Annotated in this window: 51 protein-coding genes and 1 pseudogene (1 of these 52 only partly in view); 36 read left to right on the top strand and 16 right to left on the bottom strand. The window is 37.5% G+C overall.

The annotated features are described in order from the left end of the window. From H9632_RS13735 to H9632_RS13745, 3 genes are all read left to right on the top strand, one after another. Positions 1-2,168, top strand: partial view of a sensor histidine kinase gene (locus H9632_RS13735; protein ID WP_191704637.1) — the 3' portion only. It extends 22 nt beyond the left edge of the window; 2,168 of the gene's 2,190 nt are visible here — the last part of the coding sequence; its start codon lies beyond the left edge, outside the window; the stop codon is at positions 2,166-2,168. Positions 2,169-2,446: 278 nt separating this feature from the next. After that, positions 2,447-3,517, top strand: coding sequence for a metallophosphoesterase (locus H9632_RS13740; RefSeq protein ID WP_191704638.1), 1,071 nt, complete (start codon positions 2,447-2,449; stop codon positions 3,515-3,517). Positions 3,518-3,540: 23 nt separating this feature from the next. After that, positions 3,541-4,365: an undecaprenyl-diphosphate phosphatase gene (locus H9632_RS13745; protein WP_191704639.1), complete on the top strand. Its 825-nt coding sequence runs from the start codon at positions 3,541-3,543 to the stop codon at positions 4,363-4,365. 166 nt (positions 4,366-4,531) lie between these two features. Here the strand turns inward: H9632_RS13745 and H9632_RS13750 are convergent, their stop codons facing one another. Beyond that, complete coding sequence (locus H9632_RS13750) at positions 4,532-5,329, bottom strand: TIGR00266 family protein (protein WP_191704640.1); 798 nt, start codon at positions 5,327-5,329, stop codon at positions 4,532-4,534. Positions 5,330-5,589: 260 nt separating this feature from the next. On the opposite strand from H9632_RS13750, the gene H9632_RS13755 reads away from it, so the two are divergent. From H9632_RS13755 to H9632_RS13780, 6 genes are all read left to right on the top strand, one after another. Beyond that, the gene (locus H9632_RS13755; protein ID WP_191704641.1) at positions 5,590-7,071 is read left to right on the top strand and encodes an aldehyde dehydrogenase family protein; all 1,482 of its coding nucleotides are present in this window, start codon (positions 5,590-5,592) and stop codon (positions 7,069-7,071) included. Between the two features lie 138 nt (positions 7,072-7,209). After that, on the top strand, positions 7,210-8,382 hold the full coding sequence (locus tag H9632_RS13760; protein ID WP_191704642.1) for a saccharopine dehydrogenase family protein: 1,173 nt from the start codon (positions 7,210-7,212) through the stop codon (positions 8,380-8,382). A 10-nt stretch (positions 8,383-8,392) separates the two neighbouring features. Then, positions 8,393-9,583 (top strand): acyl-CoA dehydrogenase family protein, encoded by a 1,191-nt coding sequence (locus H9632_RS13765; protein WP_191704643.1) that lies wholly within the window; start codon positions 8,393-8,395, stop codon positions 9,581-9,583. A 124-nt stretch (positions 9,584-9,707) separates the two neighbouring features. Continuing rightward, the gene (locus H9632_RS13770) at positions 9,708-10,166 is read left to right on the top strand and encodes an NUDIX domain-containing protein (protein ID WP_225223850.1); all 459 of its coding nucleotides are present in this window, start codon (positions 9,708-9,710) and stop codon (positions 10,164-10,166) included. Positions 10,167-10,256: 90 nt separating this feature from the next. Then, positions 10,257-10,586, top strand: coding sequence for a four-helix bundle copper-binding protein (locus tag H9632_RS13775; RefSeq protein WP_191704645.1), 330 nt, complete (start codon positions 10,257-10,259; stop codon positions 10,584-10,586). 138 nt (positions 10,587-10,724) lie between these two features. Further along, positions 10,725-11,444, top strand: coding sequence for a ZIP family metal transporter (locus H9632_RS13780; RefSeq protein WP_191704646.1), 720 nt, complete (start codon positions 10,725-10,727; stop codon positions 11,442-11,444). 45 nt (positions 11,445-11,489) lie between these two features. On the opposite strand, the gene H9632_RS13785 is transcribed toward H9632_RS13780, so the two are convergent. Further along, a complete protein-coding gene (locus tag H9632_RS13785) occupies positions 11,490-11,834 on the bottom strand; it encodes a DMT family transporter (protein ID WP_191704647.1) in 345 nt (114 codons plus the stop codon). 32 nt (positions 11,835-11,866) lie between these two features. Beyond that, positions 11,867-12,181, bottom strand: coding sequence for a DMT family transporter (locus H9632_RS13790; RefSeq protein WP_191704648.1), 315 nt, complete (start codon positions 12,179-12,181; stop codon positions 11,867-11,869). A 246-nt stretch (positions 12,182-12,427) separates the two neighbouring features. Between H9632_RS13790 and H9632_RS13795 the strand changes: the two genes are divergently transcribed. The 11 genes and pseudogenes from H9632_RS13795 to H9632_RS13840 all read left to right on the top strand — a co-directional run bounded on the left by H9632_RS13795 (position 12,428) and on the right by H9632_RS13840 (position 22,342). Continuing rightward, entirely contained in the window at positions 12,428-13,231 is an 804-nt protein-coding gene (locus tag H9632_RS13795; RefSeq protein WP_191704649.1) for a carbonic anhydrase, read from the top strand. A gap of 333 nt (positions 13,232-13,564) precedes the next feature. Beyond that, on the top strand, positions 13,565-13,765 hold the full coding sequence (locus tag H9632_RS13800) for a cold-shock protein (RefSeq protein ID WP_191701229.1): 201 nt from the start codon (positions 13,565-13,567) through the stop codon (positions 13,763-13,765). Between the two features lie 390 nt (positions 13,766-14,155). Next, complete coding sequence (locus tag H9632_RS13805) at positions 14,156-14,719, top strand: DUF6434 domain-containing protein (RefSeq protein ID WP_191704650.1); 564 nt, start codon at positions 14,156-14,158, stop codon at positions 14,717-14,719. A 49-nt stretch (positions 14,720-14,768) separates the two neighbouring features. Further along, a complete protein-coding gene (locus H9632_RS13810) occupies positions 14,769-15,206 on the top strand; it encodes a GNAT family N-acetyltransferase (RefSeq protein WP_191704651.1) in 438 nt (145 codons plus the stop codon). Between the two features lie 51 nt (positions 15,207-15,257). Next, positions 15,258-15,599, top strand: coding sequence for a PP2C family serine/threonine-protein phosphatase (locus tag H9632_RS13815; protein WP_225223851.1), 342 nt, complete (start codon positions 15,258-15,260; stop codon positions 15,597-15,599). Then, positions 15,593-15,796 (top strand): annotated as a pseudogene (locus H9632_RS18900) (VOC family protein); the annotation flags it as partial. The gene H9632_RS13815 and the pseudogene H9632_RS18900, both read left to right, overlap by 7 nt. A 38-nt stretch (positions 15,797-15,834) precedes the next feature. Then, positions 15,835-16,233 (top strand): VOC family protein, encoded by a 399-nt coding sequence (locus H9632_RS13820; RefSeq protein ID WP_191704652.1) that lies wholly within the window; start codon positions 15,835-15,837, stop codon positions 16,231-16,233. A gap of 157 nt (positions 16,234-16,390) precedes the next feature. Beyond that, positions 16,391-17,715 (top strand): IS3 family transposase gene (locus tag H9632_RS13825; protein ID WP_191704653.1). Its coding sequence is split into 2 segments (ribosomal slippage): positions 16,391-16,769 and positions 16,769-17,715, totalling 1,326 coding nucleotides; the frame shifts between segments, so codons are not numbered across the junction. Between the two features lie 179 nt (positions 17,716-17,894). Beyond that, positions 17,895-20,030 carry a beta-propeller domain-containing protein gene (locus H9632_RS13830; protein ID WP_191704654.1) on the top strand — a complete coding sequence of 712 codons (2,136 nt, stop codon included), beginning with the start codon at positions 17,895-17,897 and terminating at the stop codon, positions 20,028-20,030. A 298-nt stretch (positions 20,031-20,328) separates the two neighbouring features. Then, a complete protein-coding gene (locus H9632_RS13835; RefSeq protein WP_191704655.1) occupies positions 20,329-21,027 on the top strand; it encodes an ABC transporter ATP-binding protein in 699 nt (232 codons plus the stop codon). Then, positions 21,017-22,342 (top strand): ABC transporter permease, encoded by a 1,326-nt coding sequence (locus H9632_RS13840; RefSeq protein ID WP_191704656.1) that lies wholly within the window; start codon positions 21,017-21,019, stop codon positions 22,340-22,342. Before H9632_RS13835 ends, H9632_RS13840 begins: the two co-directional genes overlap by 11 nt. A 48-nt stretch (positions 22,343-22,390) precedes the next feature. On the opposite strand, the gene H9632_RS13845 is transcribed toward H9632_RS13840, so the two are convergent. Beyond that, positions 22,391-23,317 carry a 5-oxoprolinase subunit C family protein gene (locus H9632_RS13845; protein ID WP_191704657.1) on the bottom strand — a complete coding sequence of 309 codons (927 nt, stop codon included), beginning with the start codon at positions 23,315-23,317 and terminating at the stop codon, positions 22,391-22,393. Then, positions 23,311-24,012, bottom strand: coding sequence for a 5-oxoprolinase subunit PxpB (pxpB, locus tag H9632_RS13850; protein ID WP_191704658.1), 702 nt, complete (start codon positions 24,010-24,012; stop codon positions 23,311-23,313). Before pxpB ends, H9632_RS13845 begins: the two co-directional genes overlap by 7 nt. Before the next feature lie 84 nt (positions 24,013-24,096). Here pxpB and H9632_RS13855 point away from each other — a divergent pair, with 84 nt between their 5' ends. Further along, complete coding sequence (locus H9632_RS13855; RefSeq protein WP_191704659.1) at positions 24,097-24,855, top strand: LamB/YcsF family protein; 759 nt, start codon at positions 24,097-24,099, stop codon at positions 24,853-24,855. 52 nt (positions 24,856-24,907) lie between these two features. Here the strand turns inward: H9632_RS13855 and H9632_RS13860 are convergent, their stop codons facing one another. Beyond that, positions 24,908-26,308, bottom strand: a complete 1,401-nt coding sequence (locus tag H9632_RS13860) for a polysaccharide deacetylase family protein (protein ID WP_191704660.1) — start codon at positions 26,306-26,308, stop codon at positions 24,908-24,910. Positions 26,309-26,490: 182 nt separating this feature from the next. Between H9632_RS13860 and H9632_RS13865 the strand changes: the two genes are divergently transcribed. Together H9632_RS13865 and H9632_RS13870 are read left to right on the top strand one after the other, a co-directional pair. Beyond that, complete coding sequence (locus H9632_RS13865; protein WP_191704661.1) at positions 26,491-27,237, top strand: threonine/serine exporter family protein; 747 nt, start codon at positions 26,491-26,493, stop codon at positions 27,235-27,237. Between the two features lie 26 nt (positions 27,238-27,263). Continuing rightward, entirely contained in the window at positions 27,264-27,752 is a 489-nt protein-coding gene (locus H9632_RS13870; RefSeq protein WP_191704662.1) for a threonine/serine exporter family protein, read from the top strand. A gap of 35 nt (positions 27,753-27,787) precedes the next feature. On the opposite strand, the gene H9632_RS13875 is transcribed toward H9632_RS13870, so the two are convergent. Then, on the bottom strand, positions 27,788-29,791 hold the full coding sequence (locus H9632_RS13875) for a sensor domain-containing protein (RefSeq protein WP_191704663.1): 2,004 nt from the start codon (positions 29,789-29,791) through the stop codon (positions 27,788-27,790). A gap of 331 nt (positions 29,792-30,122) precedes the next feature. On the opposite strand from H9632_RS13875, the gene H9632_RS13880 reads away from it, so the two are divergent. Then, positions 30,123-30,995 carry a GNAT family N-acetyltransferase gene (locus H9632_RS13880; RefSeq protein ID WP_191704664.1) on the top strand — a complete coding sequence of 291 codons (873 nt, stop codon included), beginning with the start codon at positions 30,123-30,125 and terminating at the stop codon, positions 30,993-30,995. A 278-nt stretch (positions 30,996-31,273) separates the two neighbouring features. Here H9632_RS13880 and H9632_RS13885 read toward each other — a convergent pair whose 3' ends face one another. The 3 genes from H9632_RS13885 to H9632_RS13895 all read right to left on the bottom strand — a co-directional run bounded on the left by H9632_RS13885 (position 31,274) and on the right by H9632_RS13895 (position 34,424). Continuing rightward, on the bottom strand, positions 31,274-31,489 hold the full coding sequence (locus H9632_RS13885) for a hypothetical protein (RefSeq protein ID WP_191704665.1): 216 nt from the start codon (positions 31,487-31,489) through the stop codon (positions 31,274-31,276). A 206-nt stretch (positions 31,490-31,695) separates the two neighbouring features. After that, on the bottom strand, positions 31,696-33,921 hold the full coding sequence (gene helD, locus H9632_RS13890; protein WP_191704666.1) for an RNA polymerase recycling motor HelD: 2,226 nt from the start codon (positions 33,919-33,921) through the stop codon (positions 31,696-31,698). A gap of 149 nt (positions 33,922-34,070) precedes the next feature. Then, a complete protein-coding gene (locus H9632_RS13895; RefSeq protein ID WP_191704667.1) occupies positions 34,071-34,424 on the bottom strand; it encodes a hypothetical protein in 354 nt (117 codons plus the stop codon). Between the two features lie 150 nt (positions 34,425-34,574). Between H9632_RS13895 and H9632_RS13900 the strand changes: the two genes are divergently transcribed. The 3 genes from H9632_RS13900 (at position 34,575) to H9632_RS13910 (ending at position 36,743) form a co-directional block, all read left to right on the top strand. After that, positions 34,575-35,279: a class I SAM-dependent methyltransferase gene (locus H9632_RS13900; protein ID WP_191704668.1), complete on the top strand. Its 705-nt coding sequence runs from the start codon at positions 34,575-34,577 to the stop codon at positions 35,277-35,279. A gap of 137 nt (positions 35,280-35,416) precedes the next feature. Beyond that, the gene (locus tag H9632_RS13905) at positions 35,417-35,950 is read left to right on the top strand and encodes a DUF402 domain-containing protein (RefSeq protein ID WP_191704669.1); all 534 of its coding nucleotides are present in this window, start codon (positions 35,417-35,419) and stop codon (positions 35,948-35,950) included. After that, complete coding sequence (locus tag H9632_RS13910) at positions 35,943-36,743, top strand: alpha/beta fold hydrolase (RefSeq protein ID WP_191704670.1); 801 nt, start codon at positions 35,943-35,945, stop codon at positions 36,741-36,743. The genes H9632_RS13905 and H9632_RS13910 overlap by 8 nt, the downstream gene beginning before the upstream one ends. Before the next feature lie 518 nt (positions 36,744-37,261). On the opposite strand, the gene H9632_RS13915 is transcribed toward H9632_RS13910, so the two are convergent. After that, entirely contained in the window at positions 37,262-38,284 is a 1,023-nt protein-coding gene (locus H9632_RS13915; protein WP_191704671.1) for a DUF2804 domain-containing protein, read from the bottom strand. Positions 38,285-38,449: 165 nt separating this feature from the next. Between H9632_RS13915 and H9632_RS13920 the strand changes: the two genes are divergently transcribed. From H9632_RS13920 to H9632_RS13945, 6 genes are all read left to right on the top strand, one after another. Continuing rightward, entirely contained in the window at positions 38,450-38,953 is a 504-nt protein-coding gene (locus H9632_RS13920; protein WP_191704672.1) for an amidase domain-containing protein, read from the top strand. 74 nt (positions 38,954-39,027) lie between these two features. After that, positions 39,028-39,591, top strand: coding sequence for a nitroreductase family protein (locus H9632_RS13925; RefSeq protein ID WP_191704673.1), 564 nt, complete (start codon positions 39,028-39,030; stop codon positions 39,589-39,591). A 260-nt stretch (positions 39,592-39,851) separates the two neighbouring features. After that, positions 39,852-41,825: a methyl-accepting chemotaxis protein gene (locus H9632_RS13930; protein WP_191704674.1), complete on the top strand. Its 1,974-nt coding sequence runs from the start codon at positions 39,852-39,854 to the stop codon at positions 41,823-41,825. Between the two features lie 132 nt (positions 41,826-41,957). Continuing rightward, complete coding sequence (locus tag H9632_RS13935) at positions 41,958-42,587, top strand: general stress protein (protein WP_191704675.1); 630 nt, start codon at positions 41,958-41,960, stop codon at positions 42,585-42,587. A 132-nt stretch (positions 42,588-42,719) separates the two neighbouring features. Further along, positions 42,720-43,418, top strand: coding sequence for a CoA transferase subunit A (locus H9632_RS13940; RefSeq protein ID WP_191704676.1), 699 nt, complete (start codon positions 42,720-42,722; stop codon positions 43,416-43,418). Then, positions 43,418-44,050: a 3-oxoacid CoA-transferase subunit B gene (locus tag H9632_RS13945; protein WP_191704677.1), complete on the top strand. Its 633-nt coding sequence runs from the start codon at positions 43,418-43,420 to the stop codon at positions 44,048-44,050. The genes H9632_RS13940 and H9632_RS13945 overlap by 1 nt, the downstream gene beginning before the upstream one ends. A 47-nt stretch (positions 44,051-44,097) precedes the next feature. On the opposite strand, the gene H9632_RS13950 is transcribed toward H9632_RS13945, so the two are convergent. The 3 genes from H9632_RS13950 to H9632_RS13960 all read right to left on the bottom strand — a co-directional run bounded on the left by H9632_RS13950 (position 44,098) and on the right by H9632_RS13960 (position 47,060). Beyond that, on the bottom strand, positions 44,098-44,295 hold the full coding sequence (locus tag H9632_RS13950; RefSeq protein ID WP_191701199.1) for a YwbE family protein: 198 nt from the start codon (positions 44,293-44,295) through the stop codon (positions 44,098-44,100). A 79-nt stretch (positions 44,296-44,374) separates the two neighbouring features. After that, a complete protein-coding gene (locus tag H9632_RS13955) occupies positions 44,375-45,295 on the bottom strand; it encodes a dipeptidase (RefSeq protein WP_191704678.1) in 921 nt (306 codons plus the stop codon). 61 nt (positions 45,296-45,356) lie between these two features. Next, positions 45,357-47,060: an ABC transporter ATP-binding protein gene (locus H9632_RS13960; RefSeq protein WP_191704679.1), complete on the bottom strand. Its 1,704-nt coding sequence runs from the start codon at positions 47,058-47,060 to the stop codon at positions 45,357-45,359. Between the two features lie 206 nt (positions 47,061-47,266). Between H9632_RS13960 and H9632_RS13965 the strand changes: the two genes are divergently transcribed. From H9632_RS13965 to H9632_RS13975, 3 genes are all read left to right on the top strand, one after another. Next, the gene (locus tag H9632_RS13965) at positions 47,267-49,276 is read left to right on the top strand and encodes an AAA family ATPase (protein WP_191704680.1); all 2,010 of its coding nucleotides are present in this window, start codon (positions 47,267-47,269) and stop codon (positions 49,274-49,276) included. Further along, positions 49,266-50,522 (top strand): McrC family protein, encoded by a 1,257-nt coding sequence (locus tag H9632_RS13970; RefSeq protein WP_191704681.1) that lies wholly within the window; start codon positions 49,266-49,268, stop codon positions 50,520-50,522. Before H9632_RS13965 ends, H9632_RS13970 begins: the two co-directional genes overlap by 11 nt. 134 nt (positions 50,523-50,656) lie before the next feature. Beyond that, the gene (locus H9632_RS13975) at positions 50,657-51,568 is read left to right on the top strand and encodes an HNH endonuclease (protein WP_191704682.1); all 912 of its coding nucleotides are present in this window, start codon (positions 50,657-50,659) and stop codon (positions 51,566-51,568) included. Positions 51,569-51,630: 62 nt separating this feature from the next. On the opposite strand, the gene H9632_RS13980 is transcribed toward H9632_RS13975, so the two are convergent. Continuing rightward, positions 51,631-54,501, bottom strand: a complete 2,871-nt coding sequence (locus H9632_RS13980; RefSeq protein ID WP_191704683.1) for a DUF3427 domain-containing protein — start codon at positions 54,499-54,501, stop codon at positions 51,631-51,633. 21 nt (positions 54,502-54,522) lie between these two features. Then, a complete protein-coding gene (locus H9632_RS13985) occupies positions 54,523-54,912 on the bottom strand; it encodes a (deoxy)nucleoside triphosphate pyrophosphohydrolase (protein WP_191704684.1) in 390 nt (129 codons plus the stop codon). Between the last annotated feature and the right edge of the window lie 569 nt (positions 54,913-55,481).

Below are 55,481 nucleotides of genomic sequence, written 5' to 3' on the forward strand. Positions count from 1 at the left end.
TCCAGCTTTTTCTTATGTTTGTGGTGGCGACCGCAGTCATTTTAATTTTTACAAGTGGTAGTAGTTATTTTGGGAAAACATTTAATGAATCACAAGATTTTAAGCGTGATTCGGAACGATTAGTATCCGAGCTTTCACAAAACTTATTTAATGTACCGACAGAACAAGATTTTGAAGGAGCCTTAACCGTTTCGGAAGAAGAAATTTATAGTTATCGTACACATTACGGTTCCCTGGCGGAGCAAATTCAAAATATTAAAGAGCAATATAAAGGTGACATAGAGGTAGCACAAGACTCGGATGTTATTGAAGTACTTGAGCAAGAGCGTGATTCAAAAATCGAGGATATTAGGAAAAATTTCGAAGACGATGACTATGTAAAGTCAAAAATAATCGCAATAAAGAAAAAAGCGATACAAGAAGAGTTGAAAAACATTAACAGCGAAAGAAAAAATACATTAAGTCAATATAGTCACTTCGCTTACGAATTTACAGATGAAAAAACGGGAGAAGTTTACCGTAATGGCGATGTCGATGAGCAGGCGGTCTTTGAGAATACGTTTAATAATGTAGGGAAAGATTTCAATAGTAATTATACGATTCATTTTTCGGACCATGATAATCTAGGTATTATTAGAGACAGTTATACGCTTGACCGGGATTTAAAAAGTATTTCGGGTGTTGTGACGGTTCCAAAATCCTGGTTTGATAACTCGTATTTAGGAACAGACAAGAAAGCATTTAATATTATTAAATATATATATTATGGAATTGTTCTTGCAGGAATTATTAGCTTTGTATTATTAATGACTTATTTAGAACCAACGCGGGAGCACTTCAACCGGAAATTCCCACTGCGTGATCAATTTGAACGCTTACCGATTGATATCCGTATTGTAGCAATGGTTATTGTTGCTTACTTCGCGATTATTACGAATGAGATGTTTATAAGATCTATTCAGTCACAAGTTTATATAACCGGTCGTTATAGTCAGATTATTGATTTATTCATAACGGGAATAATCAGTTTTGTGTTTATTGCCGCAGTTATTTTTATGATAGTTTCGATTGTGGAAAGTTTAAAGAACGAGCGAGATTTAGAAAAAATTTGGCCTCAAACTTTTTCTTCGCAAGTAGTAGACGCTGCAAAATCAATGTTTGAGAATCGATCTGTAGGGATGCAGTCGCTAATCTTACTTACTGTTGTGTTCCTTGGAGGATTTGGACTTGCAGTTGTGATGGCAACAGCAAGTGGAGGAGTATTTTTCTTTTATATGTTTTTATTTGTAGTGTTCTTTTTGCCAACACTTTATATTTTCATGCGCCGTATGGGCTACCTAAACCGTATTATGAAGCATACAGAAGATATGGCAAATGGACGCTTAACAAAGGATCTGAAAGTGAAGGGGAAATCTCCATTAGCAAGTCATGCACGAAATTTAAATGGTCTGCGTGAAGGTGTTCGTACTAGTATGAATGAGCAGGCTAAAAGTGAACAAATGAAAACAGAACTGATTACGAATGTAAGCCATGATCTGCGTACACCGTTAACTTCTATTATTACGTACACGGATTTACTGAAAAATCCATCGATTTCCGAGGAAGAACGCAGTAAGTATATTGGAATTTTAGATGCAAAATCGAATCGTTTAAAAACATTGATAGAGGATTTGTTTGAAGTATCGAAAATGGCGAGTGGCAATATAGAAATTTCCAAGCAGCGCATCGATTTAGCCCAACTGTTGCAGCAGGCGGCTGGTGAGCATGGGGAAGATTTCGCGACAGCAAATTTAGATTTACGTGTAAATATTTCGGAGCAGCCAATCTATGCTTATGTGGATGGGCAAAAGTGGTGGCGTGTAATCGATAATTTAATCGTCAATGCTCGTAAGTATTCATTAGAAGGTACACGCGTTTACGTAAATTTAAAATTAGTTGACGGAAACGCAGAGTTAACGGTTAAAAATGTTGCAAAGTATGAGCTATATGAAGAGGCATCACAATTAATTGAACGCTTTAAACGTGCAGATACATCGCGTCATACAGAAGGCTCGGGGCTAGGCCTTGCGATTGCACAGTCAATTGTTGACCTTCATGGTGGGCAGTTGGAAATAGCTGTAGATGGAGATCTTTTTAAAGTAACGGTTAGTGTTCAAACAGAAAAATAAACAGAAGAAACTGCGGTGAGGGGATAAACCTTGCTGCAGTTTTTTTGCAGTAGGGTGAGATATTAGAAAATATGGAAAGGATATTTGAAGAGTTCAGTAATATTTTAAAAGAAATAAGTAACATATAGAACAGCTCACAGCGATATTGGAAGATAATTAAATATAGTAGAAAAGCCTAGGCTTGGAATGATTTTTATACAAATAATCTTCTTTACTAACGTTAAAATGTTGAAATGTAGTAAAATAGCAACATTAAATATGTGAGGGGTTTAAGTATAATGCGAATATTATTCGGCATCTTGGCGATAGCAATATATAGTGGTATTACGTTTTATCTCGGTTGGAATTTAAGGGCATGGCTACTGTCCATTCAGCAATTCCGCTGGCCAATAGTTTATTGGACATTTTTATTTTTTGTTTCTTACGGTTATTTTATAGGAAAGCTCCACCCATTATTGACGCCTTTAACAGTACTAGGTAGTTATTGGATGTTCTTTTTGCAGTATGGGCTGATTCTATGTATTATAGCTAATCTGATAATTAAGTTTTCACCTCTTTCGACGAAAATGGTTGGAACAGGTGTTGTAGGTTTACTAGTCATTTTATTGATTGCAGGTACATATTTTGCATACTCTCCAGTAGTACGGAATGCTACTATTGAGATAAATAAGCCTGGAGAAGATATGCGCATTGTTATGGCATCGGATTTCCACCTCGGTCTGTTATCCGGGACAGGACATTTAGAAAAATTTGTTAAGCTCTCCAATGAACAAAAACCGGATTTAGTGCTATTACCGGGAGATCTTGTTGATGACAGTCCACAGCGCTTTATTAATAAAGGCATGGGGGAAGTGATGAAAAATCTTCAGGCAACATATGGTGTTTATGGAGTACCGGGAAATCATGAGTATTATGGCAATGAAATTCCTGAATTTAAACAAGCAATGGCTGAATCGGATGTTCGTATTTTAATGGATGAAACAATTTTGGTGGATAATCGTTTTTATTTAACAGGACGTGAAGATTTAACAAATAAGAATCGGTTGGCATTAAATGAGCTACAGCCAGAAAATCAGGAACTTCCTTGGTTTGTTATGAATCATACGCCAATGGATTTGGATGAGCCAGCTAATTTAGGTGTAGATTTTCACGTATCTGGACATACCCATCGAGGACAGATGTGGCCAAATCATTTCATAACGGAACGTATCTTTGAATTGGATTATGGTCATCGTCAAAAGGAACAAATGCATGCGCTTGTCTCAAGTGGCTTTGGATTCTGGGGGCCCCCTACACGTTTAGGGAGTCAATCCGAACTATGGGTAATTGATGTGAAATTTAGCGAATAATCGTTTGTAAAAGGAGCAAGTATATGGAATGGATAGAGCTATTAAAAGCTTTAATCTTAGGGTTTGTGGAAGGAATGACTGAGTTTGCGCCAGTTTCTTCAACAGGACATATGATTATTGTTGATGATATGTGGCTGCAGACGAAGGAATTTTTAGGGTCGGGTTCTGCCAATACGTTTAAAATTGTAATTCAGCTAGGGTCGATATTGGCAGTAGTTTTTGTAATGTGGAAACGCATTTTGAGCTTAGTCGGACTATATAAAATGGAAGGGCAGCAATCGACCCGGTTTAATTTAGGGCATGTGCTAATCGGTATTATTCCAGCAGGAGTTTTTGGTCTGTTATTTGAAGATTTTATAGACGAAAATTTGTTCAGCATTAAAACAGTAATCATTGGGCTGATAATCGGAGCAATATTTATGATTATTGCTGATAAATTTGGACCTAAAAAACCTGCAATTACTTCTTTAGACAATATATCTTACAGTAAAGCCTTCAAAATTGGGGTTATTCAATGTTTGTCGCTTTGGCCAGGGTTTTCGCGTTCGGGATCGACCATTTCAGGAGGCGTCTTACTTGGGCTAGATCATAAAACAGCTGCAGATTTTACATTTATTATGGCGGTACCAATAATGGCTGGGGCAAGTGGTTTGTCACTTGTGAAAAACTGGGATCAAATTAATGCCGATCACTTTTCCTTTTATGCAGTAGGCTTTATAAGCGCATTTATATTTGCCCTTATTTCGATAAAGTTCTTTCTGAAGCTAATTTCCAAGGTAAAGCTCACACCCTTTGCAGTATATCGAATTGTATTGGCTTTAGTTTTAATTTTTATTCTATCTATATAATAATTCCATGGACGTCAAATATTTGTAATAATTTGGCGTCTTTTTGTCGAATTTTGAGGTGTGATATTAAGTAATTTAAATGGAGTGAATTAGGAAAACGATTCAAACATTTTAAATGCAATTGGGGCATATTCTGAAAGAGGGTTCAGAATATGCCTTGTTTATGCTATTTATTGAACATATCAAATAATCCGCCGATGCCGCCTTCTCCAGCATCTTTACCGCCACCGCCTTGAGAAACTGGGGCAGCTGCGAACACGCGGCTAGCTAAACGGCTAAATGGCAATGACTGCACCCAGACTGTTCCTGGACCAGATAGTGTGGCGAAGAATAAACCTTCTCCACCGAAAAGCGCTGTTTTAATACCGCGTACCATTTCGATATCGTAACGGACGTCTTGTGTCATCGCAACTAAACATCCTGTATCAATACGCAATGTTTCGCCTGGCTGAAGTTTGCGTTCATAAATCGTTCCACCTGCGTGGACGAAAGCCATCCCATCTCCTTCAAGTTTCTGCATGATGAAACCTTCTCCACCGAAGAAGCCAGTTCCTAATTTTCGCTGGAATTCTACGCCTACTGAAACACCTTTTGCTGCAGCTAAAAATGCATCCTTTTGACAAATAATTTTGCCGTCTAATTGGCTTAAATCCATTGGAATAATTTTACCTGGATATGGTGAGGCGAAATAAACTTTACGTTTACTGGAGCCATTGTTCGTAAACATCGTCATGAACAAACTTTCGCCTGTGATTAATCGTTTTCCTGCACCTAGTAATTTCCCCATAAGACCAGAACCTTGGTTTGCAGATCCATCGCCAAATACAGTTTCCATTTGAATCTGATCTTCCATCATCATTAAACTTCCTGCTTCAGCCACAACCGTTTCCTGAGGGTCGAGCTCTACTTCTACAAACTGCATGTCATCTCCATGTAATACATAATCAATTTCGTGGTTTTTCATATACATATCCCCTTAATAAACTAAATTTATTTACAACATACATACGCTTATAAGTTTCAAAAGTTTCAAAGTAACGGAAATATATTGGGCAAATTTTTAAGCAAATTAATAATTAACGGGATTGATAGGTTGTCTCATTTTGATTCATCTACCCTAGCATTTGTCGGAATTTTATGTATATTCTTTCGTAGAAAAAAAGGGTATAAAGTAGAAAATGTCGAATCATATAAAGGGAAAACTAGAATTTGTGAGGTGGGGTAATGAAACTGTTAAATTTTATTGGTGGAGAGTGGATGGAAGATACTTCATTGCAAACAATGTCTGTGATAAATCCTGCAAATGGTGAACAGTTAGGAACAATACCACTTTCGACAAAATTTCAAGTCGAATTAGCTGCACAAAAGGCGAAAGAGGCACAAAAAGAGTGGGCACTTGTCCCAGCACCAAAGCGTGCCGATTATTTATATGAAATTGCATTTAAATTAAAAGAGAAAAAAGAACATCTGGCACAAACGCTGACAAAAGAGATGGGCAAAGTAATCGAAGAAGCACGTGGCGAAGTACAGGAAGGTATTGATATGGCACTGTATATGGCGGCTGAAGGGAGACGTTTGTTTGGTGAAACTGTTCCTTCGGAGTTGCCAAATAAATTTGCGATGAGTGTGCGTGCACCAATTGGGGTAGCGGGGCTGATTACACCGTGGAATTTCCCTATTGCGATTGCAACATGGAAGGCTTTCCCAGCTCTTGTGGCAGGCAATACGGTTGTATGGAAGCCTTCAAACGAAACGCCTTTTATGGCATATGAATTAGCTAAAATCTTTGAAGAGGTAGGGTTACCGCCAGGCGTTGTAAACGTAGTATTTGGCTCTGGACCTACAGTCGGTACTGCAATGGTTGAGCATCCGGACATACGCATTATTTCCTTTACGGGCTCTACAACCACAGGAAGCAAAGTAGCGGAGCTTGGCGGAAAACATTTGAAAAAAGTATCGCTTGAAATGGGCGGGAAAAATGCAGTCATCGTGATGGATGATGCAAACTTAGACTTAGCATTGGAAGGCATTTTATGGAGTGCGTTTGGCACGGCCGGTCAGCGTTGTACAGCATGTAGCCGCGTTATCGTGCATAAAGATGTAAAACAGGAGTTAGAGCAACGTCTTGTGGAGGCAACTAAGCAACTGACAATTGGTGACGGACTGGATCCAACAATCAAAATAGGACCAGTCATTAATAAGGCAGCACTCGAAAAAATTAACCATTACGTCCAAATAGGCAAGCAGCAAGGGGCAAACTTACTTATAGGTGGAGAAATATTAACTGACGGTGACTTGGCGAAAGGCTACTATTATGCACCTACGATTTTCACCGATGTGGAGGCAACGAGTATATTGGCACAGGAGGAGATATTTGGTCCTGTCGTTAGCATCATTGAGGTTAGTAGTTTAGAAGAAGCAATTGAAGTTAACAACAATGTGAAGTTTGGCTTATCAAGCTCAATATTCTCACAGGATGTAAATAAAATATTCAAAGCACAGCAATTACTTGATACAGGTATTGTGTATGTAAATGCTGGAACAACAGGAGCTGAAATCCACTTGCCGTTTGGAGGTACTAAAGGTACTGGAAATGGACATCGTGATTCAGGGCAAGCCGCACTTGATGTCTATACGGAATGGAAGAGCATTTACGTTGATTACAGTGGAAAGCTGCAACGTGCTCAAATCGATAATAACGCGTGACTTTTCGCATAGCGCGAATCGTCATATATTACTTTATCTTCATTCAAGCAGTTCCTGAATGAGATAGCTTCCGGAGGATGTCAAAGAACGCAATTATGCTGAAGTGTAATTGACTATACAAACAAAGGGGATGTTTACATGAAAGTAGTAGTGCTGGGTGCTGGTTTGATGGGGAAAGAAATTGCACGCGATTTAGTCGATAGTAAAGAAGTAGAAACAGTATATTTAGCAGATTTATCAATCGAAAATGCGAAAGAATTCGTCGATACTTTAAATACAAAAAAAGTAGAGGTTGTACAGCTGGACGCAGATTGTGATGAAGATTTGCGTGAGGTAATGGGGCGTGGAAATGTAGTTATTAATGCATTGTTCTATACATTCAACGAACGCGTAGCAAAGGCTGCAATTGATGTAGGGGTTCATTCGGTTGATTTAGGCGGTCATATAGGCGGCATTACTGAATCGATTTTTCAGTTAAATAATTTGGCTGCTGAAAAAGGTGTGACAATTATTCCGGATTTAGGAGTAGCACCCGGAATGGTAAATATTCTAGCAGGATATGGTGCAACGAAGCTTGATACGGTAGACTCAATCAAATTATACGTAGGTGGCATTCCAACAGAGCCGAAGCCACCGCTGCATTATACTCGTGTATTTTCTTTGGATGGTGTATTCGACCACTATACAGAGCCATCTAAAATGATTCAAAAAGGCATTTTAGCTGAGGTGGAATCTTTAACAGGCATTGAGCCAATCTACTTTGATGAGTTTGGTGTACTTGAGGCGTTTTATACATCGGGGGGAATTTCGACTTTATACAAAACCTTCCCGAATGTAAAGACATTAGAATACAAAACAATCCGCTATAAAGGTCATGCTGAAAAGTTCAAATTACTAGCCGAGTTAGGTTTCCTAGATAAAAACAATACTGTAGAAGCTGGTGGGCAGGAAGTAAATGTTCGAGAAGTAACAAAAGAAGTATTGAAGAAAAAATTGGATTTAGGCAAGAAAACGGACGCTGTATTGTTGCGTGCGATTATTTCAGGGGAAAAGTCAGAAGAACAAATTACGTACGAGTATGAAATGGTAGTACGCAAAGATTTAGAGAAAAATGTAACGGCAATGGCACGTGCGACAGCCAATACAATTTCAGTCGTGGCGCAAATGGTTGGCAATGGGATGATTACAGAGCGTGGTGTAATTGCTCCAGAATCAGTAGTACCAGGCCGTGAATTCATTAAGGAAATGGCAAAGCGTGGTGTCGACATTAAAGAAACATCACATCGTTCTTCAATGATTGTTAAATGGTAGGAGTGATTTTATGAACTTCGAGTTTACTGAAGAGCATACACTTTTACGTAAAACAGTGCGGCAATTTGTCGACAATGAAATTATCCCATATATTGCAGATTGGGAAATAAATGGTGGATTTGATCCTAAAGTATGGGAGCGTCTAGCTGAGCTTGGGCTGATGGGAGTTTGTGTTCCTGAAAAATACGGCGGGGCTGGAATGGATTATAACTCGCTTGCGATAGTATGTGAAGAGTTGGAGCGGGGGGATACAGCTTTTCGTACGGCTGTTTCTGTGCATACAGGTCTCAACAGCATGACGCTTATGCAATGGGGAACAAATACCCAAAAGGAAAAATATTTAATACCCCAGGCAAAGGGTGAGAAAATTGGTGCATTTGGCTTAACAGAACCTGGTGCAGGGTCTGATGTGGCTGCGATGTCCGCCTTTGCCAAACGGGATGGGGACTATTATATTTTGAATGGGCAAAAAACATGGATTTCATTATGTGATATTGCGGATCACTTCATCGTTTTTGCCTATACAGACAAGGAAAAGGCACATCACGGTATGTCCGCTTTTATCGTGGAGCGGGAATGGGCTGGCTTTAGCTCAAAGGCGATTAAAGGAAAGTACGGCATTCGGGCAGGCAATACAGGCGAGCTGTTTTTTGATGATGTGAAAATTCCGGTTGCCAATTTATTAGGTGAAGAAGGGGAAGGGTTTAAAATTGCCATGTCCGCCCTTGATAATGGACGCTTTACTGTAGCAGCAGGTGCAGTTGGTCTAATTCAGGCTTGTATCGAGGCCAGTGTGAAGTACTGCAAGGAACGTGAAACTTTTGGAAAGCCAATCGGTGAGCATCAGTTAGTCGGTCAAATGCTTGCAAAGATGGAAGCAGGCTATGAAATGAGTAAACTTCTTGTATACAGGGTTGGTGAGCTGAAAAACAAAGGCGTGCGGAATACCCGTGAGACTTCTCTCGCAAAATGGCAAGCATGTGATTTTGCAAATAAAGCAGCAGATGACGCTGTACAAATTCATGGGGCATATGGTTATTCCGATGAGTATCCAGTAGCTCGCTATTTGCGAAATTCAAAAGCACCTGTTATATATGAAGGAACGCGGGAAATTCATACAATTATGCAAGCTGATTATGTACTCGGGAAACGCAACGATAAAAAACTGCGCTGTATGCTGCCTAGCTGGCCGTTTGAATAATAGAGTGGGGCGAAAGGGTTTATATGGACCTTTCGCTTTTTTTAGTGTAAAAATTGTAAAATACAGTAAAATGTTGAGGTGGGAGTTCATTATTAGAACTAAGTAGTAAGGGAGAGTAATGAAAATGGAAATAAGAAATTCAGCAAAAGCAGTTATCGTAAAGGACGGGAAGTTATTAGCTATAAAATTACAGGAAAATAATAGTACATACTATACTTTACCGGGCGGTGGTCAAGAGCATGGTGAAAATCTGCATCAAGCATTAGAAAGAGAGTGCATGGAAGAAATAGGTGCCAAAGTGGAAATTGGAGAGTTGATCTTTGTACGTGAATACATTGGAAAAAACCATGAATTCTCTGCTAGACATGCTCATGCACAGCAAACGGAATTTATGTTTTTGTGTCGAGTACATCAGGATACCTTTGATAGCGGAAGTAACCCCGACAATGGACAATTAGGTACAGAATGGTTACCGATTAAGGAATTATTGAACTTTAGATTATACCCGCAAGCAATGAAACCCCAGTTGATTTCTTATTTTAACGGGGAGAAAGCTGCAACTTATTTAGGTGATATAAATTAATTTTAGTATATAGGTGCTTGGTTAAAAGTATGTTTTAGGATGCAATGGCGGGGTATCAGAGTAAATAATAAGTTAAAGGAGGCAAAGTTAATGACACATGAACATTATCAGTCAGTAATAGAGGCACTTTATGAATGCATGGCTGCTTGCAATCATTGTTATGATGCTTGTTTGAAAGAAGAAGATGTAAAAATGATGGTGGGCTGTATTCGTCTTGATAGAGAGTGTGCAGATATTTGTGCTTACTTTGAACAGGCAATCAGTAGAGGAACACCATTTATTTCTGAACTGGCCCAAGTATGTGCGCAAATTTGTGAAGCATGCGGTAATGAATGTAAAAATCACCATCATGAACACTGCCAAAAATGTGCGGAGGCTTGTTTTAAATGTGCAGAAGCATGCCGAAGTCTGATTGCATAATTTTTATTTTTTGAAGGAGCGTTTCCATAGAGGATTCGCTTTTTTCAGTATGAATAAGTATTTATTTTAAGGATTTTTCATAAATCACCCTGATAAACCATACCACTTATTATACTAATGGAAAGGTGATAATACGGCATGTGGTTATTAGGTTTTTTATGTACTTTTTTAGGCTTATTTATTGGTGGTCTAATAGCTTGGCTTTTCAAAGGATTACATCAGAGAGTAGATATTTTTTACGGGCTTTGTGCAGGTATCATCTTTGGCTTAATTAGTTTTGAAATTTTTCCGGAGGCAGTTGAATTAGGCGGCTGGGCAAGTACGTTTTTAGGGTTTACATTCGGGATGATTATTTTTGCATTATTGCATAATAGTGTACATAGTAACGAAAGTAAAAAAAATATTGAAAAAGATAATTTGTATATTCGTACAAGTTTATTATTAATATTCAGTCTATCGATTCACAATATACCAATGGGAATTATTTTAGGGGCGAATCAAGATTCTGAATTTACAATGGCATTGTTGCAGACATTGTTATTCCATAGTATCCCCGAAGGTATTATTTTGTTTACCCCTTTGATTTTGGCAGGAACGCGAATGAATCTTTTTATTGTATTTTTAATTACCTTTATTGTATCGTTACCAGTTACTCTAGGCGTCTTTATTGGTGATTTTTTAGGATTTGTACACCAGTCAATCAATACCATCTTAATTGGCTTAACTTTAGGAATCATTTTTATGGTTACTGTATCGGAAATTTTATTCCCGGCATTAATCAAATCGTCAACGTTTAAAGTCTTACTTTGGACTTTGATAGGAATGGGGATAATAGGGGTTTATATGAAAATATTATAAATTGCATAAATGTGCTTTTAGGATTGAGATTAAAGCGGCTGTGCCTTAGTGTGTAGGTTCTGCCGCTTTGTTATTGGTTGCGGAATTTAGTACTACAACCCCGCCTATAATTAATAATATGCCTGTTACTTTAAGGATACTTAGAACTTCATCCCATAATACAACGCTAACTAAGAGTGTTAATAAAGTCCCGACCCCAGCCCATATTGCATAGGCCAAGCTTAAGGGGAATATTTTCAAAGTTAAACCTAGAAAAAAGAACGAAAGTCCATAACCGAGAACGACTGCAGCTGAAGGTAAAGGTAATGTGAAACCATCTGATATTTTTAGCATCGTTGTAGCGAATACCTCGCAAATTATTGATATTGTTAATAAAAAGTATGCTTTCATATTTTTATCCTCTTTTCTTTAAGATAGTAGGGTTAGCCAATATTCAAAATAACAACGCCTCCAATAATTAACCCTAATCCTAAAAGCTTTTTGCTGTTCCAGCCCTCTTTAAAAATGATAATTCCGATTAATGCAGTTAAAGCTGTCCCCACTCCAGACCAGATCGCATATGCCAATCCAAGAGGAAGTGTCTTTAGAGATAACGATAAAGCATAAAAAGCGATGGCATAACCAATAGCTATTCCAATGACAGGTAATAATTTTTTGAAGCCGCTTGACGCTTTAAGCATTGTACTTCCAAACACTTCACTAACAATGGCAACTGCCAATAGAAAATATGCGTTCATAGGAATCCCTCATATCTTTTAATGTTTTTTTGTATTTTCAATATCATTTTACCTTTTTTAAATGAAACTGGAAGAGTATGCACAAAATGTATTATAAATTGGTTGAATATTAAGTTCTTTATGATGCTTTATATGGATAAAGTGATAGTATTTATTTACTGAATTTCTAATTTTAAGTATATTTCTGCGATTCCTCATCAGATTTTTAGTAACCTAGATAATGTATTGAAAAAGGAGGTTTTATTAATGAAAAAACTCGGATATTTATCTTTAGCTGTATTTTTAAACTTGTCTCTTGCAGCGTGTGCGGAACAATCTACAGAAACTATTGAACCAAAAGAAGATGAAAAAGCCAATACGGAACAAAAGGAATGGTCTTATGATGATCTTACGGGACCTGAATACTGGGGAGAACTAAACGAAGAAAACTTAGCATGTGTTAACGGAGACGAACAATCACCGATTAATCTGGAATTTTCCCAAGTGAAAGTAGATAAAAAATTAACAGAAAATCAGATTAACTATAAGCCAACCAATTTTACACTCATAAACAACGGTCATACCGTACAGGCTAATGCCACAACAGAAAGCAACAGCATGATTGTTGAGGGCAATGAAAATAAGCTTTTACAATTCCATTTCCATACGCCAAGTGAGCATCAGTTTAATGGTCAAAGTTATGAGATGGAGCTGCATTTAGTACATAGTGATAAGAATGGAAACCTGGCTGTCCTTGGATTGATGATTCAGGAAGGAAAGGAAAATGAAATTCTTGCATCTGTTTGGGGTGGATTACCAGCGGAAGAAACCAAAGAAGGAAATTCGGAAGACTATCTAATTGATTTACAGGCTTTGTTACCTGAAAATCAAATGTCTTTCCATTATGCAGGATCCTTAACGACACCTCCTTGTACAGAAGAGGTAAAATGGATCGTTTTTGAACAGCCAATTGAAATGTCAAAAGAACAGATACAAGCATTCCAGCAAATCTTCCCAGATAATCATCGACCAGTACAGCCATTAAATGATCGGGAAGTTAATAAAAATTAGAACTGAAAAATTCTACCGATAGTTCAAAGAGGTAGTATGTTAATCAAACGAGTGCATAGGTAAAGAGACCATCACTTTATGGTCTCTTTTTGATAAAGAACATTAAATGATAACAGCAATCCGTTGTAAGATATTTCACTTAGTAAACTCTGTACTGGACATTACTAAATATTTGTTATATACTATGGTTAATAAGACGGATTACAATACATTAATAAATTCACCTATTACAAAGAGTATTCGTGTTTTATTTAATACTTTTTGTAATATGTGAATTTTTTTCTTTTTTGAGGAATTATGATCTTATTAATACGAATAATGGAGGTCATTTAAATGACACAAGGTACAGTAAAATGGTTTAACGCAGAAAAAGGTTTTGGATTTATCGAAGTTGAAGGCGGAAACGACGTATTCGCTCACTTCTCAGCAATCCAAGGCGACGGTTTCAAATCTTTAGACGAAGGTCAAAAAGTTGAATTTGAAATCGAAGACGGTCAACGTGGCCCACAAGCTACAAACATCGTAAAACTTTAATTTTAATGATGTAATAATAAAGAAGAGGTATCCTTTAACGAGGATGCCTCTTTTTTTGGTTAATTCCAAAAAAATGATAAACGTTACTTATTTTAACAGAAAATGTATCCCGTTTTAAGAGGTTTTAGCCGCCTTCATCCCGAAATAAATAGATAAAGGTAGTTTAGGTTAAAATTACCTAAATATGTCTTGAATATATGCTGATTGAATATTTGGGAGATTACGTTGAATTGCACAAAGAAGAGTTAATGAATATTTAGGAAAAGACAAAATTGCAAATTATTGATTATGATGTCCGGTCTCACAATCGTTAAAGCTTTTTTTATTAAAAGGCAGAAATTAGAAGACTAGCTTATTATTAATGATTCCTTTGAACGGAGAGAGACTAAATTGAGACCAGAACTAACAAAAGATTTGAATGTAAAAGATTTTCGTGATTTTTATTGGATAAAAGAGGAGTTACAAACTTTTTGTAGAGCAAATGAAATAAGTGCTTCTGGCTCTAAAACAGAAATTACAGATAGAATAGCAATATTTCTGGAAACAGGAGAAATACAAAAGCCAGTAAGGAAAAGAAGCTATTCCTCTACAGAAATAAAATTAGAAGAGTTAAGTTTAGATACAGTTATTACGGATAATCACCGGTGTAGTCAGGTAGTTAGGGCTTTCTTTACATCCGTTATTCCAAAATTCCATTTTTCCACGTATATTCAAAATTATTTTAAAGAAAACGTAGGAAAAACATATAGGGACGTTATGAATGCATGGTATGAGGAAGAGAAAAGAAAAAAAGACGTAACATATAAAAAACAAATAGGATCACAATTCGAATACAATCAATTTACTAGAGATTATTTTTCAGATCCTAAAAACGAAGGTAAAAAAAGAGAAGATGCAATTAAAGCCTGGAATGCCATTAAAGTTTTACCGGGCAGCAATAAATATAAAGGGTGATTATTATTAATCATATTAATTGCTAGTTCTTTTATGAAGGAGGTATTTTATGAAGATCCGTCCAATGATACTAGAAGATACTAATAAACTTGATGATTTAATGAATGATCTGGGATATCCATCCTCAAAATCAAAGATTCAGGAAAGATTTAATAAGATTTTAGGTTATTCGGATTATCAAACATTCGTAGCCGAAGTAAAGGGTAATTTAGTTGGTTTTGTTGGAATGTGTAAACAGTATGCGTATGAATTTGATGAGCCTTACATAAGAGTTTTGGCACTAGTAGTTCATGAAGAGTTTCGTAGAGATAATATTGGACAAAGTCTCATGCTAGCTGCAGAAGATTGGGCAAAAAAGAATCATTGTGTAGCGGTGATCTTAAACAGTGGAAATAGAGAAGAACGAATTGCTGCTCATAATTTTTATAAGAAATTAGGATATATAGGAAAAAGTACAGGTTTTAGTAAAAGTCTAGTTCATGATTAGTTTTCCATTTAAAAATTGTGGATCCAAAAAGAGTAAAGGGGGGCGTTGCAATTGTATAAATTTAGTTGGGTGGGGAGTGAAAAGCATTTTGTAGATATACCAAATATTCAGCAAGTCAACAACTTAACAATCGGTCGTTTTGGTGGTAATTCATCGGCAGGTCAATATAAAAATGAGGATGGCTGTATCGTTTGGTCAAATGAAGAACAGAATTGGGAATTTGTAGTGCTCCTCGATGCTCATAATTCAGCAGAGAGCGCCGAACTTGTCATAAATACCATTACAGAGGAAGAACAAAATTTAACGGCTATTTTCAACATGCCATTACCAGAATCTTTTAATCAAATGGACAAATACATAGTACATATTTTTCAAAATCCACTTTTTCCTTGAATCACGTACCAATGAAGTTCCCGGAGAATAAGTTTGGGGTGGGCAAATACTATAATTTTATTCCTACAGATATAGAAGAAGCCTATAAGCTTTTTCTAGCCAAAGATGTAATGGTGAATCCAATTGGAGGGGAAGGATCCACTAGATTCTTCACATTTTATGATCCGGATGGTAATCCATTGGGAGTTTGTAAATAAAGGCAGTTAAGGTTTTTTAAAGCTGAAAGGAGATAAAAATGAGTGAGAAATTACTAAGAATAGGCACAACATATATTCCAGTAACGGATGTAGACCTTGCTGCTGATTGGTATGTAAAAAAACTAGAAGCAGAGTTAAGCTACAAAGATCAGGACAAAGCTATTTTAACCTTGGCCAATCAAAGTATCTTTCTGGTGAAGTCACCTGAAAGCCAAAGCTCCAATTTCTTGGATATTTACGGGAATGAGCGTTTTTCGTTAACATTTGAAGTCAATGGAATAAAGGCATTGGAAGCATTACACAAAGATTTTAAGCAAAGTGAAATAAAAGTTGGAGAGATTGAAGACAGAGGACACGCTGGACGGAATTTTGTTTTTTATGATTTAGATGGTAATAAATTTGATGTATGGAGTGAACTTAGCCCAACCTTCAAATAAAAATTTCTAGTAAATAAAGAAGCCACTGTTTTGATTAATGAACTGAACCCCGAATAGTGGACACTTTAAAAAAAAGTGACCTATTCGGGTTTTTTCTATTTTCATTACTAGAAATCCTCGTTATACTGACCATACGATTTAAGAACGGGAGAACATCATGAGTAAAATAATTTTTAACGAATACCAACGTAGACAAATTGAAGCGAATCCAAATGTCGTTTCAGTAACAGATCGAACAATACAATACACCGCCGAGTTCAAATTAAAAGCTGTTCAATCAAATCTCCAAGGAAAAGGACCTTCTGAAATTTTTAAAGAAGCTGATTTTGATATAGAAATTATCGGGGTTAGCAAAGTTCAAAGCGCCGTTAATCGTTGGAAAAAAATCTATGAAACACATGGTGAAAATGGCTTTAAAGAAGAACGTCGTGGAAAAGGTGGTACAGGAAGACCACGTAACGAAGATTTATCTGCCGATAAAAAATTAGCGAAAGCTGAGGCACGTATTCAATTACTTGAAGCAGAACTTGCCCTTCTAAAAAAGCTCGACGAAATGGAAAGGCAGGCGAAGAAGTTCTAACAGCGAAAGAAAAGTATCAAGCAATCAATGAAACGATTCGTTTATATCAATTAAAAAATCTAACACGCTATCTCTGTGAAGTCGCTAAAGTTAGTCCAAGTGGCTACTATAAATGGATTCAAAATATGGAAAAACATGCATTACGTGAAGAATCGGACTATCAAGATTACCTCTTATTAAAAACGGTCTATGACCGTGCAAAAGGCAAAGTAGGTTATCGTGGATTCTATATGGCCTTAACAGATATTTTAGATCAACCCATGAATCATAAAAAGATTCTTCGATTAATGCGCAAGTTTAACCTATATGCAAAAATACGACGTAAAAATCCTTATCGTCATCTAGAACAAGCAACAGAAGCTCATCATAGTATCCCAAACCAATTAAAGCGTGAGTTCAAGCAAGATGAACCTGGGAAAGTGTTCTTAACTGATATTACATACTTACAGTATCGTGGCGGGAAAACGGCTTATTTATCATGCGTAAAAGACGTAGCTACAAGAGAAATAGTCGCTTATGTATTATCTTCGACTTTAAAAATGTTGATTGTCTACCAAACACTTGAACAGTTAAATAATCATTTGGATGGTAATCTACACCCTGAAGCGATGATACATTCAGATCAAGGTTTTCATTATACACACCCAGAATTTCAACATCGGGTGAAAGAATTGGGTTTAAAACAGTCAATGTCACGCAGAGGAAACTGCCTAGATAATGCCCCAATGGAATCCTTCTTTGGTCATATGAAAGACGAAATTGATTACTATGAAGCTGCAAGCTTTACCGAATTAAATACACTTATAATGGAGTATATGAATCACTACAACAATACGAGAAAACAATGGACATTAAAAAAGATGACTCCGGCAACTTACCGAAGTCATCTAATTGCAGCATAAGAAACTGCTACATCGCTTTTTTTAAACTGTCTACATAATAGGGTTCAGTTCATAATCTAAAACGGAGGTTTTTTATTTGCAAAAGTTTGTGAATTTCATAAAAAAATTTTTTTGCTTTGTAACCTTTCCGTTATTTCCAAGTCTAATTAAATACAAAAGTATGGAAAAGGAGGGTTTTTATGAAAAATGGCAAGCTTTTTGGAATGGGGCTCATTACTTCACTTGGCGCGGTTTTAGTAATTGGCTATTTTTTCTTTATTAAAAACACAGAAGTGCAAGCAACGGGTATTTTATTTGAAGGGGAAACGTATTCGATTACTTTAAAGCAACCAATTACAAAGGGAAGTTTAACGGATGGTTCTATCGTTGTATTAGATGAAAATGAGAAGGCTACAAAGGCTAAACTTTCGATTGATAGCAGTGGGAAAATTTTATCTGTAGATGGGTTAAATTTAGGGAAATACACACTTCAAATCAAAAAAGATGCCTTTTCTAAGAAAACTAAATTGCAGCAGGAACAGTCTGTGGCACTTGAAGTCGTTAAGAAAGTAAAAAATATTGTTACAACTGAAGATTTAAAAGATTATTTTCGCGCGTTTTTAGCGGCAGAAAACGCATTATCGAATCGATTTAACGATATGGTAACAAACGATATGGCAACAGAGGAATCCGCAAAGTCTGATACAAGTGCACCAAGTAGCGGGGGGCCGAGTCATTCTACTACAAATAATCAAGTAGAGGGTATTGATGAAGGTGACATTACGGTTACAGACGGTCGATATATTTACACGATTATTGATAACAAGGTAGCGATTGTCGATACGAAAGATTTAAAAGTGGTTAAGCGTATAACAGTTGGTAAAGATATTTATCCGAATCATCTAATGATACATGATAAAACACTAATTGTTGGTTACTCGTCTTATGTTCAAACACAGAAAGAACCTTATGACGGAAAATCCGTATCAACAGTAGCGTTTTATGATGTAAGCGATGCTAAGAATGCAGCATTAGTACGTGAAGTAGGCCATGACGGAGGAATATTAAACATTCGCAAATCTGGGAATTTTTTATATGTAGTGTCGAGTCTTACACCGAACTATTGGCTGCTTCAAGAGACACCGAATGTTGAGTTGCGTCCGTCTACGTATGATGGTAAAAAGGAAACGGTTATGCCAATTGATAAAATCCGTCTTTTACCGGAAAGCAATGATCCAAACTATTTGATCGTTTCGGCTATCGATGTCAGCAATGTGAAGTCAAATGAATGGAAAACAGAGAGCTTTTTAGGAAGCAGCGGTCAAATGTATATGTCTGAAAATGCGATCTACATTGCGTCTATGAATCATTACAGTTTCTGGCCGGAAATTGATAGCGCAGATACAACCGTCTCAAATATCATGCCGACACCACAAAATAATGAAACGACAATCTACAAAATTTCAGTAGATAAAACAGCTTTAAAAATGGAGAAACAAGGAAAAGTAACAGGTTCTATATTAAATCAATTTTCAATGGATGAGCATGATGGTCACTTCCGTATTGCCACGACAGAAGGCAACGCCTGGGGAACTGCAGCAAATTCGAAAAATCATTTATTTATTTTAGATGAAAATATGAAGCAGGTTGGGGCAGTCAAGGATTTAGCAAAGGGCGAACGTATTTACTCTGCTCGTTTTATGGGTGATAAAGCGTATTTAGTAACATTTAGAGAAACTGACCCGCTGTTTGTCATTGATACAGAAAATCCGAAAGCTCCAAAAGTATTAGGGGAGCTGAAAATTCCAGGTTTCAGTAATTACCTGCATCCGATTGATGAAAATCATTTACTTGGAATTGGCTATGATACGGAAGTTCGAATGGAAGAAGGTTCTAAAGAGCCAATCGTTTTAACGAAAGGTATGAAACTGAGCTTGTTTGATGTAACAGATTTCAATAATCCGAAAGAAAAACAAGCGGTTGTGATAGGAGGACGCGGCACATATTCTACTGTCCAACACGACCATAAAGCGTTATTCAGAGATCCACGCCAAAACTATTATGGATTCCCTGTAACACTTTACTCACCGACAGAAGAGGAAGACCGATTAAAGTATGAAGGAACGGGTGCACACATTTATAAAGTAACTGCTTCAGGAATTGAGCTTGTTGCTGATATGATGGAAAAGGCACGTCCTGGTGAACAATACGAAGATTATTATAATGTAGTACAACGATTATTATATGTAGATGATCAATTGTTTACAGTGTCTCCATCCAAGGTAACAAGTTTCAATGGGAAAACCTTTGAAAAGCAGCAAACGGTAGGATTTTAACAATATATAACCGCAGGCACAAAGAATGTGCTTGCGGTTTTTTTATTTGAAAGAACTAGTGAAGTGACAAGTTGCCTTCCCTTTTCGTTTCCCTTGGTAAACCTTTGAGCGTAGGCATAGCGACGCACCTGGAACGTAACGATATAGGCAGACCCCCTTTGTTATGCAGCTCCCGCCAAAGGAAAATCGCAACTTATTGTACTTACCTCTATTTCTTAAGAATATCTTCATTTTTAGCCTTTCTAAATATTAAGATTTATCGTTTACACTGAATGTATGGGAAAAGGAGTGAACAATGATGATTAAAGTGAATAACTTACAACATACATTTTCAATCGGTAAAAAAGGGAAGGAAAAAACAGTACCCGTGCTGAGGGATGTATCCTTTGATGTAAAGCGCGGAGAGATTGTGGCAATCGTAGGGAAAAGTGGCTCGGGTAAATCTACATTACTTCAAATATTAGCTGGTTTTATGAAGCCAGAGCATGGTTCGATTGTCGTCAATGCACAGGAAATTGCGTCACTTAATGAAGCAGGAAGCGCCAAGTTTCGATTGGATAACTATGGCTTTATATTTCAAAACTTTCAACTGATGCCAAGTTTAACAGCGTTTGAAAATATTGAATTACCTTTAAAGTTAAAAGGGATGAAAATTTCAGAGCGCAGAACACGTGTTGAAATGATTATGAAGAAGGTAGGTTTGACGGAAGTAGCGGATCATTACCCGAACGAACTATCAGGTGGGCAACAGCAACGTGTCAGTATAGCACGAGCACTTGTAACGAATGCCCCAATATTATTGGCAGACGAGCCTACAGGGAGCCTGGATTCGGAAACTGAGCAAGATATTCTGATGCTTATTCAGCAGTTAAATCGTGAACTTGATTTGACATTTATTATTATTACGCATGATGAGGAAGTTGCGATGATAGCGGATAAACGTTTCCGTATGCATGATGGCAAGTTAGTAAAGGATGGTGATCACCGTGTTATTTAAAGACCAAATAGACTTTGTTTTGCAGCATATTAAGAAAAACAAACTACGTGTATTTATGACGGTGCTTGCCGCTACAATGGGTTGTGCATTTTTAATCGTTCTTGCTTCAATCGGATTTGGGCTGCAGGCTTCAATGGAGGAAGAAATTTTATCGAATCAAAGCGTCACAAAAATTGAGGTTATGGGCGGAGACGCACAGTTTACGGCAGAGGAAGTAGCAGAAATTGAATCGGTAGAAAATGTACAAACTGTTTTAAAAACAACGACAATGGATGCAGAGGCGAAAAGCTTTTTTGAAGACCGTGAGACAATTTCTGGTGTCCGGTTAACGAACTTCACTGATTATGCCTCTATAGCAAAGCCGTTAGCAGAAGGCACATACCCGAAAAATGAAAATGAAATTGTTGTCGGTTATCATTTCGGTCAAACGTTATTAAATGAGGCGGACCGCAAATTGATCGAGGAAAAATCAAAAGCGGCAGAAGCAGAGGGTACTTATTATAACGGAGAAGAAGAAGGCTATAAGAGTTCATTAATCGGTAAGGAGATTGAACTTGCGATAAGTTCGCATGATAATCCGGACAAGCTTTCAGAGCGTATGACATATACGATTGTTGGTGTAATGCCAAGACCTGGATACCAATGGGTAATTGAAAATAGAATTTATATGATGGATGAACAGCGTACAGCTCTTGAAAACAGCTTTAAGCAAGTAATGGTTGACGACAGCGCGAGTGATTTCCAATTATTTAATGAGCGTTATGATATTTATGCAAAAAGCTTAGAATACGTGAAGCCGATCTTGGAAGATTTACGTGGAAAAGGCTACGGTGTCTATTCTGTTACCGAACAGCTTGATGAATTAAATATCTTTTTCTTAGTATTAAAAGTAGGGCTGATATTTGTTGGGACGATTGCAGTACTGATTGCATCAATTGGTATATTCAATACGATGACAATGGCAGTAACAGAGCGTACACGGGAAATTGGTGTATTAAAGGCGATTGGGGCGAGCCCGAAACTGATTCAGCGACTATTTTTAATGGAAAGTACATTTATAGGTGTTATTGGGACTGTCCTAGCCATTGCGATCTCATACTTAGTAAGTTTTGCATCTAATCTTTTACTGCCGATTGTTTTAGAGGCAGCAACAGGAGAAGCAAACTTCAGCAATATCCAATTTTCAGCTATTCCATGGCAGTTAGTAGTGATTGCCGCAACAATTAGTATCGGTGTTGCGATGATTTCAGGATTAAGACCGGCACGAAAAGCAACGAAAATCGAAGTAATGCAGGCATTAAGACAAGAATTGTAAGAAAAATTCCACCTCGTAAAAGTAGAACTCTTCTTTTACGAGGTTTTTCTATTTCAGAACGGCTTCGATCAAGCGTAATTGCTGTTCCAGTTCAAAATACGCTTCTTCGGCCTGTTCGAGTGACACAAGTTGAAATTGGAGCTTCTGTTGTGGAGTAAGTTGTGCTAAGCGATGTAGATCTGCGCTAATTACTTGCCCAATTTTCGGATAGCCTCCGGTTGTCTGTCGGTCTGTCATTAATAGAATTGGCTGTCCACTCGGTGGCAATTGGATCGTCCCGAATGTGACGGCTTCGGAAAGTAATTGAAACGGTTTTTCAAGAAGTATGGACGTGTGGGATTCTAATTGATAGCCCATACGGTCGGATTTGTTTGAAATTGTATAAGATTGATTTATAAAGCTAGTTTGCATACCACGGCTAAATTGCAGCCACTCGGTACCTTGTAATATGCGAATTGGTGAATTTCCGTAAAAGTTCTTTATGTTCACTTGATAGGCTGGGTATTTTACCCACGTTTCTTCATAAGGAATTTCATCGTTTCGTTGCAGTGACCGACCTTTATAACCGCCGAACTTTGCTTTTAAATATGTGCTTCGACTACCGAGTATTTCATCTACTAAAAATCCTCCTGCAATACAGAAATAGCTTCTTGCGCCATTTATTATTGTCCCACACGTTAATACGTCACCTGCTTTAGCGGAAATGACTTTATACATGGGAACTAGCTGATTATTAAGTGTTGCGTGCATCATTCCCCCTGTTAAAACAAATGCTGTAGCTTTTTTAAATTCGAATGACCCTCCATTTAATGTCATTTCAATTACTGCTTTATCGGATTGTTTTAGCAGCGCATTGCCAATTCGATAGGCAACTGAATCCATCACACCACTTGCAATAAGGCCATATTGTTGATGGCCAGTTCGCCCTCCATCTTGAATTGTAGAAAAAATTCCTGGTTTCATAACCTTTAGCATGAAGTGATCTCCTTTACGGCTACAAATCGAACACGGTCACCTGCTCGCAATAATGTAGGAGGTTTTTTGTCAGGCAAAAATAATGGTGTCATAGTCCGACCGATAATTTGCCATCCGCCTGGTGTTGCAAGTGGATAAATGCCTGTTTGTTCTCCTGCAATCCCTATTGATCCAGCCGCGATTTGTAGTCTTGGAGTGGAATGACGTGGTGTTGCAATCCGTTTATCCATTCCGCCCAAAAATGGGAACCCAGGTGCAAAGCCGAGCATATAGACGAGATACTGTTTAGAGGTATGTATATCTATCACTTGTTCCGGTGTTAATCCATTAACACGTGCAACATCGTTTAAGTCAGGACCATATTCACCACCGTAAAGAACAGGAATATCAATTAACCGGCCAGTTTCCGAGGGGAAATTTTCCGGATGTTTAAGTAGGTTTTCAATATAGTTTTGTACTTTTTCAGCGCTCGTTTTAAATGGTTTGAACGGTAAAGACGTCCGAACAATATATGGGTCATAATAAACACAAAAATTCGTATAGCTCGGCACAAGTTCGATAAATCCAGGGAAAGGTTGTTGTTGGAGCATCGTAATGGCTTGCTGTATTTCGTAGTGTGCTTGCTCATTAATCGTCGTACTAAATTGAACAAATAGTGCGTTGTCGCTTAGTTGCCTGAATTGTAAAACCGGCATAGAATTTCACCTCTTTATTGGAATGAAACATTATATATGGCATGATAATAGCATAACATTCAGACAGTTGCTGGGGGAGAGGCTATGTATACGGTTGATATAAATTGTGATTTAGGCGAGAGCTTTGGGCGATATAAGCTGGGGGAGCAAGAGGAAGTTTTACGTTATATTACGTCTGCCAATATTGCCTGTGGGTTTCATGCAGGAGATCCAAGCGTCATGCGCGAAACGGTGGAGCTTGCAGTAAAAAACAATGTGCAAATCGGCGCGCATCCGGGACTTCCTGATTTAAATGGCTTCGGGCGCAGGGAAATGAAGATTTCTCCTCAAGAGGCATATGATATCGTCGTTTATCAAATCGGTGCACTGCAAGGGTTTTTAACAACTAAAAAGGTGAAAATGCAACATGTTAAACCACATGGAGCGCTTTATAATATGGCAGCGGTAAATGAAAAGATAGCACAAGCAATTGCGCAAGCTGTATATGATGTATCACCTGAGCTAATTTTATATGGCTTAGCTTCGAGTGAATTGACGAGGGCAGGAGAAAAAGTGGGCTTAAAAACCGTGCACGAAGTATTTGCAGATCGGACGTATCAGCAAGATGGCACGCTTACAAAGCGCAACGAATCAAATGCTCTTATTACAGACGGAAAAAGGGCTGTCGCACAAATAATAGAGATGATAAAGGAAGGAACAGTCACTTCCGTTCAGAATACGAAATTCCCACTTCAGGCACATAGTATTTGTGTGCATGGAGACGGGGAGCATGCCGTACAATTTGCCCAGCTGACCCGTACGAAATTGGAGCAGCAAGGTATTGTAGTAAAGGCATTTCAATAAAAGAAAAGGGTGGTTATCTCGATAATAGAGATAATCACCCTTTCGTCATATTCTAGTGATACTTCAAAATTTCAGTAACAGTTAAAAACTCGTAGCCCTCATCTTGTAAATAGGCGAGTACTGGCTCTAATCCGTCTGCGGTAGATTGGTGAATATCATGCATTAACACAATCGCATTGTTATGTAATCCATCTTTTAGCATTGGCAGAAGTTTTTCTGAATCACGGTGCTTCCAATCGAGGGTATCAATTGTCCAGTTAACCGTTTTACAAGGGATAAGCTTACGTACTTCATTATTAACCGCTCCATACGGCGGACGGAATACAGTCGAATTTTCACCGGTAGCACTTATAATGGCCTGTTCTGTAGATTCATACTCTTTTTGAATTTCCGATGGAGACATTTTCGTTAAAACACCGTGTGTCCAAGAATGGTTGCCAATTTCGTGACCAGCCTGACGCACTTTAAGCGCCAATTCAGGATAATATTGAACACGGCTGCCAAGCATGAAGAAAGTTGCCTTTGCATCATATTTTTCTAAGAGTAGTAAAATCTGTTTCGTTACTTCCGGGTGTGGTCCATCATCAAACGTAAGTGCAATTCGTTTTTTTGAAGGGTTCTTATCATTTTTCGGAACAATCGTTTCCTCTGCCTGCATCTCAATTTGGAAATCCGAGGCTAAAAGCGGGTTGATGAATGATAGAGACATTTCCACTGTCGGCATTCCTGCTTCAAGTTCTGTCACTTCTCCTTCATTAAAGTAAATAATGAGGGAATCTTCCTTTAATGCAAAGCGCTTAAATAATCGCCATTTCGGTTGAGTGGCAGAAGCGAGCTCTTTTTCCTTAATATAATCTTTATAGGCTGCGTTCTTTGCAATTTCAGATTGAACATGTGCAGCAAAGGTTTCCAAACTTTTTAGATCTTCATTCAGGAGTGTGCGAATATCGAATAATTCACCGGTTTCATTGTCGATTAAAAATGTTGTGATTGTTGTCTGTTGCTCCACTGCATTTAAAATCGTCTTATTCGTTAATACGAAGGAGTAGTAATGGTCATACTCAAATGTATTGAGGCTAATGTTTAGTTCGCCAGTTAATTCATTTACATTTTGCTGAAGGCGCATCATGCTTATGTAATATTCTTTTGATTCTTCGATATACGTATTGACCGCTTGATTGAACGCTTCGTATTCCGTAAGTGGATATTGGATTGCGAAAGGCATATTTTTATCATTTGAAATGTCTGTGACAATCTTTACACCAGGAAAAATTGATGGCTCTTCACTTGTAGTGGACTCGTGCTCTTTTGCAGATGTTTCCTCACTGCTCGGAAAAAGAGGGTTATCGCTCAAAACAGTTAAATAGATAGTAATAGCTCCCAGTAAAATGATAGAGCTAATGAGGGTTAAATCAATCCAAGGACCACGACGTTTTCTGTAAGGGTTTGTCATGATGTACTTCGGTTCCTTTCTATTAAAAATGGACATTCAAGTGAAGCTATAAAAAATATATTAAATTAATTAAACATTTTAGAAAATACACTATCATAGTAGCATATATTGTATGAAAAAAGGCTGTTATTTTATTGGTGCTTCAAGTAATATGAGCTAAGAAGTGGAAGGAGGTCCATCGTATGGATGCTGAACATACTGAAATGGCAATAGACTGCTTTTTACTTGCAGGCCGTATCATGATTGAAAGTGGTGCGGAAACGTATCGAGTGGAAGACACGATGTTGCGTATGGCCCGTTCTCAAAACATGATGGATGCACAAAGCTACGTAACGCCAACAGGAATTATTTTTTCTCTTGGTAAAACGCAACCTACACGAATTACATCGATTCCAACAAGAATTACGGATTTACATCGAATTGCTCTTGTTAATAATGTTTCGCGTAAGCTTACATCCCACCTAATATCAATTGAACAAGCTTATGAAGAGTTGAAGAAAATAGAAAAAACGAATTATTTCCTTCCAATAGCCATTCAGGTTCTTGCTGCGAGTATAGCGAGCGGTGCCTTTTTACTGCTGTTTAACGGGACCGTGAAAGACATTCCGGCTGCTTTTATTGCAGGAGGGTTAGGTTTATATATCGTTACCATTATTCATAACATGACGCGCGTGAAATTTTTCTCGGAATTTCTTGCCGCGGTGGCCATAGGTATTGTGGCATCTGCTGCAATTCATTATGGCTACGGAATAGAAATCGATAAAATCATTATTGGCTCGGTTATGCCGCTCGTTCCTGGTTTGCTTATTACAAATGCGGTACGGGATATGATGGCTGGGCATTTTACAGCAGGAATGGCAAAAGGCGCTGAGGCGTTCCTAACAGCGTTTGCGATTGGTTCGGGTATTGCACTTGTTCTGTCCTTTTAAAATTTTACTATAGGGAGGAAAGCTAGATGTTGGATAGTGTTTTTATTCAGATTGTTATTAGTTTCGTTGCAACAGCGTGCTTTGGTGTAATTTTTAATGCACCAACAAAAACAATTCCAGCATGTGGCTTAGTCGGTGCGGTCGGCTGGGCAATTTATTATGTCATGATTGATATCGGAGTCGACGAGGTACAAGCCTCTTTTCTGGGGGCATTTGTTGTGTCATTAGTAGCGTATTTCTTTGCACGCAAATTTAGAATGCCAATGATTATTTTTAGTGTTTCAGGAATTATTCCGCTTGTGCCTGGAGGAATAGCCTACAATACAATGCGTAATGTTATGGAGCTCGATTATATTATGGGGCTGCAAAATGGGATGCGGGCATTTATGATATCTGGAGCCATCGCTATGGGGCTTGTTTTCGCAGAAGTATTTATGCAAATTATATTCCGGCTATTGAGCCAGGGGAAGACTTCAATGCAATCCTTTATGAAATCGAAAAAAAGAAGCTCGTAATGCACTGTTTTGCAGTTGCCTTACGAGCTTCTTTACTATACAAGTAAAGATGAAATGCCATTAGGAGAGCTTGGTTTACTAATAAAGTACCCTTGTAAAATATCACAGCCGATATTTGTTAGGAATTCTTTTTGCTCTTCTGTTTCAACACCTTCTGCAACTACAGTTAAATTCATCGACTTGCCAAGCTGTACCATGCCATTAACGAGCTGCTGCGTTTTTTCCAACTTCAGAGAGCGGATAAAGGTTTGATCGATTTTCAAAATAGAAATCGGCAATAGCTGCATATAACGGAATGAGCCGTAGCCTGTACCGAAGTCATCTAACACAAAAACAATTCCTTCGTTCTCAAGCGTACGCATCTGTTTAATGATGCTTGTTTCGGCTTCTGCTTCCAGTGCAAATTTCTCTGTAATTTCGATTTGCAGTAAATCGGCAGGGCAACCTGTACGTTCAAGAGTAGCCAAAATCGATTTTGCCATGTTTTTGTCACGGAACTCACGGACAGAAGAGTTAATACTTACTTTAATATTGTGACCAGCCTTTTTCCAAAGAACGGCTTGCTCACATGCCTTTTCGAGCATAAATGAACCGATATTATTAATAAGACCTGTTTCCTCCGCTATTGGAATTAACTCATCTGGAGATACGACACCAATTTCCTCATCATCCCAGCGAACTAATGCTTCCACACCTATAAATTTCCCTGTTTTTACATCGAGCTGTGGCTGGTAGAGTACATGTAAATTTTTCTGATCTAATGCAAGCAATAAACGCTTTTCAATGATTGAGTTACGATTCAATGTAACATGTGAAGATTTTGACAACGAAACAATTCGGTCACCACCTGCATTACGGACAGACGTAATGGAAGCCAATGATGCCTTCATCAAGTGTGTAAAGGTCAATTGGTCTTCAGGGTAGCGAGTAATGCCACCGCTTATGGAAAGGGGAACAGCAATATTTCCATTGTATATTGGGTTTTGCTGCAAATAATTCAGGAAACCTTGTGTAAACCATTCAGGCAGAGGTGTTATCACAACGAAATCGTTTTCGTTAATACGGGCCATTGTACTATCTTGGAAATACATTTTCAGACGCTTTGTGAATTCCATGATAAGTGATTTCTCAGCACTACCGTCATGCAGATCTTTAATGGTATAAAATTTATCGATACTTAAGTAAACAAACGAAAAGTGACGACCTTCCTGAATCATTTCATCGACGACTTGTGCAAGGCGGTGCACATTGATCAACCCTGTTTCAGTATCGATATAGGCAATTTTTTCAAGCTGGAACTGAATCGACTTTTCCTTTGTAATATTTCGTTCAATAAGAAAATATTGATTTAGCTCTGGTGCCGGTCCAAGCATTGGAATGGCGGTTAAATGCACCCAATAAGGTTCGTCGTCCTTCGTAACCTTTTCCACATCACCTTGCCAGATTTGCCCGTTTTGTAATGTTTTCCAAATTTCCTGAGCAATCTTTTCTGACTCACCGTTACTCGGGAATAGTTGCCAAAACGTTTTACCGAGAACACGCTTTGGTGTCCAATGGCTTGCCTTTAAAAATTGTTGGTTGGTTTGTATGATAAAACCATCTTGATCCAGTGTCACAGTCATAAATGATTGATGAATACCGCTCTTTAAATCTATTAAATGCTGCATTTCGTCATCCAATAAACGAATCTCTTCATTAGGAATACATAAAACGAAAATGGCTTCCTTATTTTCAAAGGAGATAGGTTTTGTATATAGCGTACATATTTTGGAAGGCCCGGCTTCCATCATTATTGGAACGTTGTGTAAACATAAAGCTACAGGACTTGTTAAGATGGACTCCATAGTCTCGTTACTTACTTCTGAAAAAAGTGTGTGGAAAACAGGATTTTCTTTTAGTTCTTTAGTTTGATGTTCTGAATAGCCAAAATGATGAAAATTTTCTTTAACGATTGTTCCATTTGATAGAAGTATAAAAGAAGGGAAAGGAGTAACTAGTATTGGTTCAATTTTAACAGAAAGAGTTTGGTCATTTGTCATACGCTAAATCTCCTTGTTTAATAAATTATTACTATAATTATAATGAGGCAACATCCATTGGTCATTAAAAAAATTTAATTATATACATATATAAGCATTTAATAGGATTATTATACCTTAATTTCGAAAGAAGAGTAGTTAAAATTATACATATTTATTGTAATTGACATCAATAGAATGTCGTACTCTTATTGTCGTGTATAACTAGGAGAAAAATAAGGGTATTATTTTGTATGCATTAAAAAAGGGATTATTGCGCGCTATTGTTGCGTAACTACGTGAGCTTTACTAAAATAGAAACATTATAGAAGATAGAATTGGAGTAGAAAGAATGAATTTATCGGCAATTACTGTGTCGTTTCCTTTAGATCAAGAAACATATGAAGAAGTACAAAATTTATGTAAAACAGCGGCTGTTTGTGATGGCATCCTATTAAATCAAGTTATGAATTTAACAATTGCAAAAAGTTATGAAATACGCGGGTTTTATGTTCTAGTATATGATGATGAAAAAAATATATTAGTTGGGGCAGGAACTGCGGTGGATCTAATGGGCTTAAATACGTATGAATGGTCGATGCTGGTTGCCCCAATGTATCGTCAGCTTGGAATAGGAACAGCGATTTTAAACGTGCTAAAAGAAGGAATGGCGATACGTAAAAGTGAAGGGGAGCTCGCTCTAGTAGTGGAAGGCTCTAAATATGGAAAAGAGTTTTTACAGCAAAACGGGTATTTATACAGTTTTTCTGAAGCGACTTTAGAGGCCCATGCGGAAGTTATGGAGAATAAGGGGGCGGTAACTTTACGTCCTTTCATGCAAAAGGATACCGAAGCGCTCATTTCAATTTTTAGTGATGCTTTTGGCGATATGCGTGAAGAATCATTGGAGCTGATCGAGTTTAATACGACGACAGAAGGCTTAGTAATGTGGACAGCGGAAACGGATGGGGAAGTTGTCGGAACTGTGACAACTCGTAAAGAAGGCGAAGTACAATGGATAACTGCATTTGCTGTATCTCCGAATAGACAGCGCCAAGGTGTAGGTACGGAGATTTTAAATTTCGTGAAGGACTATGCGATTCGTTCTGGTGATAAGACCGTTTTACTTGATGTGGAGATTGAAAATATGGGTGCACTCTGTGTATATGAAAAGGCCGGCTTTATGAAGTCATCACAGTTGGATTATTATATTTATATTGGGTAAAAAGATGAGCAAATTTTACTAACAGCTTCGGTTAATAGGGAGAAAACAATATAAAAAATAGTGTTCAGGGACACAATTCGCATATGAATTGATGTCCTTGTTTTCGTTGTTGCTACACCATTTATTTATATACACGTACGCAATTAGCACAGGGATCAGTAACATCGCATAAATTTATGTGCCTTTGTTAATTCCATTGTTAAAACACTTGCTAATTAGATATTGGAAAGAGTTGAGAAATCTATATATAAGGCGATGTTCTCCAACTAACGGAGCAGTTAGTTTAATTCCTTTTCCTCGCACCAAGGTCCTTGTCCCTTGCATTTAAATTGATAAATTTTATTTTCATTTTTAACTTTCAGTTCAATTATATAATCAAATGGGTGATGGAAACTATCTTGCTTAGCATCTCCAACTATATTTATTTTTTCAATATCTTGATAACTCAAGTTTAATTTTTGATAGTCAGTGGAATTCCCTAAAATGACTAACAAGCGATGTTGTTCATTTATTAATCGATTAGGAAACTTCATAGGTTTAGGAGGCGCAATTTCACTGTCCTCGGGTTTGTTTTTAGGGATTATTATCGGGTTTTATATTATTTTAATTGTAATTTTGAACCTATAAATCACAAAAAACACCAATCGCATTATATAGCATACGATTGGTGCTTCCAATAATAAAACTTCCATGTTACCGCTCACTTCATTAAAAAAGCCTCTTTCGAAGGACCAATCAAATAAAGTTCATGCATGGCACGGGTTAAGGCTACATACAGCAACTTCCGATCAAGCGCATTTTTAAAATACGGTATGTCAAATGACGTGAGAATAACTGCATCAAACTCTAATCCCTTTGCTAAATGACTTGGGATGACAAGAAGCTTTTGCTGATCGATTGCCGAATTTTCGTCGAGCAGCTGTGCAGGGATATCTGAGCTTTCAAGCTGCCCGACCAACTGAACAGCTTCATTTGTTGTTTTACATATGAGTGCAATGGATTGATGCCGGTTTTCGCGGATTTTTGCCAGCACGTCTTTAATGATGTTGTCATCAAAGTTTTCCACTGTGATAAACTCAGGCTTTTTTCCATGACGGACAACGGGTTCAACGAGTGGTAAGTCCTCGTCCATCTGCATTAAAATTTTATTGGCGACTTCCATAATTTCAATAGTCGTCCGGTAGCTTTTTTGAAGTGTAGCATACGTTGCACGAGGGAAAAGCTCAAGGACAGGCTGCCATTCTGTAAGGGATCGATAGCTGTGAATACCCTGTGCCAAATCGCCGACCATCGTGAACATATCTGTTTCAAGACCCGTCTTTAATGCAGCAAGCTGGAAGTAGCTGTAATCTTGCACTTCATCAATAAAGACGACCCGCATTTTCCATTTATCCTCAATCCCTTTAATTTTCGCATGTAAAAATAAAAGGGCTGCTAAATCTTCAAGTGCCCATTGCTCTTTTTGGTGTGCCTCTAAAAATAACTCTGTTTCTTCCATAGTCCATTCGGGAGCCAATTCAAATAATAAATCACGGCTTGTAAGTAGCGTTCGGTATAGTTGCTTAATTTTTACTTTCTGGAATTTTTTCATATAGGACGAAGCGACGGATTTTGCTTCCTGTTTAATTTTTGGAATGCGGTCATCACGTTCATCGATTAGTTTTGTAACGGTATGCCGGCGCTTTTCCGCATCCCGCATGCCATTGAGTGCACGACCAATCGCGTCTTCATAGCGTGTATTTAATGTAGTTAGAACAGCGGATGTTTTCCGTTTTACTTCGGTTTGAATGACCTTTTTTATACGCTCGAGCCGTTTCTCAACAGGCATATATTGAAATTCTACCAAAAACAGCTTCCGCAAATGGTCGCCTTTCATAATCCGGTATTTTTCAATAAACACATCATCAAATAAAGTGGCCAATTGTGCTTCGTAATGCTGTAAATAGCGATTCATCAATAGCTCATAAAATGGACTGCCTTTCATTTTCGGAATTGGCCAGTCATCATGTATGGATGACTGATCGGCTACTAGCTGTTCGAGCTGATCGTTTGGATTTTGCAGCTTTAGTTTAAGATTTAACGCATCAAGTACATATTGAGCATAAGTCGTTTGGCAAATTTTATCGACACCTAGCTCAGGCAAAACGTCTGCGATATAGTCGATGAATAAACGGTTTGGTGCTAAAATCATGAGCTGTTCAGGATTGAAATGATCGCCCATCGTATAGAGGAAGTACGAAATCCGGTGCAGGGCAATCGTTGTTTTTCCTGACCCTGCTGCTCCTTGTACGAGAATCGGTTGGCGAAGATGGGCTCGAATAATTTCGTTTTGTTCTTTCTGTATTGTGGAGACGATTTCGGTCAGGCGCACATCAGCTTTACCTTCGAGTGCCTCTTGAAGCAGCTCGTCATTCGTTGTTAAATCGACGTCCCGGTAGTCGAGTAGCTGTGCGTTTTCGATTTTGTATTGTCGTTTTGCAAACAAATGTCCCGTATGCTCTTCACCGCGAACGTCATATGTAATTTCACCCAACCGTCCGTCATAATAGACATTTGCAACAGGGGAACGCCAGTCGACAACGATGGGTTCATGCGTTTCGCTATGGAAGAGGGATGTTTTACCGATATAAAGAAATTCTTCATTTTCCTGCTCACGCTGAAAATGAATTCTCGCAAAATATGGTTTTTGGCGTATCGCCTCTAAGCCTTCCTTTTGGTTGCGAGCCAATTCGAAAAAGCGAGTATTCATTAAAATATTTAAGAAGCTGTCACTCGAATCCAAGTATTCCACATTGGTCATTGCGGAGCGAATATTTTCCTGAGCTGTTTCGATATCTCTTTTCGAACTATGCAAAATCTGATCCATATAATGAACCGTATCATACAACCGTTGCTGTTCTTGTTTGAAATCTTCATTTACCGTCATGTCGTTCCCCCCATCATCAATCAATTACGCTTTTAGTGGAGCGGCGCAAAGGTTGGTTTTACTTTTTTGCGAGACTGTAACATTGTCAGATAATAATCTTATCAAAATACGAAGCGTACATTCAAGGAGATGTCTTAATATAAACATCGCTATATTTTAAAAATGACATCGATTGTGCAAGTGTATGTAGGTGTTTTTTTCTCAGCGTAAATATTATACCGAATTGTAACTTTTGCATTCTCGAAAGTATGCGATTCTTCTATATCCGCATACACTTCAAAAAAATCGACGGTGTAATACTTATAACCGCCTTTTTCAAGGTAGGCCCAGACTTCATCTGCTTTTCGCGGGTCGAGGCCCTTAGAATGTAAAAACTCGACAAGCGGATAATTATTCATAATTTTCGCCGCATAAAAAACACAATCTCCACATATGCAGTGGTTGATTGTACCAACAAGTGCTCTTTTCGAATAAAATTCCTCATTTAATTGTTTTGTATCCATTATGTCCTCCGAAAAATTAGTAATTTAATTTTACTGAAAACCGCCTAAAAAGCATATAAACCCAAATTGTTTTATTTTGTAAAAATAGGTAAAATTGACGAAAGGCACTTCAAGCTGTTGAAATGCTGTTGTAAGGGGTGGGGAAAAGCATTGACTAGCATTGATTTTATTCGAAGTGAAGAGAAGAAGTATCATGAATATTGTTACGATAATTATAAATTATTTGAAGCAGGTTCCTGGTTATACAAACCCGTAAAAACGGTAATCGATTTATTGCATGTATTTGATGACAAAGATAATGTAAAAGTTCTAGATTTAGGTTGTGGTGTAGGTAGAAACAGTATCCCAATAGCTGAAGCAATCAAACAGAAAAATGGAAAAATTGTTTGTGTGGATTTACTGGATTCGGCATTACAAAAATTAAGAGAATATAGTAAAGAATATATGGTTGAAGAAGTAATACTCACGGAAAAAGCTGATATTGGGAATTATGAAATTAATATAAACGAATATGATTTAATTGTAGCCATATCTAGTTTAGAGCACGTTCAATCTGAATTAATGTTGGATAAAGCGATTCAGCAAATGGTAAACGGTACTCAAAATAACGGCATAAATTGTATTATTGTTAACTCTGAAGTTACAGAAGTCGATGTAGTAACTAATAAGCGGTTAGATGCGCTTATGGAAATTAACCTTTCAACAAAAGATATGATGGCAAAAATAAGTAGCTTCTACAAAGGATGGGAAGTTTTAAAATCAGAGGTGAAACCATTGGAATACAATATTACTCGAAATGGTAGGACGGTATTGCTGAAAACTAATGCAATATCTTATGTTGTTAGAAAAAAGTAATGAATAAATCTTTAATAAAACGAATGCTTTACTTCAGGATTGAGAAAAGCATTTTTACTTATTGGACTGCAGTAAGTTCATAATGTGTTTATAGAATTCAGACTTTAAAAGTAGAAAAACTGATGGGAGTAAATAATTTGAATAAGCACATAAAAATTAAAGCATTGAAATTTCCAGACATCCCTCATTATGAATGGGAAGGCGAAATTCTTGAAAAGACAGAGCATTACCTATTAGTGCTTTGTAAACCAGGAAGGAAACTAATACACCATTCTAAAGAAGACATATATATTATCAATAATACCTCGATCGAGTATTTTCCTTTGAAAAAATGGTATACGGCAGCAATGGAAATTGAAGAGGGGACAGGGGCATTAATTTCCGCCTATTGCAACATAGCGATGCCTTCTGTTTTAAATCAGAATGAAATTAGTTTTATAGATTTGGACTTGGATTTTATAAAAAGAAAAAACGAAGACTGGAAAGTTGTAGATGAAGACGAATTTGAAGTAAATAGTATGAAATTTCAATACCCTGAAGATCTGAAAAATGAAGCGTTAAAGGCTCTAGAAAAATTAAAACAGGACGTGGCGAATAGTATCTTTCCTTTTAACTATAAAATTACTATAGAAAAGAGTAATACTTTTTCAGGAGGAATAGTCAATGATTGAGAAGTCTATTCAATCATGCAGGGGGACGGTCTATTACTGGACGAACGAAATAGTTCCTCTTCAGAAATTTGCTATTGTTTTTTGTCATGGGTTAACAGCGGATCATACCCTTTTTGATAAGCAAGTTGAGTATTTGGCTAATGAATATAAATTGATAACTTGGGATTACCCTTTACATGGAAAATCCAGACCTTATGAAGGTTTCACTTTCACAAATGTTAATGAAGAACTATTAACAATACTCAATCAGGAGAACATAGATAAAATATTTTTAGTGGGACAGTCAGCGGGAGGTTTTATTGCGCAGTCGTTCATTCAGGAATTTGAAGACAAAGTATTAGGTTTCATAGGGGTAGGCACAACACCATTTGGTAAAAATTACTATAAAAAGTCAGAGCTATTTTGGATTAAACACTATTCTACCATTGCCAAAATGTACCCGTATAGCTACTACTGTAAAGCAAGCGCAAAAGCTAGTACACGAACAGATGAAGCAAGAGAAAATATGTACAAAACATTAGTGGGCTTAGGAAAAAAGGATATGTTGAAAGCAGCGAATGCGGTTTATAGTGAGTTTTTGAAGGTAAGAGATGAAGTTCAGTTTAAATGCCCTGTGCTCATTACTTATGGGGAATACGACAATACTGGCTATGTTAGAAAATATAATAATAGTTGGGCAGAAAAGACCGGGTATTCATTAAAAATTATCCGTAATGCTTCTCATAATGCAAATTATGATAATTACTCAGAATTTAATGACCTGCTCACCTCTTTTGTTCAGTCAAATATTTAAAGGGGAGGAATTGCTATTACTAAAATAAATAACAGACTATTACCAGCAGTTATTTATTTTTCTGCAATTGTAATACTTCTAATTTCCATATCGAAAACCAATTTTAATTTTACTGGTTATAGTTACTACTACGATGAAGAAGCGATGGTACTTACAATTGAAGAGGGGTTAATCAATAAAGAAATAAGTCATGTGTTAGATGGGCAAAAGAGTCCCGCTCAAGCCTACTTAATCATGCTGCTATTTAACAAAGCATATCAATTATGTTTGTTTACCATAGTTTTGCTTACATTTCTTACGTCACATATCTTTTATATAATATCTTCTAAAAGACCGAAATTATATTTGGGGATATATCTATTAATCTTTATCGTTTTTATTTTAGGGGATTTGTACATGCACAAAGAGTTGATTCAAGAAATATCCAATACTCTCAATAAATTATAAAGAGCAGGAATTCTTCAAATTAGTAAAAAAGGGTAATAGTCAAAAAAGACCTATTACCCGTATATTTATTTTCACCACTTCGCCATATGCTCTTCAATACAGCCAAGCATTTGCTGGATCTGTAAAGTTGTACCGTCTTCAAGCTGAATAAATCCATCATAGTAGCCTACCATTTGATGAACAGAGGAAACGATGACCTTCGCATTGGTTTCAGCAACTCGTTCAAAAAATGGCGTAAACATTAAATTGACTTGCCCGCTGAACTTCGATTTTACGGCCCATGGCTTCATAAAATCGGTACGGTCATAGTGAAATAATACATCTTCATGTATTTTTGTCATCTTTCCATCGACAAAAACTGCATTTTCCGTCATTCCTGTACCGTCTGTCCACTTCCCCCCAAAGTTTAAGCCGATTCGTTGACCGCGAACGCGCTGTGAGGCCATTCCCCAATTCCATACTGCTTCACGAGGCCATATTCCACGTCCGTAATCAAGGACTGCAAAACTTTCTTCAGGAGTAAATGTAAAGCGGCGATTGCCAATATGTACGACACCAGAAGCCGGTAAAGTATGATGTTTCGCTGTAAATTGAAATGTTCGACGATTCCATGGGATGACTACATTAAGTGATTCATCATTTTTTGGGTGCTCAATCGTCAGCTCTGCATGTAATGGGTCCCCGTCAAAATCCGGTGCTTTGACCGTTAAATGAGTTTCATTGTTGGAGTACATCATTTCAATCGACATTTCACTATTTTTATATTGAATGGTTTCCAATACTTTTTCAGGCATTTTTACATTTGCCCCAAGTGGAATTAAAATTGTTTTTTCGAAATAGCGCTGTGTTTCATACTCGAGAAAATAGACGAAGCACACTGCAGCATAATCTAAATGACTAATTGTTGCGGAAAATAAAATCTCCTCACCAAAGACACACCAATAATTCCATTTTTTCTTGCGCATAAAATGACCGGATAGATTGCAATCGATAATTGGTGTTCGTGCATATCCGATTGCCTCCGGATTCAGGTTGCCTTTTTTATCGCATAGAACCGTTGGAAGGACGATTTCCCGTTCTGCGTGTTGTCTCATCTAAATTCCCCCTTAAACTTTCTATAAAAAATTAATTATTTGATCATATACAGTTAAAATAATTGTATCAAACATTTACAAAAACAGGGTATTTTCACTCTACATTCATACAAAGTACATAAAAGGAAGAAATTCGACATAGGCTGTGAAAAAAGGAGAAAAAAGTTGGCTTCATACTATAATCGAATGGCTGCAGTGGCCTATGCCAATAAATGGTGGGATAGCTTTAATCCTGAGTTTCCTAGATTTCAGGATGACTGTACAAATTTTATTTCACAATGTTTATATGCTGGAGGTGCGCCAATGCGCGGGGCACCGAATCGTGGGCAAGGCTGGTGGATGATTGGCTTGAATGAACGCTGGAGCTATAGCTGGACTGTTGCCCATTCACTACGCTGGTATTTGGAAACGTCAAAGCAGGGTCTACGGGCAACAAGGGTAAATTCAGTAGAGGAGTTACAGTTGGGGGATGTCATTTTTTATGATTTCCAGGGGGACGGACGAATTGATCATAGTACGATTGTAACGCGAATTGATCAAGGTATTCCATATGTAAATGCCCACACGTCGAACAGTGCCGACCGAGAATATTCTTATGAGGACTCCACAGCCTATACGCCACAAATGCGCTACTATTTCTTTCATATTGAGGATGAGTTTACGTTGTAAAGCACCCTTCTAAATATGTTAAATGTTGAAATTTCATGATAAGGTAGTAATAGTAACAGAAGGGGGTTTTGTCGATGACATTATCAGTAAGAGATGCAGTATTACAACGTCGATCAATTAAACTATTTAACGGACAGCAAGTTGATAAGGAAGCAGTGTTCGAAATTTTGGATGAAGCAAAATGGGCACCAAATCATGGCAACCGTCAGCCTTGGCGTGTAGTAGTAGGCGCGGGCGAGCAACTTCCAAAAGTACATGAATTACTCCGAAATCTCGCTATTCCGAAATGGGAAGAACTTTCAGAAGATGCACTTGCTGCTCAAATGAAAAAGTTCACATTAGCGGGTGCCTACGCATTTGTTTTAGTGACAGAGGATGTTCGTCAAAAAGAACGCCTAGAAGATTACGCGGCGGCTTCTTGCTATTTACAAAACGTGCAGCTACTGGCGTGGGAAAAAGGTATCGGTACATGCTGGAAAACACCTGGATTTTTAGATAATCCGAAATTCCGTGAAGCATTAAAAGCTCAACCACATGAACGGGTAATTTCAATGTTCCAGTTCGGCTATTTTGATGAACTGCCAAAAGCAAGAGTGCGTAAAGAGCTTACGGATTTTGTAACAGAGTTCGAGATTTAATAGTATGAGAATGCATGAGGAAATCAACATGTTCCCGTGCATTCTTTTTTATGTGTTCGGATATTTTTAACCAATTAGACGGGGAATTTCCGCTTTTTCCGGAAAGCTGTAGAATGATGTGGTCTTGCTTTAAAAACCTTTTTTTGTCTAAACATAAAATTAGATTTGAAATCGAGGTAAATAAGTAATAAAATGGCAGTTGGAAGAAGGAAATTATAGGAATATGCTAAAATAAACCAGTTTTCTAAGAAGGAGTAACTATGCGCTATAAAAGCTTAAAAACGCGACTAATAATCATATTATTATTAGTTGGCATTATTCCCGTTTTGGTTACGGTTACGTACAATTACTTTACAACATTTGAGAGTTTTGAAGAAGTACAGTATGCCCAACAAAAAGAAATTGAACATTCTGTAACGAAGTATTTTGAACAGACAGCAGCTGAGCTGCAATATTTAGTTGAGCTATATGCAAAGGATCCGGAAATACAGCAGTTACTTTTAGAAGAAGAACGCCCCTCTATACAATCTAACGGAGAAGCGCTGTTTAATAGATTAAGTGAACAGCACAAGCTGGCCATTTTCGAAATTGGTGATGAAAATGGGACTGTACATGTAAGAGGACATAATCCATCCCAATACGGAGATGATAAATCCGAAATTGACGCCATTCAAGGTGCCCTACAAGGAAATACATATAGCGGTTTTGAATATGGTTCAAGCGGATTGACTGTTAGAGCTTTTGCGCCGGTTGAATGGAATGGACGAACAATCGGGACTTTACAAATTGGTTTTGGAAAAGAATTTGTAGCCAATGTTCAAAGTCTGTTGCCAAATGTGGAGCTGCAGTTGCTTGATACAAATGGAGAAATTGTAGAAGCATCGGAAAAAGAAAATATCGGGATGCAATTAAAGGGGAATGCTATTTCTGCTGTTTTAAATGGAGAGGCAACCCAAATAAAAAATGAGGATAAAAAAGTGATTGAAAGCTTTTTACCTTTGCAAGACCCGACGGCAGCAACTGTTATTGGAGGGTTACATTTAACTCAAAATATTGAGGCAACCCAATCTACTATATACTCGATGGTAAGTATGGGAGGTATCATTTTAATAATCACCATTATTCTTGCTGTAATGGTAGCGTTAATTTACAGTCGCACATTAACTAAGCCGATTATTCACACTTCAAAGCTTTTGCATGTATTAAGTGAAGGTGATTTAACACATAGTATGGAAAACCATAATCGTAAAGATGAAATTGGGCAGTTAATGACAGATATGAAAAAAATGCAGGAACATCTACATAAAATGATTAAGGAAGTTTCAAATGCATCGAGCAGTGTAAGCTCAAAAAGTGCTATACTCGCTCAATCGACAAGCGAAGTGTCGACGGGAGCTCAGGCAATTGCTGAAACAATGGAAACATTATCACGTGGAATAGAAATGCAAACGAATGAGATTTCGGAAGTCTATGAAGCTGTTACTAATTTTTCGAACGAATTAAAGGAAACGGCAGAACAAGGAACAAAGCTTGAATCAGTTTCCGGTAATGTGCTTTCGCTTTCATCGGAAGGTACAAAGAAGATGCAGACTTCCAATGGGCAAATGCAACAAATCCATAACATTATGCACACGGCTATTCATAAAATGGACGGTTTAGGGGAGCGTGTTGGACAAATTTCTTCTTTCGTAAATATTATTGAAGATGTAGCCAACCAAACGAACTTACTTGCCTTAAATGCCTCTATCGAAGCAGCGCGCGCAGGGGAACATGGAAAAGGGTTTGCCGTTGTAGCAGAAGAAGTACGCAAGCTTGCTGAACAAGTGGCGAAATCGGTAACGGAGATTTCAGTAATTGTAGGTACGATTCAACAAGGCGCCCATGAATTAAGCAACTCATTGCAGCAAGGGTTTGCGACCATTGAAACAGGTACGGCACAACTTTCCGATACGGCCGAAACTTTTAGGGAAATCGAGGAGTCTGTTTTGCAAATGGATGCATTTACGAAGCAAGTCCTTGGGCAATTACAGGCAATGAGCAGTGAGGGACAGGTAATTAATCAGTCCATGCAGGAAATCTCAGCAATTACTGAGGAAACAACAGCAAGTGTAGAAGAAACAACTGCCACGGTTATTGAAACGAGCGCAACGATGAGTAACGTCGCAACGACAACGGAGCAGTTGGCAGAACTTGCTGATAAGCTTAATAAAATTGTTAAAGAATATAAAATTTAATATAAAAGGAGTCGCTGGAATACTGGCGGCTCCTTTTTTAACGGTGTTAGGGGCGGATGTTATATTAATATAGGTTTTATGAAGTATATATGGGGAAAAGGACTGATACCAAGAATTGATGGAGGGATGCAAATGTTTAATGAACCAAAACAGACGATTGATGTCGCCTATACTAAAGGGGAATTGCTAGAAAAACTCCAGGAATTACGTGGCGGTGAACCAGGTGAAGAAATAGATAGAACCCATATTTACGTCTTGACTAAAGATGTGGATGAGTTCCATTCAATTGCTCGACATCAGCAAATTTCACTAATTACGACAAACGGCGTCCGCAGTATACTTAAAACGCTATTTACGAAAGAAACACCTATTGAAGAAAAATTACGTCGCTTAAACTTACCGGAAAATGAACGTCTTGAATATGAAAAGATCATTAACGATGGAGGCAAAATTCTCATAACGGGCAGTGACCCATTTGATGAAGAGGGTTGGGAAGGGCATACACTTGATAATTGGATTACGAACCGCTCTAATCCATCGAATTTAATTCGCTGGGATATTGAAGAGGAGCGTCCAATTCCATTTGAGGAGCAAAAAAAGAAGTATGAACCTTTGCCTCCGAATAGCGAAGTAGCAGGTGAGTTTGGACGTGGCGATGAAGTAGAAGATCCGGATACAATTCCATTGAAGGACAACCAGCGTTACGTTCGCGACCCGCATACAAAGGAACTAAGTATTTATCAAGGTCCACATAAAAAGTAATCATGAGAGCCCAACTGACATGTAAGCAGTTGCGGCTCCTTTTTTGATTTAGTCAACAGAATATATGATTTTTGAAGGGAAATTTGTAGTTTTATAGAATATTTTGTAAGGATGTGAAAGGGGATTGGAATCATGGACAAAGTAGTAGCTTCTGTACAGCAGGCGATACAAAATATAGAAGATGGGGCTGTTTTATTAGTGGGGGGCTTCGGTTTATGTGGCATTCCGGAAAATTTAATCCAAGCAGTAAAGGAAAAAGGGACCAAAAACTTAACGGTTGTCAGCAATAATTGCGGTGTTGATGATTTTGGGCTTGGTATCCTATTACAAGACAAGCAAATTAGGAAAATCATTGCTTCATATGTAGGAGAAAATAAAACATTCGAACAGCAATATTTAAATGGTGAGCTTGAAGTGGAACTAACACCGCAAGGGACGCTGGCTGAACGTATCCGTGCCGGTGGTGCAGGCATTCCGGCTTTCTATACTGCAACAGGTGTCGGGACACCGATTGCAGAAGGAAAAGATACAAAAGAATTTGACGGCAAGAGGTATTTACTTGAGCGTGCGATTACAGGTGACTTTGCCCTTGTAAAAGCATGGAAAGCTGATCGCTCTGGTAATTTAGTGTTTCGTAAAACATCGCGCAACTTCAATCCGCTCTGTGCAACAGCTGGTAAAGTAACGATAGTAGAGGTAGAGGAACTTGTAGAAGTAGGCGAGCTCGATCCAGATGAAATTCATTTACCAGGCATTTACGTGCAGCACATTGTACACAGCGAATCCTTTGAAAAACGAATAGAACGTCGCATTGTAAAGGGGGAAGCATAATGGATGCACGCTTAAAAATTATTCGCCGTGCCGTAAAGGAAATAGAGGATGGCATGTATGTAAATTTAGGAATCGGTATGCCAACATTAATTGCAAATGAGATTCCTCCCCAATTTAATGTAATGCTGCAGTCCGAAAATGGGCTTCTTGGCATTGGACCATATCCGACTGAAGATGAAATCGATGCGGATTTAATTAATGCAGGGAAGGAAACTGTAACGGCAAAATCAGGCGCAGCATTTTTTGATAGTGCTGAAAGCTTTGCTATGATTCGCGGAGGGCATATTGATTTAGCGATACTCGGTGGAATGGAAGTGTCTGAGCAGGGCGATTTGGCGAATTGGATGATTCCTGGAAAAGTAGTAAAGGGAATGGGCGGGGCAATGGATTTAGTAGTAGGCGCCAAAAAAGTTATCGTCATTATGGAACATACGAACAAATACGGTGAATCTAAAGTAAAGAGTGAATGTACATTACCGTTAACAGGAAAAGCCGTTGTACACAGTTTAATTACTGATTTAGCCGTTTTTAACTTTACTGATGGCCACATGCAGCTAGTAGAGCTTCAGGAAGGTGTGACATTAGAGGAAGTAAGGGAGAAGACGGAGGCAGTATTTGAAGTAAAATTATAATGAAAAAAGAAAGCGCAAAAAGCTCTTAAAACTTTTTGCGCTTTAACTTATTTAGGATACGTTTGACATACACGCCCGATTTGTCCGTCTGTTAAGCGAACTTTTATACCGTGTGGATGCGAGCTGCTGTTCGTAAGTAAATCCTTTACTACGCCTCGTGTTGTCGTACCTGTACGTTGGTCCTTTTTTAATACGATGTCAACTTCCAAACCAGGGTATACATCGCTACGATTTTTGCCGTTCATCAAATCCGTCCCTTCAACTAAACTTCTCTAAGTATAGCACGCTAAAAAAAATAACCCTACAGGGAAGCAGGGTTAGATGCTATCTCGGTATATGATTTAAAAAATTTGCATAAGCAAAGCCGCGCACTTGCTCTTCGCTATAATACTTCAGAAGTTCATTAATAAAGTTTTGGTACATTCCGGCATGTTCAAGACCAGCAACCTTAAAATCGATCCCATCAAAATCGGAGCCGAAGCCGATTAAATCTTTCCCGCCAAGCGAACAAATATAATCGATGTGACGAATTACATCCCCCATACTCGCGCTAGTAGTCCCGTTGATAAATTCTGGATAGAAGACGATATGAATAGGCGCATTCTTTTCAATCATTGCTCGAATTTGGGCATCATTCAAATTGCGAACATGATTACAGACAGCCCTCGCATTCGAATGGGAGGCAATGACATAGTCCGCATATTCTATAACATCCCAAAAGCTTTGTTCGTTCAAATGCGAAACATCGGTAAAAATTTTATGCTGATTGTTGAGTGTAATAATCTCTTTTCCAAACGGCGTTACGCCACGACCATAATGGCTATGTGCTCCATCTGCTGCTTCGTTAGGGAAGTTCCAAGTGAGTCCGATTGATAATACGCCAAGTTGATGAAATGGATGCCAGATTTTAAAATCTCCTCCAAAAAAATCGACACCTTCAATTGTTAAAAATGCCCCGATTTGTCCAGGTTGTAGCGTTTCGAAATCTGCCCATTTTTTAATATGTACTACACCTTCGCGTAATACCTCATTACGAAAGTACTCAATCTGCTTTATCGCAGTTGCGCGCTTTTCTACAAGCGAAAGCTCAGGATGAACATAAATAGCAAAGGCCTGTGCTATCACATGACCATTAACTAATTTTTCATAATTCACATCAAGTTCAGGAGTATTGAAAAATTCATATCCGTGCTTATGCATGCGTAACAATGCATCACAATGTAAATCAATAATCGGAATGCTCATATGGATACCCACCTTCCTAATTTTTTTTAGGTGAATGAACTAAATCACTCACCTAAAATTTCTAAGCATGATGAAGCCCTGCAAAAATGCCACCTTTTGCAACAAGTTCTTTATACGTGCCTTGTTCTTCAATGCCATTTGGCGTTACGACGAAAATATAATCTGCATCACGAATCGTTGCTAATCGGTGAGCAATAATTAAAGTTGTACGGTTTTTAGCCAAATCATTTAATGAATGCTGGATAATGCGCTCTGTTGCAGTATCAAGTGCAGACGTCGCTTCATCTAAAATTAAAATCGGCGGGTTTTTCAGGAACATGCGTGCTATGGCAAGTCGTTGTTTTTGTCCACCTGATAATTTTAGACCACGTTCACCGATTTCTGTATTAAAGCCATCGGGTAAGTTTTCAATGAATTCCAGTAAATTTGCTTGTTCAACGGCAGCTTTAATTTCTTCAAAGCTCGCACCTAATTTACCATATTCTACATTTTCTCTAATAGTTCCTGTAAATAAAAACACATCTTGTTGAACAGTCCCAATTTGCCTGCGAAGTGATTGTTGCGTCAAATCTCGAATATCGTATCCATCGATTGTAATTGCTCCATCCGTAATGTCATAAAAGCGGGGAATAAGGGCACTAATCGTCGTTTTGCCTGAACCAGATGGTCCTACGAAGGCAACCGTTTTTCCTGCTTCCACTTTAAAAGAGAGGTCATTTAATACTTGCTTACTGTCCGCATACTTGAAGCTTACATTTTTAAATTCGATATTACCGTCTAAATGGTCGATAGCAATTGCGTTTGGACTATCAACAATTGTAGGCTCCTGGTCCAGCAAATCGCAAAAACGTTTAAAGCCGGCCATTCCTTTTGGATACATTTCCAGTAGAGCACTAATTTTGTCGATTGGCTTAATTAGAACATTCGTGAATAAAATGAAGCTCGCAAACTCACCAGCTGAAAGGTTGTCATTAAATGAAAGCCAAGCCCCAACAACAAGTACCAGTAATGTTAGCAACCTTGTTAAAAAATAAATGCTTGAATGTGTGCCAGCCATTACTTTATAGGCATAAATTTTCGCTTTACGAAACAAGCCATTTTGATCTTTAAAGCGTGTTGTTTCGAACTCTTCATTTGTAAATGATTTCACGACCCGTATACCCGAGAAGCTATCTTCCACACGGCCATTGACGTTTGCAATTTCACTGTACATAACGCTCCAGCCCTTTTTCATACGCTTATTGCTCCAATACATTACGGCTATTAAAAGCGGTACAAAAAATAAAATAATCGTCGCGAGCGTCGCGTTAATATTGAACATAATCGTAAAGGCCCCGATAAATGTCATCATCGCAATGAATAAATCTTCCGGACCATGATGCGCAAACTCGCCAATATCAAACAAGTCATTTGTTATCCGACTCATTAAATGACCAGTCTTCATATTATCGAAAAACGTATACGGCTGACGTTGTACATGGTTGAACAGTTGCTGGCGCATATCAGTTTCGATATTGACCCCAAGCTTATGCCCTAAATAGTTTACGATATAGTTCATCACCGTACTTAATATATAAGTCAGTAAAAGAAGAGCACTAATTTTAGTAATCATGCCCCAATTATTAGTTGGGAGCAGGTCATCGATAAACCATTTCACCGCCAACGGAAACAGTAATTCCAAAATAGCTACAAACACTGCACAGGAGAAATCAATAATGAATAATCGTTTGTGAGGCTTGTAGTATGTAAAAAATCTTGCTAGCATTTCAAGTCCTTTCTGTTTTACAGCCCTTATTAGAGCGAAACTTTGTAGTAATGAGTAAAAATGATGATTAGTTGGATTATAACATTTTTTAGGGATTTTTCGAGAGACGAAATAATAAGGAATTGAAATAAATTGTAATTCCTAAATTTTCTATACTATGATGATAAAATAAGTATATAAATCAGACGTTTATAAAGGAGATTGAGATGGAACTATTATCACACCAAGTAAAGGATTTTTTGACAGAGGAAAAAGAGCAATATCATGAAAAGTTGCACCATTTATATAATGAGTTTATTCAAGAATTCTCATTAGAGGATTTACCGAACTTACCACTAGAAAAATATGCTCTTGGCTATGCAGAAGGTTCGTTTGGTTGGTGGCTTGAGTATAAGACATCAGAAATCGGGAGTATTAAAGGTGGATCGGCCTCTAAACACGTCATCTACTATAAGAAAAAAGAGAAGGAATGGTTTTATCCAGAGCAATACAGCTCAGAACATGAAGCTTGGCAAGCATTAAGAAAGGATATATTGGAAGTAGTTGAGCACGCGCACAAAATTCCGTACGAGAAAATTCCTGAAACCAATTTACTTTATTCAAAATCAATGTTGAAGGGGAAAATTTCATATATGTATGCACCGAAGAAAATGTTTCCCATTTTCCAAGTCCAACATTTAAAGCATTTCCTTTCGGTAGTCGGTGTGGAAGAAGCATCAGTGAAGGATAAAGATTGTGTTGAACTTAGTCGCATGCTTCATGATAAAGTGTACGCCTTACCGAATATGGAAGGCTTCGATGAACTCGTTGTGGCCAATTTCTTTTATACATATTATAGTCCTAGCGAAAAAGTGTATAAATTGGCACCGGGAGAAAATGCGAATCTTTGGCCCCGGTGTAAGGAAGCAAAAGAAATTGCTATCGGATGGGATATACTAGGTGATTTAAACCAGTATACGAGCTTTAATGAGTTGCGTACCGCTTTGGAAGCTGCAGGCATTTATACAAATGCCAGCACTATTACAAAAAAAGCGAACGAAATCTGGATGTTTTATCAACTGAAACAAGGCGATCTTGTCGTTGCCAATAAAGGTGCTTCGAAAATCATTGCAATTGGAAAAGTGAATGAGCGTGGTTATGAATATAAAAACTATGATGAAAAGCGACATACAATAGGTGTTGATTGGACAGATATTTGGGAGTCTGGTTATGATATCCCTACTCAAAATCGATGGAAAACGATTACTGTTGAAGCATTTTCACATGCCTCACTTCAGAAGTGGCTAAAGGAAGAAAAGGCTGTAGTGAAAGAAAAAGAGAGTTTTGAAGATACAAGTTTCTTTGAAGAAATTGAGCGGGCGGTTAAACGGAAAGGTCAAGTTATTTTATATGGACCTCCTGGAACGGGTAAAACATTTACGATTCAGCAATATTTGAAGTGGCTCCAAACAAAAGATGAGGTCGTTTCCGAGTTTTGTACTTTTCACCCATCGTTCCAATACGAAGACTTTATCGAAGGTTTTAAACCGATTGTTGGCGAGCAAAATACCATTGCCTTCAAATTAGAGGACGGTATTTTTAAAAGTTTTGTTAAGCAGGCAAAAGCCGAGCCGAAGAAGCGATTTGTATTTATTATTGATGAACTGAACCGAGGAAATATCCCAAAAATTTTCGGTGAGCTCATAACATTGTTGGAAAAGGATAAGCGAGGATTAGAGCTACGATTACCACAAAGTAAGGAAGCTTTTTCGATTCCAGAGAATGTACAACTATTATGTACGATGAATACAGCAGACCGCAGTATTAAAATGATGGATGCAGCAATTAAACGTCGCTTTGCTTTTGTGGAATGCATGCCAAATTATGATGTGTTAAATGAACCATTGGAAGATTTATCGGTAACTCCAGCGAATATTTTGAAGCACTTAAATGGTCGACTTACAAAGTTGCAAGGGCGTGATTTGCAAATCGGTCATGCCTATTTCATGACAGAAGGGAAGGTAGCCAATTCGATCGATGAATTCATGGATCTATTCCGTTATGATATCATTCCACTTTTACAAGAGTATTGCTTTGATAATTATGAGGCACTGGAGGACTTGATCGGTAGTAGCTTTGTCGATGTCGTAAACAATGAGCTAAACCAAAATATTTTTACAAAAGAGGCCTTTATATCGGCTATTGAACAGCATTTCCAGGTGAATTATGAAGAATAGTTATGTGATGAAAGAATATAGTGAGGCCGTCTATCCGATTCAACTATCCGATGAGGACCGTCATTACATTACGAAAGCAGCGACAATTCATCCGAATAAGCCTTGGGAAAAACGCTTTTTTCTCGATGAATTAAAGTCGGGGGTTCGCATTCAAACAACGAGCTATGTTGGGACAATTGAGCTTTCGAACTGCCGAATTATTATTCAGCCAAAGTTTTCGGATGCATTTAAAGGTGTGATGAAAATGCTCGCTTTCACGGAAGGACTTCCTTTTTCGATGAGTACCGAATCCAGTGCTGGTCATGAAAAAAATGACTTGTTTATACTTTTTGCCACGCAATTTATGAGGCAGGCAGAAAAAATTTTGCTGCAGTTAAAAAAGGAATACGTCACCTATACAGACGATTTAACAAATGTGCGTGGACGAATTCAAATGTTGGATACGGTGCGTACGTATTTTGGTTTACCAAAAGGAGTCGTTTGTGAATTTGATGAGTTGACACATAATATTGAAGAAAACCAGATTATATCGGCAATTTTGCATAAAATCGAAAAGCATCCAATGTTTAGACGGGATCCACAGTTGAAGAGATTGCTTATACAATTTGAATCAATCTGTGTACCTTATCAAGGGAAAGTCTATCCTGATTTTGTTTACAGCCGGTTAAATCAGCATTACAAGCCAATTCATATAGTAGGTAAGTTTCTATTTGAAGGACTTTTTGTAGATGATTTTCTTGGCAAAAGTCATACTTTTGCAACGGTATTGGTCAATATGAATGAACTCTTTGAACGCTTTGTTGTACAAGTATTGAAAAAGTTTTTGCCGAAAAGTTATGGTGTGCTTCACGGCAAACGTTTGACCGATGCCATTTTACTCAACGATCAATCCTATCGTCATATCATTCCGGATATCGTCGTTCAACATCAAGTGACAAAGGAAACGACAATCATTGATACGAAATATAAAGGCTACGATCAAAAGCGCATTGCGACTCAGGATATATTCCAACTCACATTTTATGCTCAATATTTCCAAAAGACGCCCCCGTACCGATCAACGATTATTTACCCGGTTTTCGAAGGTTTTACTGAGCGTGCAGTTAAAATTGATACGAATAAGCACAATGTTCCAGGGGAGATTACGGTTCAGAATATTTTAATTGAGCAGCTGTTGGAATGGATTGAGAGTAAGGCGTATAAAAGGGTAGAGCATCAGGCTTTAATGATGGTAGGGAATGATTAAATGCTCAAGTAGGTATGAAATGATGAATTTCAGCTTGCTTGAGTTTTTTATTATAAACATACAAAATTGTTAATTGCCGTAGAAAGTGGGGAAAATGGTACACTAAAAGAAAGAAAAGAAACGAAGGTGTTCGTATGAATTTTTATATTGTAATGCAAGGGCGTACATACGACGAGGCGAAGGAAAAGCAAGTGGTATGGTGTTCTATTTTAGATAGTAGTGGTCAAACACCCCATTCTTGGGAGAGGATGAAAGAAGTGAAAAAGGGAGATGCGATATTTCACTGTGTGAAAGGAGAAATTGTCGCAATCAGCATTGCACAGGAGGATTGCTATGAAGGGGTAAACCCTTTGGATGATAGCGGAACAGTCGGCAACCTTTTTTCTGCTGATTATGAAGAACTAATGGTTCCAATCTCGGTTAAAGAACATTTTGACGAGATCCAGCCATTACTGCCAATCAAATATTCCCCATTCCAACATAATGGGGATGGTAACCAAGGCTTTTTATACCCATGTAATGAAATGTTCGCAATCAAACTGTTGGAGCTCATGAGTGATGCGAATATTTACGAGGAAAATGAAGAGCAGCTGGAATTTGCGATTGGCCTCATTGCGCAAAAAGAACGCAATACACTGGCCCCTGTACTTATCGAAGCAGAAGCAGAAGCAAAGGTGAAAATCCGCAAAGGCCAAGAAAAATTCAAAAAGCAATTATTGCCATTATGGGACGATCATTGTGCTTTATGTGGTATCTCTTTACCTGAATTATTACATGCAAGCTATTCGAAGCCATGGAAAGACGCAACAAATGAGGAACGACTGGATCCATACAACGGCATTTTGTTGTGCCGCAATCATGATGCCTTATATGACAATGGCTATATCGCATTTGATGGCACAGGAAAAATTCACATTTCTTCTGAAATTGACCGAATCGATTACGGGAAATATGACATTCATGAGAAAATGCGTGTCGCACGGGTGGAGGAGAACAAGCAGTATTTCAAATGGCATAAGCGAGAGGTTTTTAGGGGAGAAGGATAGTTTATAGACAAAAGCAAGGTGCTATTTCAAAAGTATATTTTGGAATAGCACCTTGCTTTATTTTATTCCTCTACTAAATAATGATAAATATCGGATTGGATTGGTTGTTCGAGTACCATTTCCATTGTCACGACGGGATAATATTTACCTTTATCTAAAATTTGTTCGGGCTTTGCAGAGCTTGGATTTACAGCACATCGACCAAGATAATAGAAATCTTTACCTTCACCATTGTCTTTTTTAACAAATAGGTAAACGTTTGTCCCATTTTCAATGGAGTGAATAAGAATCTGCATTTCCTTGGATTTATCAATGTATCGATTTTTTGTTGAACACCATTTAAATGTATCGTCTGATAAAAATTCGTCCATATAATTTGTCTCAATATTATTTTCGTCATTTTTATGATAGTTTACGAAAATAGGGAAATCGCCATTTTTCGGTCGACCACCATTTAATGTACCTTCCTCATTTTTCTCCCAATCGAGTAAGCGACATACCTCGCGACGAGAGTATTTTTCGTATAGTTTAAACGGAACATGATTATTAAATTGTATATTTTTAATAAAGGCACACTCTAGTAAATCCACGAAGTATTGTTTGAAATTTACGTCTTGAAGTGATAATTGCAATTCATTATTAAATGTATAGTGTGAATTGGATTTAATAATGATAGGTGTATTACCGAATTTATTTTTATCAGCTTCTACGAAAAAGTTTAAAGTAAATACATTTTCAATACCTTGAATTGTATCTTCGTGGATATAAGCATTATGATTTTGTAGTGCTGAAATATAGCGTTGTTCTGAAACACATTCTTCATCTAAAAGAAGCTGCAATAATAAAATTTCATGAATTCTTTTACCTGATAAAAAGTCCTTTCCGATTAATGAAAGTACAGACTTTTCATAATCCGTAAGTGAAGAGATATTTTCTTTCATCTTCACTAAAAAATCATAATAGGTTGGAGTGTAGTTGATAATCACTTCAGGATCCAATGAATTTTGTTCAATAAAATCCTTGAGCATGGGGATTCGCCCAATTCTGTTTTTAACTTCAGAATAACTATCTTTTAATGTTTTTAATGTTGATAAGTTTGTATTTGTAATCGCATCAAAAATTTGCTTCTTCGCAATTTCCTCAAAATTAATCGTTGATACACCTTGAATATAATCTGTATTAACCGTTTTACGGCGAACATTATCTTTATTCATGGACTTATCACCAGATAGGGCAATCGGAATTAAATAGTTATTTTTGTAGTTCCCAATAAAATCAATAATCGTTACATATTCTTTTACATCATGCTTACGTAGTCCACGACCAAGCTGCTGAATGAAGATGATGCTAGATTGTGTCTGGCGGAGCATCACAATTTGGTTAATAAAAGGAATATCGATACCTTCATTAAAAATATCCACCGTTAAAATATATTCCAGTTCGCCATTTTCTAATTTAGAAATCGCTTCTTCACGTTCTTTTTGAGAATGATCTCCAGTTAATGCAGTCGTTTTATAACCACGCAAATTTAGTAAATTGGAAAGGGTACGGGCTTCTTCCTTTGTACTACAAAACATTAATCCATGAACACGATCTCCGGAAAAACCATAATACAAAATCTTTTCGGTAATATGGTCGATTCGTTCTTTATTAACTAATTTTTGTAAATCTGCTGTTTCATCGATTAGTTCACCATCAAGCTCATAATCTGTCACACCGAAGTAGTGGAAAGGACAAAGCATATCTTCTTCCAATGCTGCTTGAAGACGAATTTCATAGGCCACATTATAATCGAAGAGCTCATAAATATTGAAGTTATCTGTACGTTCCGGTGTAGCTGTCATTCCTAATAAGAATTTGGGTTCAAAATAATTCATAATTTTTAAATACGATTCCGCACCTGCACGGTGAACTTCATCGATTAAAATATAGTCGAAATGATCTTTAGCAAACTGCTGTAAATAAGGATCCCTAGATATTGTTTGAACTGTAGCAAATAAATAGCGTGCATTTAAATCCTTTGTATTTCCTGATAAAATACCATAATCTTGGGGGTCACCTAATAAAATATTGCGGAAATCTTGCATAGCCTTTTTCAAAATCTGTTCACGATGCACAATAAATAACATACGTTTTGGTGCAGCATTTCGAACGTCAAACGCAGATAAATAGGTTTTCCCTGTCCCAGTTGCTGAAATGATAAGGCCACGGTTCGCACCACTTTGTCGAAGAAGCTCTAACTGTTCAAGTGCGGCTGTCTGCATTTTATTAGGCTGTATTTTTAAACTCTCTCTTAATGGGTTCGTTACGTATAAAGGTGGAGATGCGACCTTATTATTAAATTCGGGCTTTTCATAATTGATTTGATAGTGAGCAATCCATTCTTCACTTAATGGTATAGCACTATTCCATTGCTGTTCAAACTGATTATTAAAATGATTGATCACTTCACCATTTTCAAGTGATGTTAAATAAACATTCCATTCAAAGTTTGCCTTCAATGCACTATCGGTTAAATTAGAACTTCCGACAATTAAAGAATAGTGTTGGTTGTGCTCGAAAATATAGCCTTTTGAGTGGAATCCTTTCACATCAGTAACGCGGACTTCTACATTTGTTAATTTTAATAACTCTTTAAACATTTTTGGCTGATTAAAACTTAAAAATGTAGATGTTAAAATCCGTCCTTTAATCCCTTTCTTTTCAAGATCATAAAGCATCGTTTTGATTGTAGCTAGTCCACCCTCAGTAATAAATGCCACAGAAAAGGTGAAAGATTTACACGTTTTCATTTCTTGTAAAAGTGAAGAAAGAACATTTTCGTGCGCTTTATTGGATAATAATTTCGGTTTGAATTGAGATGAAACGGCCTTGGATTGATCAATAAATCCTTTATGTAAAGACTCCTCAAGCTTTCTAATTAACTGATCCATAAGGGCACCACCTTTAAATAATTATTTTAATAACTTCTCCACTGCTGGAATATCCGCTGGTGCAAAGTTTAGTTCACTTAGTGAGGATCGCTTAACCCACTTTGTATCAGAATGTTCTATAGCAATGGGTGTGCCACTCACAATTTCCGCCATATACGTTTCAAGACGAACGATAAACGAACCGTAATCATATGTTGTATCTTCAACTTTTTCACCTACAACAATTTCACAAGTAAATTCTTCTGAGATTTCCCGTTTTAAAGCTTCTTGTGGGGTTTCATCTTTTTCGATTTTCCCACCTGGAAATTCCCAATAGTTTGGTAATGACATTTGAGGGCTACGTTGTGCACAGTAAATTTCCTGTTTTTCGTTTTCAATAATAGCTCCGACTACGTGTACTTGTTTTTTCAAAACAATTCATTCCCATCATAATTTTAATTCATAACATAATTATAGCTTGTTTGTGAGTATTTAGTAGAGGAACAGACTGTATATTTGTGAGAAGAGTCAAAGTTATTAACTAAACTTTAAGTTGTTTTTAAGTAAACTTATCGAATTATAATGTATGGACAAAAATGAGGAGGAGAAAATAGAATTGGAAAATCTTAAATTAAATATAGATGTTAATATCCTTTGCTATAGATCGTATGATTAGCAATATCAAGTTTCTTTGTCATTCTAATGAGTTTGAGTTTCTGGATAATAATCAATTTACTAAGGGGGAATTGCTCACTTTAGAGAGGGGAGTAACGGTATTTAAAATTTATTTTTTGGATGTATATAATAAGAAGAGAAAAGAAATAATAAAAAAAGAGAAAAAAACATTTTAAAAAGTGTTGACGTTTATTTAAATGGCGTGTATAGTTATACAAGTCGCCGAGAGAAAATGCGACAAACGAACAAAATGAACCTTGAAAACTGAACAAGCAACGTTAATGAAACAAGCTTCTTAAATGAAGCAAACAATAGATTTTAACTTT

The organism is Solibacillus merdavium, assembly GCF_014836935.1.
GTDB classification, from domain to species: Bacteria; Bacillota; Bacilli; order Bacillales_A; family Planococcaceae; genus Solibacillus; species Solibacillus ferritrahens.

Bases quoted from the DNA above. Each gene is read 5' to 3' on its own strand.
- H9632_RS13740 (WP_191704638.1), top strand. From the start codon at position 2,447: ATGCGAATATTATTCGGCATCTTGGCGATAGCAATATATAGTGGTATT.
- H9632_RS13745 (WP_191704639.1), top strand. From the start codon at position 3,541: ATGGAATGGATAGAGCTATTAAAAGCTTTAATCTTAGGGTTTGTGGAA.
- H9632_RS13750 (WP_191704640.1), bottom strand. From the start codon at position 5,329: ATGAAAAACCACGAAATTGATTATGTATTACATGGAGATGACATGCAG.
- H9632_RS13755 (WP_191704641.1), top strand. From the start codon at position 5,590: ATGAAACTGTTAAATTTTATTGGTGGAGAGTGGATGGAAGATACTTCA.
- H9632_RS13760 (WP_191704642.1), top strand. From the start codon at position 7,210: ATGAAAGTAGTAGTGCTGGGTGCTGGTTTGATGGGGAAAGAAATTGCA.
- H9632_RS13765 (WP_191704643.1), top strand. From the start codon at position 8,393: ATGAACTTCGAGTTTACTGAAGAGCATACACTTTTACGTAAAACAGTG.
- H9632_RS13770 (WP_225223850.1), top strand. From the start codon at position 9,708: ATGGAAATAAGAAATTCAGCAAAAGCAGTTATCGTAAAGGACGGGAAG.
- H9632_RS13775 (WP_191704645.1), top strand. From the start codon at position 10,257: ATGACACATGAACATTATCAGTCAGTAATAGAGGCACTTTATGAATGC.
- H9632_RS13780 (WP_191704646.1), top strand. From the start codon at position 10,725: ATGTGGTTATTAGGTTTTTTATGTACTTTTTTAGGCTTATTTATTGGT.
- H9632_RS13785 (WP_191704647.1), bottom strand. From the start codon at position 11,834: ATGAAAGCATACTTTTTATTAACAATATCAATAATTTGCGAGGTATTC.
- H9632_RS13790 (WP_191704648.1), bottom strand. From the start codon at position 12,181: ATGAACGCATATTTTCTATTGGCAGTTGCCATTGTTAGTGAAGTGTTT.
- H9632_RS13795 (WP_191704649.1), top strand. From the start codon at position 12,428: ATGAAAAAACTCGGATATTTATCTTTAGCTGTATTTTTAAACTTGTCT.
- H9632_RS13800 (WP_191701229.1), top strand. From the start codon at position 13,565: ATGACACAAGGTACAGTAAAATGGTTTAACGCAGAAAAAGGTTTTGGA.
- H9632_RS13810 (WP_191704651.1), top strand. From the start codon at position 14,769: ATGAAGATCCGTCCAATGATACTAGAAGATACTAATAAACTTGATGAT.
- H9632_RS13820 (WP_191704652.1), top strand. From the start codon at position 15,835: ATGAGTGAGAAATTACTAAGAATAGGCACAACATATATTCCAGTAACG.
- H9632_RS13830 (WP_191704654.1), top strand. From the start codon at position 17,895: ATGAAAAATGGCAAGCTTTTTGGAATGGGGCTCATTACTTCACTTGGC.
- H9632_RS13835 (WP_191704655.1), top strand. From the start codon at position 20,329: ATGATTAAAGTGAATAACTTACAACATACATTTTCAATCGGTAAAAAA.
- H9632_RS13845 (WP_191704657.1), bottom strand. From the start codon at position 23,317: ATGCTAAAGGTTATGAAACCAGGAATTTTTTCTACAATTCAAGATGGA.
- pxpB (WP_191704658.1), bottom strand. From the start codon at position 24,012: ATGCCGGTTTTACAATTCAGGCAACTAAGCGACAACGCACTATTTGTT.
- H9632_RS13855 (WP_191704659.1), top strand. From the start codon at position 24,097: ATGTATACGGTTGATATAAATTGTGATTTAGGCGAGAGCTTTGGGCGA.
- H9632_RS13860 (WP_191704660.1), bottom strand. From the start codon at position 26,308: ATGACAAACCCTTACAGAAAACGTCGTGGTCCTTGGATTGATTTAACC.
- H9632_RS13865 (WP_191704661.1), top strand. From the start codon at position 26,491: ATGGATGCTGAACATACTGAAATGGCAATAGACTGCTTTTTACTTGCA.
- H9632_RS13870 (WP_191704662.1), top strand. From the start codon at position 27,264: ATGTTGGATAGTGTTTTTATTCAGATTGTTATTAGTTTCGTTGCAACA.
- H9632_RS13875 (WP_191704663.1), bottom strand. From the start codon at position 29,791: ATGACAAATGACCAAACTCTTTCTGTTAAAATTGAACCAATACTAGTT.
- H9632_RS13880 (WP_191704664.1), top strand. From the start codon at position 30,123: ATGAATTTATCGGCAATTACTGTGTCGTTTCCTTTAGATCAAGAAACA.
- helD (WP_191704666.1), bottom strand. From the start codon at position 33,921: ATGACGGTAAATGAAGATTTCAAACAAGAACAGCAACGGTTGTATGAT.
- H9632_RS13895 (WP_191704667.1), bottom strand. From the start codon at position 34,424: ATGGATACAAAACAATTAAATGAGGAATTTTATTCGAAAAGAGCACTT.
- H9632_RS13910 (WP_191704670.1), top strand. From the start codon at position 35,943: ATGATTGAGAAGTCTATTCAATCATGCAGGGGGACGGTCTATTACTGG.
- H9632_RS13915 (WP_191704671.1), bottom strand. From the start codon at position 38,284: ATGAGACAACACGCAGAACGGGAAATCGTCCTTCCAACGGTTCTATGC.
- H9632_RS13925 (WP_191704673.1), top strand. From the start codon at position 39,028: ATGACATTATCAGTAAGAGATGCAGTATTACAACGTCGATCAATTAAA.
- H9632_RS13930 (WP_191704674.1), top strand. From the start codon at position 39,852: ATGCGCTATAAAAGCTTAAAAACGCGACTAATAATCATATTATTATTA.
- H9632_RS13935 (WP_191704675.1), top strand. From the start codon at position 41,958: ATGTTTAATGAACCAAAACAGACGATTGATGTCGCCTATACTAAAGGG.
- H9632_RS13940 (WP_191704676.1), top strand. From the start codon at position 42,720: ATGGACAAAGTAGTAGCTTCTGTACAGCAGGCGATACAAAATATAGAA.
- H9632_RS13945 (WP_191704677.1), top strand. From the start codon at position 43,418: ATGGATGCACGCTTAAAAATTATTCGCCGTGCCGTAAAGGAAATAGAG.
- H9632_RS13950 (WP_191701199.1), bottom strand. From the start codon at position 44,295: ATGAACGGCAAAAATCGTAGCGATGTATACCCTGGTTTGGAAGTTGAC.
- H9632_RS13955 (WP_191704678.1), bottom strand. From the start codon at position 45,295: ATGAGCATTCCGATTATTGATTTACATTGTGATGCATTGTTACGCATG.
- H9632_RS13960 (WP_191704679.1), bottom strand. From the start codon at position 47,060: ATGCTAGCAAGATTTTTTACATACTACAAGCCTCACAAACGATTATTC.
- H9632_RS13965 (WP_191704680.1), top strand. From the start codon at position 47,267: ATGGAACTATTATCACACCAAGTAAAGGATTTTTTGACAGAGGAAAAA.
- H9632_RS13970 (WP_191704681.1), top strand. From the start codon at position 49,266: ATGAAGAATAGTTATGTGATGAAAGAATATAGTGAGGCCGTCTATCCG.
- H9632_RS13975 (WP_191704682.1), top strand. From the start codon at position 50,657: ATGAATTTTTATATTGTAATGCAAGGGCGTACATACGACGAGGCGAAG.
- H9632_RS13980 (WP_191704683.1), bottom strand. From the start codon at position 54,501: ATGGATCAGTTAATTAGAAAGCTTGAGGAGTCTTTACATAAAGGATTT.